This window comes from Wenjunlia tyrosinilytica, assembly GCF_014646055.1.
GTDB lineage: Bacteria > Actinomycetota > Actinomycetes > Streptomycetales > Streptomycetaceae > Wenjunlia > Wenjunlia tyrosinilytica.
Genome location: NZ_BMMS01000001.1, coordinates 340,573 through 397,765 on the forward strand (window position 1 = coordinate 340,573; position 57,193 = coordinate 397,765).

Here is a 57,193-nt window from a genome sequence, read left to right on the forward strand (position 1 = left end):
ACGGGCCCGCCGGTTGGCGCGAATGAGGGCGGGCACGCCGCAGCACTCGCACACCACCGCGCAATCGGTCAGATCCACGATGACGTCACGGGCACCGCGGTTGAGCAGGATCAGCAGCTGCTCCCGGACCTGAACCGCGTTGGAGCAGGCGAGTTCCTGGAGGCGGGCGCGTGCCGCCCCGCCCTCGACGGACTCCAAACCGAGTGCCTGGAAGTCGATGCGCATGGATGACTCTCTCCTTCACGAGAAGAATCCCTCGTGGGACCGATCCCTCGGGGGAAGACTTTCGGGCCGGACCCCGGGTCACAGCCGGATGACCCTTTTTCCACGGCCTACCAACTTTCATGCCCAATCCCTGCATGACGGACCTTCTTGGACCTGTGGGTCTTGTCACGGAACCGCCCGAGGTCTCGGCGAGCCGCCAGGCGGCACCGACCCGCAGGACCGGATGCGCTCCCGAGCCGAACGCCGGTCAGGCGCGGCCGGGTTGGACCCGACGGGGCGCCCGGCGCGACAGCGCGACGGAGGTCCACCCGCACCCGCCGCAGATCGGCGGGGAGCGAACTCCCGTTCACGACCGGGAGATGGGGCCAAGGAGTCGGCCATCAAACCGTCATACGATCATGTTTCCGGTTTTTCATTGGGTTGGAGGGCCCGTGATCGGGCGGCCGTTGCGGGTGAAGGGCCAGACGTTGGGTTTGCAGCCCTTGAGGCCCTTGATCTGCTGCATCATCACCGGCGCGGGCTCACCGCCGCCGGGGCAGGACTCGTGGCCGTGGCCCAGGAAGTGGCCCACCTCGTGGTTGATGATGAGGGCCCGGTAGCCGGGAACGTCCTTGTCGTAGTACCGAGTCGCCAGCAGCCAGCGTTTGAGGTTGACGACCACATCCACGCCCGCCCGGCAGTTGACCTCACCGCCGGTGTCCAGGCCGGCGCCGCCGCAGATCTTGTCCACGGTGTCCGGCGTGGCCACCCGGACCACGAAGTCGGGGGTGCCGCCGGAGACCCGCCGGAAGGCCCACTGCCCGTCCCCCGTCCAACCCCGCTTGTCGGCAAGGATCGCACCGACCTCGGCGGCGACCTTGGGGGCGGACAGGCCGATACCCTTCTCCACCTCGACCTTGTACCGCAGCAGCCGACCGCGGCCGACCTTGCCGCCGTCCCCCTCGGCGGTGGTGAACGTCCCGGAACCGGACCGGGGCACGGAGGACTCGGAGCGGCCGGGGACGTCATCACCGGCGGCCCCGACCTCGTTGCCCGGGTCCGGGCCGGAGGAGTCCCCCTCGGCATCCGTCGCCATTCCTACCGCCAGGCATCCGGCCAGCACGGCCAGCGAGGCCACCGCGGCGGGCAGCAGCCTGCTCGACCGCTTACGGGCGCGGCGGTGGCTGCGGGGCTGCGGGGTGTTGCGAGAGTGCGCTGTCACGATCATCAGGCTGCGGCGCCCATGTGATAGGACCTGGCCCGGATGGTCACAAAACGATAACAGCGCCGTGCCGCCGAGCCATGTCGGGAATGCGAGCAATGCTTCGGCGCCGCGCCGCCACCGCCTCAAGCGAGGGCCGCCATCAGAATGCGACAGCACTTGACAGCACGCCGTCACACTAACAATCTGAGTCGCACAGGACTGTTAGGAAACTTACCTAACTCTGGAAGGCGGGTGCACAACCGATGACAGCACCGCACGACACGGCCGGGACCCCCACGGCCAAGGCTCCGAAGCCCGAAGAGACGGCCTGGGTCAAGCCCGACTATCAGGTCGTCGACACCTCCATGGAGTGCACGGCCTACGTCCTCACCAAGCGTTAGGCCCGGCCGCCATGCTGTTGCAGGTCCTCGGTACCGCGGCGGGCGGCGGCATCCCCCAGTGGAACTGCGCGTGCCCCGGCTGCCTCGGGGCACGCGCTCACCCCGGCCGGAGGCGTCGGCACGCCTCGATCGCGATCCGCGCGGCGCAGGCGCGCTGGTTCGTCGTCAACGCGACGCCGGACATCGCAGACCAGATCGAGGACAGCGCGGCACTGCGACCCGGTCCCGGGCCGCGTGAGACGCCGCTGGCCGGGGTGGTCCTCACCGACGCCGAGCTCGACCACACCCTGGGGATGGCGCGGCTGCGCGAGGCACAGGGGTTCGACGTCTTCGCCGCCCCCGCCGTGCGCGACGCGCTCATCACCCGTCTCAGGCTCGGTGAGGTCCTCGGCCCCTACACGGGCGTGGCCTGGCGAGAGCTGCCGCGCACCCGTTCGGTCCCCCTCACGGAGAACGGCTCGATCGAGATCTCCGGGATCAAGGTCTCCGGCAAGCGCCCGCGTTACGCCGCCGACGCCGAGCCGCACGAGGTCAGCGACGACACCTGGGTGGTGGCGCTGCGCATCAGCGACCGCGAGACCGGCACCGCGGCCCTGTACGCGCCCGCGATGGCGGCCTGGCCCGAGGAGTTCGACGCGGCGGCCCGCGAGGCCGACTGCGTGATCGTCGACGGCACTTTCTGGGACGACGAGGAACCCCGGCGCACCGGGATTTCGCGCCGCACCGCCACGGGCATGGGACATCTGCCGATCGAGGGCCCGGCAGGCACCGCCGACCGCCTGGCGAAGCTCGGCGCGCGCCACCGCCTCTACACACATCTGAACAACACCAACCCCCTCGTGGACCCGGACGCGCCCCAGCACAGGGCACTCGCCGAACGGGGCATCGAGGTGGCCGACGACGGGATGGTGATCGAGCTGTGACATCAGCGCCGCCCAGTACCGGTACAGCGGGGACGAGCACGGCGGGGACGAACACGGCGGGGACGAACACGGCGGGGACGAACACGGCGGGGACGAACACGGCGACAGGGACCGGCGCACGAGAGACCGGCGCGCCAGGGACCGGCACTCCGGGCACCGGCACCGGCACTGGCACTGGCACTGGCACTCCAGGCACGGGCACCACGACGACGAGCACAGTGGTCACCGTCGACCGGTGGAGCCCGGAGGAGTTCGAGTCCCGGCTGCGCGCGGTGGCGCGGGCCCGCTACCACCACCTCCACCCGTTCAATCTGCGCATGCACCGGGGCGGGCTCACACCCGACGAGATCCGCCTGTGGATCATCAACCGCTTCCACTACCAGCGCCACATCCCCGTCAAGGACGCGCTCATCCTGGCCAAGCTGGACTCCTCGCGGCTGCGCCGGATGTGGGTGCGCCGCATCCAGGACCACGACGGCCGGGCCGAGGACGAGGGCGGTATCGAACGGTGGCTCAGGCTCGGCGAGGCCGCGGGCCTCGACCGCTCCCTGCTGCTGTCCGGCGAGCACGTGCCGCCGGGGGTGCGCCTCGCGGTCGAGGGCTACGTCAACTTCTGCCGTCTGAAGTCCCCGCTGGAGGCCGTGGCCTCCTCCCTCACCGAGATGTTCGCCCCGGATCTGATGGTCACCCGGATCGAGGCGTTCGAGAAGCACTACACCTGGCTGGACCAGGACGGGCTGCAGTACTTCCGCAACCGCGTCACCCAGGGGCGGCGGGACAGCGAGGAGGCGCTCGGCCTCGTCCTCGGCTGGGCGCGTGAACGGTCGGACCAGGAAAGGGCCGTGGCCGCGCTGTCGTTCAAATGCGATGTGCTGTGGAGCCTGCTCGACGCGGTGGAGCTGGAGTGCCGCGGTGGACGCTGACTGGCGGCCCGCGCTCGCTGCCTCGATCCTGCTGCGCCACGACAAACGGCGCGATGCCGACCTGCTGGTCATGCCCGAGCGTGTGGTCGTGCTCAGCGGGCAGGCCGCGTCCGTCCTGCGGCTGTGCGACGGGAACCGGTCGGCGGGCGACATCGTGGCGGAACTGGAGCGGCGGTTCCCCGGCGCACCCGTCGCCGACGATGTGACGGGATTCCTGGACCGGGTGCGCGACGAGGGGTGGCTGCGGTGAACCCGCCCGACGACCGGCGTGCCCTGAACCGGCCCTGGGGGCTGCTCGCCGAGCTGACCCACGCCTGCCCGCTGCACTGCCCCTACTGCTCCAACCCGCTCGAACTCGTCCGCCGCTCCAGGGAACTGCCCACCGAGGAGTGGGAGCGCGTTATGCGGGAGGCCGGCGAGCTGGGTGTCGTCCATGTGCACCTGTCCGGCGGAGAGCCGCTGCTGCGCCCCGACCTGGCCGCGATCGTGGCCGCCGCCGTCCGCTCCGACCTGTACACACAGCTCGTGACCAGCGGACTCGGCCTGGACGGGGCCCGGCTCGACGAGCTGGCGGCGGTCGGCCTGCACAGCGTCCAGCTCTCGGTGCAGGACGCCGACCCCGTCAACTCCGAGCTCATCGCCGGGCGCCGCTCGTTCGCCGCCAAGGAGAAGGCCGCCGCCGCCGTCCGCGAGCGCGGCCTCCCGCTCGGCCTCAATGTGGTGCTGCACCGCCGCAACCTCGACTCCATCGAGGAGATCATCGCCCTGGGCGAGGCCTGGGGCGTGGAGCGCATCGAGCTGGCCAATACGCAGTTCTACGGGTGGGCGCTGCTCAACCGGGCGACGCTGCTGCCCGACCGCGACCAGCTCGCCCGGGCGGAGGAGGCGGTCGAGCGCCGGCGGGAGCGGCTGGCCGGGCGGATCGAGCTGGTCTGGGTGGTGCCGGACTACTTCGACGGTGTGGCCAAGCCCTGCATGGGCGGCTGGGGCGCGGTCTCGCTCACGGTCTCTCCCGAAGGAACCGCGCTGCCGTGCCCGGCGGCGTACGCGCTCGAGGGGCTGGAAGCGCCGAATGTGCGCGAGCACTCGCTGGAGTGGATCTGGGAGGAGTCCGAGGCGTTCAACGCCTACCGGGGCTCGGACTGGATGCGGGAGCCCTGCCGCTCCTGTGCCCACCGGGACACCGACTTCGGGGGCTGCCGCTGCCAGGCCTTCGCGCTGACCGGGGACGCCACCCGCACCGACCCCGCGTGCCGGCTCTCCCCCGACCACCACATCATCCAGCGGATCGCCGCCGCACGGCCCGCCGACCCCACGGCGGTGCCGTTCACCTACCGCAAACTCGGCGGGCAGCAGACGCCGCCCGCCACCGCCCCTTCCACCGCCGCCCCATCTCCCGCCACCCCTTACGACGCTCCCGCTTCCACCGCCGCCCCCTCCACCGCCGGAGCGCCGCCCGGCGGCGGTTCCCGGCCGGCCGAAGGGCCGCCGCCGGGCCGCTGAGTCCCGCCCCGTGCCCGAGGCACCGCCTCTACGCTGAGGAGGCGCACAGCCCGACAGCAGGGAGACGGCATGGCAGGCTGGACAGCAGCGGACATACCCGATCAGCGTGGACGGACCGCCGTGGTCACGGGGGCCAACAGCGGCATCGGCTACTGCACGGCGCGTGAGCTCGCCCGCAAGGGCGCGCACGTCGTACTGGCGTGCCGGGACGAGAGCCGGGGCAAGGCCGCCGAGGCCCGCATCGGCGAGGAGGTCCCCGGTGCCGAGGTGGAGCTGTCCGTGCTCGACCTCGCCGACCTGGCCTCGGTGCGCGACTTCGCCGAGCGCTACGGCAGGTCCGGGCGGGAGGGGCTGGACCTGCTGGTCAACAACGCCGGGGTGATGGCGCTGCCCTACCGCAGGACCGCGGACGGGTTCGAGACGCAGTTCGGGGTCAACCACCTCGGCCACTTCGCCCTCACCGGACTGCTCCTGCCGAAGCTGCTGGCCCGTCCGGGCGCTCGGGTGGTCAGCGTCTCCAGTGGCTTCCACGCCCTGGGCAATGTCGACCTCGGCGATCTCAACAGCGAGCGCAAGTACCGGCGCTGGATCGCCTACGGCCGCAGCAAGACCGCGAATCTGCTCTTCACTCACGAACTCGCCCGGCGGGCGGTCGCGGCGGGCGCCGATCTGGTGGCGGCCGCGGCCCACCCCGGGTACGCCTCGACCAATCTGCAGACGGCGGGGGTGCGGATGGAGGGGCGCCGCATGGCCGAGCGGGTGGCGGAACTCGCCAACCGCGTCATCGCGCAGAGCGCGGACGCCGGGGCACTGCCGGCGCTCTTCGCGGCAACCGCTCCCGGGGTGGCGCAGGACGCCTTCTTCGGGCCGAGGGTCCAGGGGTGGCGGGGTGCGCCGGCGCCGTCGTGGCGGGCCAAATGGACCCTCGACGACAAGTCCGCCGAGCTGCTGTGGAGCGCCTCCGAGCAGCTGACCGGCGTCACGTACGAGGGTCTGTAGGCGGCTCCCCGCCGGCCCCGGACGCGGACGGGTGGAAAGAGCCCCGGCCCCGCCCGATGCCGCAAAGGACCGGAGCCCCGGTCCCGGACGACCGGGAAGAACCGCCCCGGGCAAACCCGAGGGCGGCGCCTCCGCACAAGGCGCCGCCCTCGCTCAAGGTGGTCCTGCGGGTCAGCGCGAGTCGCTGCCCTTGCTCTGTGCCGCCGCGCGGCCGGCCTCCAGACGCGCCACCGGGATCCGGAACGGCGAGCAGGAGACGTAGTCGAGCCCGACCTCGTGGAAGAAGTGCACGGACTCGGGGTCCCCGCCGTGCTCGCCGCAGACGCCGAGCTTGAGGCCGGGACGGGTCGCCCGTCCCTCCTCGACCGCCCGCCGCACCAGCGAGCCGACGCCGTCGCGGTCGATGGTCTCGAACGGGGAGACGCCGAAGATGCCCTTCTCCAGGTAGGCCGTGAAGAACGAGGCCTCCACGTCGTCGCGCGAGAAGCCCCACACGGTCTGGGTGAGGTCGTTGGTGCCGAACGAGAAGAACTCGGCCGCCTCCGCGATCTGCCCCGCCGTCAGCGCCGCCCTCGGCAGCTCGATCATCGTGCCGAGCGCCAGCTTGAGTTCGACACCGGTCTCGCGCTGCACATCGGCGATGACCTTCTCCGCGTCGTCGCGGACGATCTCCAGCTCCTGGACGGTGCCCACGAGCGGGATCATGATCTCCGCCCGGGGGTCGCCCTTGGCCTCCTTGCGCTGCGCGGCCGCCTCGGCGATGGCGCGCACCTGCATGGTGAACAGGCCGGGGATGACCAGGCCGAGGCGCACACCGCGCAGACCCAGCATCGGGTTCTGCTCGTGGAGCTTGTGCACGGCCTGGAGCAGGCGCAGGTCGTTCTCGTTGGCGTCCTTGCGGGACTCGGCCAGTGCCACGCGCACCGACAGCTCGGTGATGTCGGGCAGGAACTCGTGCAGCGGCGGGTCGAGGAGCCGGACGGTGACCGGAAGCCCGTCCATGGCCTCGAACAGCTCGATGAAGTCCCGCTTCTGCATGGGCAGAAGGTTCGACAGGGCGTCGTCGCGCTCCTCCTCGGTGTCGGCGAGGATGAGCTTCTCGACGAGCTCGCGCCGCTCACCGAGGAACATGTGCTCGGTGCGGCACAGGCCGATGCCCTGGGCGCCGAAGCGGCGGGCGCGCGAGGCGTCCTCGGCGTTGTCCGCGTTGGCGCGTACTCGCAGGCGGCGTACGCGGTCCGCGTAGGCCATGATCCGGTGCACGGCGCGCACCAGCTCGTCGGCGTCCTCGGCCCCGGCGTGCATCCGGCCCTCGAAGTACTCGACGACCGGGGACGGGACGACGGGGACCTCGCCGACGTAGACCTTGCCGGACGAGCCGTCGATCGAGACGACGTCGCCCTCCTCGATCACGATGCTGCCCTTGCCGTCCGGGCCCTTCGCGGTCATCCGGCGGCGCTTGGTGTCGACCTCGAGCTCCTCGGCGCCGCAGACACAGGTCTTGCCCATGCCACGGGCGACGACGGCCGCGTGGGAGGTCTTGCCGCCGCGCGAGGTGAGGATGCCCTCGGCGGCGATCATGCCATTGAGGTCGTCGGGGTTGGTCTCACGGCGGATGAGGATGACCTTCTCACCGGAGCGGGACCACTTGACGGCCGTGTACGAGTCGAAGACGGCCTTGCCGACGGCGGCGCCGGGCGAGGCTGCGATGCCCCAGCCGATCCGCTCCGCCTTCCTGGCGTCCCCGCTCAGCGCGGTGTCGTCGAAGCGCGGGAACATCAGCTGCGCCAGCTGCGCGCCGTTGACCCGCTGCAGCGCCTCGGCCTCGTCGATCAGGCCCTGGTCGACGAGCTGCGTGGCGATGCGGAACGCCGCCGCCGCCGTCCGCTTGCCGACGCGGGTCTGGAGCATCCACAGCTTGCCGCTCTCGATGGTGAACTCGATGTCGCACAGGTCGCGGTAGTGCGTCTCCAGCGTCTCCATGATCTGGAGCAACTGGTCGTAGGAGGCCTTGTCGATGCCCTCGAGGTCGGCGAGCGGCACGGTGTTGCGGATACCCGCGACGACGTCCTCGCCCTGGGCGTTCTGGAGGTAGTCGCCGTAGACACCCTGGTGGCCGCTGGCGGGGTCACGGGTGAAGGCGACACCGGTGCCGGAGTCGGGGCCCAGGTTGCCGAAGACCATGGAACAGATGTTGACCGCGGTGCCCAGATCGTTGGGGATGCGCTCCTGGCGGCGGTAGAGCTTGGCCCGGTCGGTGTTCCACGACTCGAAGACCGCGCGGACGGCGAGGTCCATCTGCTCGCGGGGCTCCTGCGGGAACTCCCGGCCGGTCTCCTTGAGCACGATGCCCTTGAAGTCGTCGACCAGTTGCTTGAGGTCCTCGGCGCCCAGGCCCAGGTCGCTGTCGGCGCCCTTGGCCCGCTTGGCCTCCTCGAGCGCCTCCTCGAACAGGTCGCCGTCGACACCCATGACCGTCTTGCCGAACATCTGCACAAGGCGGCGGTAGGAGTCCCAGGCGAAGCGGTCGTCGCCGGCCTGCGCCGCGAGACCGGTGACCGACACGTCGCTCAAGCCGATGTTGAGGACGGTGTCCATCATTCCCGGCATGGAGAACTTGGCTCCGGAGCGCACGGACACCAGGAGCGGGTCGTCGGCCTGGCCGAGCTTCTTGTCCATCTTCTGCTCAAGTGCTTCGAGGTGCGCACTCACCTCGTCGCGCAGCTGCTTGGGCTCGCTGCCGCTGTCCAGGTAGACCTTGCACGCCTCGGTGGTGATGGTGAAGCCCGGAGGGACGGGCAGACCGAGGTTGGTCATCTCGGCGAGGTTCGCTCCCTTCCCGCCGAGAAGGTCTTTGAGGTCTTTGTTGCCCTCAGTGAAGTCGTAGACGAATTTCTGCGTCTGTTCCGACACGGGTCTGCTCCCTGCCACGGATGCCCTGACGGCGGGGAGCGTACCCAGATCCAAGGCAGGTCAGCGCATCAACCGCACCGACTCCTACCTGCAACCACCCGTCCGCCAGGAGATCGAAAGTGACCCGGGCCACGGAGCCTGCGAACTCCACGCTGTCATCCGCATGACACCTTGCGTTCATAACTTGAACGCGCCCTTCCGAAGAGTGCGGGGCGGGGTGCGGTCTACGCGCAGAGCCGTGGCCACGCAAGCGCGCACCGTGATCCATTCCTTGGACCTGTGGCGGCAGCGTGCATGGCACCGGGTGCCAGGTATTGGACAGTTGTGAACGGCGGGAGACTCCTGAAGGCTTCTTGGCGATCTCTCACCGGCACTGCCGTCCATACCCGGAGGTGGTGAGAATCACGCGTGTCGCCGGATGAACGTCTCAGCCATCGGACGCAGTTCCCGAAGCTCGGACGCGTGGACGACCGGGCACGACGCGGGCCGGGCGGCGCACGCCGGACGGGACGCGCCGACGAGGCGGGCACGGGGCACGGCACGGGCGGCGGTGTCCGGCCGCTCGACGTGTCAGCCGCCGGAGGTGTCGCACTCGGCGTCCTCGCTGGGCACGGCGCGGTCGTGGGGATCGTCGAGCCAGCCCTCCGGCAGGACGACGCGCTTGGTGCCCGCCGTGCGTCCGCGGGGGCCGTCCGCGCCCGCCGGCCAGGGCTGGTCGAGGTCGAGCCCGGCCAGGTGCTCGTCGAGCTCCGCGAGCGAGGACGCCATCGCGAGCCGCTGCCGCATCTGAGAGCCGACCGAGAAGCCCTTGGTGTACCAGGCGACATGCTTGCGGAAGTCGGTGACACCGCGTGCCTCGTCACCGATCCACTCCCCGAGCAGTTCGGCATGGCGGCGCATGACCGCGGCGACCTCCCCCAGCGTCGGCCGGGCGGTCTGCCCACCACCCTCGAAGGCGTCGACCAGGTCGCCGAACAGCCAGGGCCGCCCGAGGCAGCCGCGCCCCACGACGACGCCGTCGCAGCCGGTCTCCCGCATCATGCGCACCGCGTCGGCGGCGCTCCAGATGTCGCCGTTGCCGAGGACAGGGATCTCGGGGACCGACTCCTTCAGCCGGGCGATCGCCTCCCAGTCGGCCGTGCCGCCGTAGTGCTGCTGGGCGGTGCGCCCGTGCAGGGCGATCGCGGTCACCCCCTCCTCGACGGCGATCCGTCCGGCGTCGAGGTAGGTGAGGTGGTCGTCGTCGATCCCCTTGCGCATCTTCATCGTGACCGGCAGCGATCCGGCGCCGGTGACGGCCTCGCGCAGGATCTGGCGCAGGAGTTCCCGCTTGTACGGCAGCGCGGAGCCGCCGCCCTTGCGGGTCACCTTGGGCACCGGGCAGCCGAAGTTGAGGTCGATGTGGTCGGCGAGGTCCTCGTCCACGATCATGCGCACGGCCTTGCCTACGGTTGCCGGGTCCACCCCGTAGAGCTGGATCGAGCGTGGCTTCTCGGTGCCGTCGAACCGGATCAGCCGCAGGGTCTTGACGTCGCGCTCCACGAGTGCCCGCGTGGTGATCATCTCGCTCACGAACAGCCCCTTGCCGCCGGAGAACTCCCGGCACAGGGTGCGGAACGGAGCGTTGGTGATCCCCGCCATCGGCGCCAGCACCACCGGCGGCCGCACGGTGTGCGTTCCGATCTGCAGGTCGCTCATGGGACTTCCTTCCGGGGACGGCGGGCCTGGGGTCGGCGGGCACAGGGTCGGCGGTCGCGGGGGTCGGCGGGCTTGGGTCGGTGGGCGCGGGGGTCGGCGGGCTTGGGTCGGTGGGCGCGGGGGTCGGCGGGCTTGGGTCGGTGGGCGCGGGGGTCGGCGGGCATGGTGGGCGGTCCGCCCGGGGTCGCGCACGGCGGGCAGACCGTCCATTGTCCCACGGGCTACGCCCAGGCCTCCTCATGGTCCCCGGCCACGGACCCGGTGAGCGCCGGCTCCCCCGTCCCGCCCGGTCCAGGGGCCTCGCCCCGGCCCGCGGCGGAAGCCCGCTCACGGGCCGACTCCAGCAGCCGCTCCAGCCTGCGGCGGGTCTCCTCGTCGGACGGGACGTAGGTGACCAGGCGGGGCCCTGCCTGGGGGCCGAGCCACAGGGAGGTGTGGTCGAAGTTCAACCGCCCCACCTCCCGGTTGAGGAAGCACTTGGCGCGATTGTCCGGCATCACCACATCATGGCGCGCCCACAGCTCACGGAACTCCGCCGACTCGCTCAGCAGCCGCTTGACCAGGCACTTCCACGTGGGCTCCGCCAGGTGCTCGGCCATGGCGGTACGGAACTTGGCGGCCATCACCCGCACCGTCTCGGCCCGGTCCACCAGTGCCTCGCGCCAGGCCGGGTGGGTGAACGCCAGCCACATCACATTGCGGTCCTCGAACGGCAGCTCGTCCAGGTCGACCACCAGATGGCGGTAGGCGCCGTTGTAGGCGACGACGTCGTAGCGGCTGTTCATCACACAGGCCGGGAACGGCTCGAGCCGGTCGAGCATCAGGCGCACCGGAGCCGACACACCGGGGCACTCGGTGCCAGGTACGGGGTCCATCTGCCCGGCGAGCACGAACAGGTGCGAGCGCTCGTTCTTGTCCAGCTCGAGGGCGCGGGCGATGGCGTCCAGCACCTGCGGCGACACATGGATGTCGCGGGCCTGCTCCAGCCACGTGTACCAGGTGACGCCGACCGCGGCGAGCTGCGCCACCTCCTCGCGGCGCAGGCCCGGAGTACGGCGGCGGGGGCCTCGGGGCAGGCCCACCCTCTCGGGGGTGATCCGCTCGCGGCGACTGCGGAGGAAGTCCGCGAGCTCCCGGCGACGGATGGTGTCGGACGGCGGCGTGGAGGACGCGAAGGCGCCCGGCACGGCGGCGGACGGTGCGCTGCTGCTCATGCCTCCAGCATGAGGGACAGCGCAGCCTATTTCCAGGTACTCCCAATACCTGGATAACCACACTCTGGTACCACCCTACGATCCCGACGATCGTTAGCGCCGTGAACGAACGGATCGCACACACCCAGACCCTGACCACGAGGGCCGCCGTCCGGCCCCGCGTCATCCGCGTCGGCACGCCCGGCGCCCCCTCGACCGGCACGGAGGCGGCCGGCCCGAACGTCACCGGCCCGAAGACCGCGACCGGAACCGGCCGGGACCCGGCCGCTCCTCCCGCTCCCCCGCGGCTCGGGCCGCTCGGCCTGCTGACCGTGCTCCTCGGCGCGGCGCTCCCGATGCTCGACTTCTTCATCGTCAACGTGGCGCTGCCCACCATCGACCGCGATCTGAACGCCGGTCCCGCCGTGCTGGAGATGGTCGTCGCCGGGTACGGCGTGGCCTACGCGGTGCTCCTCGTCCTCGGTGGGCGGCTCGGCGACACCTTCGGCCGCCGAAGGCTCTTCCTCGTGGGCACGGCGGCCTTCGCGGTGACCTCCCTCGCCTGCGGTGTCGCGCCCACCGCCTGGACCCTGGTGGCGGCCCGCACAGCCCAGGGCGCCGCCGCGGCGCTGATGCTGCCGCAGGTGCTCGCCACCATCCACGCCGCCACCTCCGGCGAGCGCCGGGCACGGGCCCTCGGCCTGTACGGCGCCACCGGCGGCATCTCCAGCGTCGTCGGGCAGGTCCTGGGCGGATTGCTGGTCGCCGCGAATGTGGCCGGCACCGGCTGGCGCTCGATCTTCCTCGTGAACGTTCCGGTGGCGCTGCTCGGCCTCGTGCTGGCCCTGCGGACCGTGCCGGAGAGCCGCGCGGAGCGGCCCGCCGGGGTGGACGCGCCCGGCACCGCGCTGCTGGGTGCCTCCCTCCTCGCCCTCCTGCTGCCGCTGACCGAGGGCCGGGCCATGGGCTGGCCGCTGTGGACCTGGCTGTCGCTGGCCGCGGCCCCGGTGGCGATCGCCGCGTTCCTCCTGGTCGAGCGCCGGGCGGAGCGGCGCGGCGGCACACCGCTGGTGCCGCCGAGCCTCGTGCGGCTGCCCGGGGTGCGTACCGGGCTGGCGCTGGCGGTGCCGCTGTTCACCGGGTTCGGCGGCTTCATGTTCGTGGTCGCCGTGGCGCTCCAGCAGGGGCTGCGGCTGGGTCCGGTCGAGGCCGGGTCGGCGCTCGTGCCGATGGCGGCCGCGTTCCTCGCCGCGTCGCTGGCGGGGCCCCGCCTGGTGGGCCGGTTCGGACGCCGGGTGGTCACGGCCGGTGCGGTGCTCCAGGGCCTGGGCCTGGCCGGGGTGATCGTGACCTTCGCCTCCGACTGGCCGCACGTGGGCCCGTGGCAGCTTCTGCCCGGCATGGCCGTCCTCGGCTTCGGCCAGGGCCTGCTGCTGACGACGCTGTTCCGGATCGTCCTCGCGGACGTGCCCGCCGAGCGGGCGGGGGTCGGCAGCGGGGTGCTGGTCACCACCCAGCAGTCCTGCCTGGCCCTCGGTGTGGCGACGCTCGGCACGCTCTTCCTCTCCCTGGCGCCGCAGTCGGCCCTGGGCATGCGTGACGCCCTGCTGGCGGCTCTGGCGGTGCAGTTGGCCGGGGTGGGCGTGACGGCCCTGCTGAGCCTGCGCCTGCCGCGCACGGTCGGCTGAGGCCGAGGCCCGGTCGGCAGCGGCCGGGCGGGTCGGGTGCCGGGTGCCGGTCCCGCGGACGGCGAAGGCCCCGGGCTCCCTCCCGGAAGGAGGGGCCCGGGCCTCGTTCCGCTCCGGCGTTCGCCCGCCGTCTTTCCCCTGGGCGTTCACCCCGCCGCGTTTCCGACCCGCGGCGTTCCGACCCGCGGCGTTCCGACCCGCGGCGTTCGCCTCTCGGCGTCAGCAGCCGAGGAGCTTGCCCGCCAGGTAGGACTCCACCTGGTCGATGGAGATGCGCTGCTGGGCCATGGTGTCGCGCTCGCGGATGGTCACCGCGTTGTCCTCGAGGGTGTCGAAGTCGACGGTCACGCAGAACGGGGTGCCGATCTCGTCCTGGCGGCGGTAGCGGCGGCCGATCGCGCCGGCGTCGTCGAAGTCCACGTTCCAGTGCTTGCGCAGGTCGGAGGCGAGGCCGCGGGCCTTCGGGGACAGGGCGGGATTGCGCGACAGCGGCAGCACGGCGACCTTGACCGGCGCCAGACGCGGGTCGAGGCGCAGCACGGTGCGCTTCTCCATGACGCCCTTGGCGTTGGGCGCCTCGTCCTCGACGTAGGCGTCGAGCAGGAAGGCGAGCATGGCGCGGTTCACACCGGCCGCGGGCTCGATGACGTAGGGGAACCAGCGCTCGCCGGCCTCCTGGTCGAAGTACGAAAGGTCCTGGCCGGACGCCTTGGAGTGCGCGGCCAGGTCGAAGTCGGTGCGGTTGGCCACACCCTCGAGCTCGGAGAACTCGGTGCCGCCGAAGTTGAAGCGGTACTCGATGTCAGCCGTCCGCTTGGAGTAGTGGGACAGCTTCTCCTTCGGGTGCTCGTACCACCGGATGTTCTCGGGCGTGATGCCGAGGTCGACGTACCAGTTCCAGCGCTCGGCCATCCAGTACTCGTGCCACTTCTCGTCCTCGCCCGGCTTGACGAAGAACTCCATCTCCATCTGCTCGAACTCGCGGGTGCGGAAGATGAAGTTGCCCGGTGTGATCTCGTTGCGGAAGCTCTTGCCGATCTGGGCGATGCCGAACGGCGGCTTCTTGCGCGAGGTCTGCTGGACGGCCGCGAAGTTGGTGAAGATGCCCTGGGCGGTCTCCGGGCGCAGGTACGCCACCGAGCCGGAGTCCTGCGTGGGGCCGAGGTGGGTGGAGAGCAGGCCGGAGAACTGCTTGGGCTCGGTGAAGGTGCCCTTGTTGCCGCAGTTCGGGCAGTTGATGTCGGCGAGGCCACCCGCCGGGGGGCGCCCGTGCTTGGCCTCGTAGGCCTCCTCCAGGTGGTCCGCGCGGAACCGCTTGTGGCAGGAGGTGCACTCGGTGAGCGGGTCCGTGAAGGTGGCCACGTGACCCGAGGCCTCCCAGACCTCGCGGGCCAGGATCACGGAGGAGTCGAGGCCGACGACGTCGTCGCGGGAGGTGACCATCGAGCGCCACCACTGGCGCTTGATGTTTTCCTTGAGCTCCACGCCGAGCGGTCCGTAGTCCCAGGCGGCGCGCTGTCCGCCGTAGATCTCACTGCAGGGATAGACGAAGCCACGGCGCTTGCTCAGGCTGACGATGGTGTCGATCTTGTCGGCGGCCACAGTGCTCTCTTCAGTACGACGAAGCGGTCAGTGGAGATCGGCTGGCGGGCGGGCGTACCGCGGCGCCTAGGCGAATACCTCAGATTACCGGCGGCGGCACCCCCCACTCCAAATCGGTTCCGGGCCCGCCCGCCCCGGGGCACAGGGTGCAACGGGCCGCGACACTCAATTGACAATCGTTTCCATTTTCGTTGAGAATGATTGTCATGAACGTACGCCGTCGCCTCGTACCCGGCCTCCTCGCCGCGGCCGCCGCCACCTCCATGATCGCCCTGACCGGGTGCTCCCCGGAAAGCGGTGGAAGCGGCAACGGCAAGGTCGACGCGACCGCGTCCTTCTACCCCCTCGAGTACATCACCAAGCGGATCGGCGGCGAGCACGTCAACGTCACCGGTCTCACCAAGCCGGGCGTCGAGCCGCACGACCTCGAACTCACCCCGCGCCAGGTCGGCCGCCTCAGCGACACCGACCTCGTCGTGTACCTCAAGGGCCTCCAGCCCGCCGTGGACGAGGCCGTCTCCCAGGCCCACCCCAAGCACCTCGTCGAGGCAACGCGGTACTCGCCCCTCGTGGCGCACGGCGAGGAAGTCGACGCCGTGCACGGCGGCACCGCCCCCGAGGAGGGCGGCCACGGGGAGAACGCCTCGGGCGATCCGCACATCTGGCTCGACCCCACCCGGCTCGCCAAGGTCGCCGAGGGCGTGAACAAGCAGCTGGCCGCCGCCGACCCGGCCCACGCCGCCTCCTACAAGGCCAACACCGACAAGCTGGTCGGCGAGCTCAACGCCCTCGACAAGGAGTTCACCGAGGGCCTGTCGGGCGTGAAGCGGCGGACCTTCGTCACCACCCATGCCGCGTTCGGCTACCTCGCCGAGCGCTACCGGCTGGACGAGGTCGGCATAAGCGGCCTGGACCCGGAGGCGGAGCCCAGCCCCGCGCATCTGGCCGACTTGCACCGGACGGCCGAGGAGAAGAAGGTGAGCACGATCTTCTTCGAGACCCTGGCCAATCCCAAGACCGCCAAGACCCTCGCCGAGGACCTCCACCTGAAGACGGCGGTCCTCGACCCGGTCGAGGGCGTGCGGGACCCCAAGAAGAGCGACTACTTCTCGGTCATGCGGCAGAACCTCAAGAACCTGCAAGCGGCCCTGGGGAGCTCATGACAGCGCTGATGCCCGGCCCGCGGGCGGAGCAGGAGACGAGCGTGGAACCGACCCGGAACGGCTCAGGTGAGCCCGTCATATCCCTGCGCGGGGCGACCGCGTCGCTGGGGGCCCGCCGCGTCCTGCGCGGAGTGGACCTCGGCGTCGAGCGCGGCGAGGTCGTCGCGCTCCTCGGCGCGAACGGCTCCGGCAAGTCCACCACCGTGCGGGCGGTGGTCGGCCAGGTGCCCCTGTCCGGGGGCGAGCTGAGCCTGTTCGGCACCCCCTACCGGCGCTTCCGCCAATGGCGCCGCATCGGCTACGTGCCCCAGCGCACCACGGCCGCCAGCGGCGTGCCCGCGACGGTGCGCGAGGTCGTCTCCTCCGGGCGGCTCTCCCGCGGCAGGCTGCGGCCGCTGCGCCGCGCCGACCGCGCCGCCGTCGACCGGGCCCTGGAGCTCGTGGGCCTCGCCGACCGCGCCAAGGACTCGGTCAACGCCCTGTCCGGCGGTCAGCACCAGCGGGTGCTCATCGCCCGCGCCCTCGCCGGCGAACCCGAGCTGCTGATCATGGACGAGCCGATGGCGGGTGTGGACCTGGCCGGCCAGCAGGTCCTCGCCGGCACCCTGCGCGAGGAGGTCGCCGAGGGCACCACGGTCCTGCTCGTCCTCCATGAGCTCGGCGCCCTCGAACCACTGATCGACCGGGCCGTGGTCCTGCGCGACGGCTGCGTCGTCCACGACGGCGCACCGCCTCCCGCGACCGGCCAGCACGCCCTGCCGGGCCACGACCATGTGCACCCGCACGCTCCCGAGGAGCCGATCCGGACGGGGCTGCTGACATGACCTTCCTCCAGGACGCCTTCATGCAGCGGGCGCTCGTCGCCGCGATCCTCATCGGGATCACCGCGCCCGCGGTCGGCATCTACCTGGTCCAGCGCCGCCAGGCGATCATGGGCGACGGAATCGGCCATGTCGCGCTCACCGGTGTCGCGCTCGGCTTCCTCACCGGCACCAACCCGGTGTGGATGGCCGTGCTGGTCTCCTCGGCCGGCGCGGTGGCCATGGAGCTGGTCAGGGCCCGCGGCAGGACCCAGGGCGACATCGCGCTCGCCATGCTCTTCTACGGGGGCATGTCCGGCGGTGTGCTCCTGATCCATCTGTCGCCCAACGGGAGCAACGCCAATCTGCTGTCCTACCTGTTCGGCTCGATCACCACGGTCTCCCAGGAGGACGTGGTGGTGATCGGCATCCTGGCGGCGGTCGTCGTCGCGGTCACCGTCGGCCTGCGGCGGCAGCTGTTCGCGGTCTGCCAGGACGAGGAGTTCGCCCGCGTCACCGGTCTGCCGGTGCGCCTGCTCAACATCGTGCTCGCGGTCACCGCGGCCGTCACCGTCACCGTCGCCATGCGCGTCGTCGGCCTGTTGCTGGTGAGCGCCCTGATGGTCGTTCCCGTCGCGGCCGCCCAGCAGCTCACCCGCGGCTTCGCGGCCACGATGGCCTTCGCCGTCGCCATCGGACTCACGGTGACCACGTCGGGCACCGTGTACACGTACTACGTGGACGTCCCCTCCGGCGCGACCATCGTCGTCATGGCCATCGGGGTGTTCCTGGCCGTGACCGCCCTCGCCGCTCCCCTGGCGAAACGCAGGGCCCGGCGCTCGGCCGCCCCGGTGTCGGAGGAGGCGGAGTGCACCCTCGAACCCTCGCGCAGCCGTTCCCCGGAGGACGATGTGCGCGTTTAGGGTCACCTCACTGACACACTGGCACAATGTCCCCATGCACAGCGACAGCGCTGGCCGGCCAGAGTCTCGAGGAGGAGAACCGGTGAACACCGCAAACCCCCCGACGCGCGGCCGCGCGACGCGGCAGCGCGCCGCGGTCGCGTCCGCGCTCGACGAGGTCGACGAGTTCCGCAGCGCGCAGGAGCTCCACGACCTGCTCAAGCACCGCGGTGACTCGGTCGGCCTCACCACCGTCTACCGCACCCTCCAGTCCCTCGCCGACGCCGGTGAGGTGGACGTCCTGCGCACCGACGACGGCGAGGCCGTCTACCGGCGGTGCAGCCAGGGCCACCACCACCACCTGGTGTGCCGCTCCTGCGGCCGCGCCGTCGAGGTCGAGGGTCCCGCCGTGGAGAAGTGGGCGGACGCGGTCGCCGCCGACCACGGCTTCGTCGACGTCGCCCACACGATGGAGATCTTCGGCACCTGCGGCCAGTGCGCCTCCGCCTGACCGCCTGACGCGCCCGACCGCCTCCGCCTGCGGGTCCTTTCGCGCCATGAGGGCGCGACCCCTTGTCCGGGTCGCGCCCTCATGGCGTTTCCGTACGGCCCGTTCAGCGGGCCGGGACCTCGGCCACCTGGTTGGGCAGCGCTCCGCCGTAGCGGCGGTCGCGGGAGGCGTACTCCTGGCAGGCGTCCCACAGGTTCCGGCGGTCGAAGTCCGGCCAGAGGATGTCCTGGAAGACCATCTCGGCGTAGGCGGACTGCCAGATCAGGAAGTTGGAGGTGCGCTGCTCGCCCGAGGGCCGGATGAACAGGTCCACGTCCGGCATGTCCGGGTGGTACATGTACTTCGCCAGCAGCTTCTCGTTGACCTTCGCCGGGTCGACGCGGCCGGCGGCCACGTCCATGGCCATGGCCCGCGCGGCGTCGGCGACCTCGGCGCGGCCGCCGTAGTTGACGCACATGTACAGCGTCATGGCGTCGTTGTCGCGGGTGTGCTCCTCGGCGATCTGGAGCTCGTTGACCACGCTCTTCCACAGCTTGGGCATGCGCCCGGCCCAGCGGATGCGCACACCCATCGCGCCGAGCTCCTCGCGGCGGCGGCGGATCACATCGCGGTTGAAGTTCATCAGGAAGCGCACCTCGTCCGGCGAGCGCTTCCAGTTCTCGGTGGAGAAGGCGTAGAGGGAGAGGTTCTTCACCCCCAGTTCGAGGCAGCCGCGGACCACGTCGAGGACGACCGACTCGCCCACCTTGTGGCCCTCGGTGCGCGGCAGGTTGCGCTCCTTCGCCCAGCGCCCGTTGCCGTCCATGACGATGGCCACATGGCCCGGCACCAACTCCCCCGGCAGCATGGGGGGCTTGGCGCCGGAGGGGTGGGGCTCGGGCGGCAGGTACTCGCGACGCTGTCGGCTGAGGATCCCGCGACGTGCCATGCGCTATTTCTCCACGTATCTCAGCGAGCGGAGACCCCGCTCGAGGTGCCACTGCAGGTACGCAGCGACCATGCCGCTGCCTTCTCGGCAGAAGCGCGGCTCGCACGCGTCTGCCGTCTCCCAGTCCCCGGCGAGCAGCGCGCCCAGGAGTTGGAGGGACTCCGGAGAGGGTACGACGCTGCCGGGCACCCGGCACTCGCCGCACACGGTGCCGCCGGAGGCGACGGAGAAGAAACGGTTGGGGCCGGGCATACCGCACTTCGCGCAGTCGTCGAAGCTCGGCGCGTAGCCGTTGACCGCCAGCGAGCGCAGCAGGAAGGCGTCGAGCACCAGCCCCGGGCCATGGGCGCCGGAGGCGAGGGTGCGCATCGCCCCGACGAGCAGGAGGTACTGCTGGATGGCGGGCTCGCCCTCGTGGTCGGTGAACCGCTCGGCCGTCTCCAGCATGGCCGTGCCCGCGGTGTACCGGGCGTAGTCGGTGACGATGCTGCCGCCGAAGGCCGCGATCGTCTCCACCTGCGTGCACAGCGGGAGGCCGCGGCCGACGAGGTCGCCGCCGCGGGCGAAGAACTGCGCGTCGACGTGGCTGAAGGGCTCCAGGCGGGCCCCGAACTTGGACTTGGTGCGCCGCACTCCTCGGGCGACCGCGCGTACCCGGCCGTGGTGGCGGGTGAGCAGGGTGATGATCCGGTCCGCCTCACCCAGCTTCTGGGTGCGCAGCACGATGCCGTCGTCGCGGAACAGACTCATGGCGCCATTCTCGCGTACCGCGGCGCATGCCCGGTCGGCAGTCCCGCGGTCCGGCCGCGGACGGGGCGGTCAGGGCAGGACGCGGGCCGCGGCCTCCAGGACGCACTCGGTGGCCTCGGTGGACATCCGCAGGCAGCGGCCCACCGCGGCGAGGGCATCCCGCTCGGCCGGACGGTACGGGCCGTCGGCCAGGGCGATACGGGCGCCCTGGAGCAGGATCCGCTCGCAGCCCTGGGGCGCCAGGTGCTCGGCGAGGGGTTCGAGGACCTCGTGAAGCTCGATGGACAGCCAGCTGCCGCAGCCGTCGATCGCGTCGCCGAGCCCACGGTCGGGGACCGCGTCGGCGGTCGTCGACAGCGCGGTGAGCATGGCCAGCAGCTGCTCCTGCGTGCAGTCGGTGAACCCGGCCTCGCGCACGGCGGCCGTGGCGACCTCCCTGGTGTGCCGGCTGGTGGCGCCACCGGCGACGAGGACGGCCAGCGCGACGGTGTAGGCGGCGTCGCGCAGCATGGCGGAAAACCGCGTCGTGGTGGGGCGCTCCAGCGCCTCGAGGCCGTAACGGGTCCGGCAGGCCGCGCATTCGATCACGCTGCCGGCCGAGCCCCGCGCCATCAGCGGCACCCCGACCACCGTGAGCTTGCGTGTCCCGGCGCGCCTGCGGTAGCCGCGGTCACCGCCGCATCCCGGGCAGTAGAAGTCGCCGTCCGACTCCGTGCGCCATGACGTGCGTACGCCCCAGATACACAGGCCCCAGATCTGCAACAATCCGACACTCCCCGCCATCTGACCGACTGCGGCACCCTGCGGCTCTGCCGGGCGCAGGCGACGGCAGGGCCCCATAACGCTTCGGCAACGGTGCCGTCTGCGTGATGCTGCCATACAAGTCACAGCGAGTCAGTAGCGAGTGGACGGGGAGTTCCGGACAATCGCGCCCCGCCTGCCTCTGAGCAGGCGGGGCGCGGAAAACCGTCCGGCAAAGAAGGGTAAAAGAGTTCGCCGGATCGAGACTTCCGGTCAGCGGTGGGCGCGGTTGACGGCGCTCACGACGGCCTTCAGCGAGGCGCGCACGATGTTCGCGTCGATGCCCACGCCCCACAGGACCCGCTCGCCGACGGCGCACTCGATGTACGCGGCCGCCTTGGCGTCCGCGCCCTCGCTCTGCGTGTGCTCGGCGTAGTCCAGCAGCCGCACGTCCACGTCGATGCCGGACAGCGCGTCGAAGAACGCGGCGATCGGGCCGTTGCCGGTGCCGGTCAGCGTGGTGTCCTCGCCGTCGACGACCGCCTCGACGACCAGGGAGTCCTGGCCCTCCACCGTGGTCGACGCCTGGTGGGTGCGCAGTGCGATCCGGCCCCAGGGGTTGTCCGTGGTGGGCAGGTACTCGTCGGAGAAGACGTCCCAGATCTGCTTCGGCGTGACCTCGCCGCCCTCGGCGTCGGTCTTGGCCTGGATGATCTTCGAGAACTCGATCTGCATCCGCCGCGGCAGGTCCAGCTTGTGGTCGTTCTTCAGGACGTAGGCCACCCCGCCCTTGCCGGACTGGGAGTTGACCCGGATGACCGCCTCGTAGGAGCGGCCGACGTCCTTGGGGTCGATCGGCAGGTAGGGCACGCCCCACTCGATGTCGTCCACGCGGATGCCCCGGGCGGCGGCGTCCGCCTCCAGGGCCTCGAAGCCCTTCTTGATGGCGTCCTGGTGGGAGCCGGAGAAGGACGTGTAGACCAGGTCGCCCGCGTAGGGGTGGCGCGAGTGGATCTCCATCTGGTTGCAGTACTCGGCCGTCCGGCGGATCTCGTCGATCTGCGAGAAGTCGATCATCGGGTCGACACCCTGGCTGAACAGGTTCATGCCCAGCGTCACCAGGTCGACGTTGCCGGTGCGCTCGCCCTGCCCGAACAGGCAGCCCTCGACGCGGTCGGCGCCGGCCATCACGGCCAGTTCGGCGCTGGCGACGGCGGTGCCGCGGTCGTTGTGCGGGTGCGTGGACAGGCAGACGAACTCGCGGCGCGACAGGTTGCGCGACATCCACTCGAACTGGTCGGCGTGGACATTGGGGGTGGCCCGCTCGATCGTGGCGGGCAGGTTCAGGATGATCTCGCGGCCGGCCTCCGGCTGCCAGACGTCCATGACCGCCTCGCAGACCTCCAGCGCGAAGTCCAGCTCGGTGTCGACGAAGATCTCGGGGCTGTACTGGTAGCCGAAGACGGTCTCGCCACCCAGCACCTTGTCCGCGTACTCCATCACCAGGCGGGTGCCGTCGGTGGCGATGGCCTTGGTCGCGTCGCGGTCGTTGCGGAAGACCACACGGCGGAAGAGCGGCGCCGTGGCGTTGTACAGGTGGACAGTGGCGCGGGGGGCGCCGACCAGCGACTCGACGGTGCGCTCGATCAGTTCCTCGCGGGCCTGGGTCAGGACGGAGATCGTCACATCCTCCGGTACCGCGCCCTCCTCGATGATGCTGCGGACGAACTCGAAGTCGGTGGCACCCGAGGAGGGGAAGCCGACCTCGATCTCCTTGTAGCCCATCTTCACCAGCAGGTCGAACATGGCGCGCTTGCGGGCGGGGGACATCGGGTCGATCAGGGCCTGGTTGCCGTCCCGCAGGTCGGTGGACAGCCAGCGGGGAGCCTTCGTGATCGCCCTGCCCGGCCAGGTGCGGTCGGGCAGGTCGACGCGGGGGTGCGCCCGGTAGCGGTCGATCGGCATCCCGGAGGGGCGCTGGGTGACGGTGGCGGCGGTGACCGGCGTGGGACGGCCGACGGAAGCGGAGGTGTTCTGCGAGGACATGGCGTTGGACTCCTACGTGGGGTCTGCGGCGGCCGACAACGGCGTGATGAGCGCATGGCCCGACTCCGCGGCGAAGGAGTCAGCCTCGACTACAGACCCTCGCCGCGGCAGCTAAGAAGAAGCAGCCCGTAACGCATGATGGTCAGAGACTAACCCGACGCCACTGCCGAGCGCAGCCGGTGCCCGACTCTTCCCAGTATCTGGAACGGACGGTGTCGAGACCCGGGTCCAAAGTCACCCAAGAGTCACCGAAGCGGAAGTTTTACACCTATTTTCATGAATCGTCGCCGGATTCAGTGACAGCACGTGGTCCTTCTGCCACTTTTGGCCACATGGATGCCAACCATGTCTTCTGCGGCATCGTGCCGCCGCACATGCTCGACCACCTCGCCCGCTCGGGCAGCGCCGCCGTTGCCGACGCCGCCCGCAACGCCCTGCGCATGGACGCCTTCCACCGTGAGCGCCGCCTCTCCGCGGTCGCCGGAGCGCCCCCGCAGCCGACCGTGCCCGGCGCCGGCACGCCGCCCGACGCGGCGCAGCGGTGCGCCGAATCCGTGCTCCGGCGCACCATCGGGGACGCCGAGCACCACCAGCGCCTGCCCGGCAGGGTCGTGCGCGCCGAGGGCCAGGACGCCGTCTCGGACGAGCCGGTCAACCGCGCCTACGACGGCCTCGGCCACACCCACCGGCTGTACCTGGACGCCTTCGAGCGCGACTCCATCGACGACTCGGGGCTCGCGCTGAACGCGACGGTCCACTACAGCCGCCACTACGACAACGCGTTCTGGGACGGCGAGCAGATGGTCTTCGGCGACGGGGACGGGGAGGTCTTCAACGACTTCACGATCTCGCTCGACGTCATCGGCCACGAGCTGACGCACGGCGTCACCCAGTACACGGCCAATCTCGACTACTCCGGGCAGTCCGGGGCGCTGAACGAGTCGATGTCCGACGTGTTCGGCTCCCTGGTCAAGCAGTACGCGCTCGGGCAGGGCGCGGCGGAGGCCGACTGGCTGATCGGCGAGGGGCTGCTGACCGACCAGGTCCAGGGCGTGGCGCTGCGCTCGATGAAGGCGCCCGGCACCGCCTACGACGACGACGTCCTCGGCAAGGACCCTCAGCCGGCCACCATGGACGACTACGTCGAGACCACGGACGACAACGGCGGAGTGCACATCAACTCCGGCATCCCCAACCACGCCTTCTACCTCGCGGCCACGGCCCTGGGCGGCAACGCGTGGGAGCGCGCGGGCCGGATCTGGTACGACGTGCTGACCGGCGGCAAGCTGGCGACCGACGCGGACTTCGCCTCGTTCGCGGGGCTCACCGCGGCGGCGGCGCGCGCCCGCTACGGCGAGGGGGAGGAAGTGCAGGCCGTGCTGGACGCGTGGAAGCAGGTCGGGGTCCCCACCGGTTCCGAGGAGGGCAGCGCCGTCGTCCGGCAGCGGTCCGGGACGACCGCCCCGACGCCGACCATCTAGGACAAGCTGGGGTCATGCATATCCAGGTCAAGCGCACCGGTGGGTTCGTGGGAGCGACACGTCGGGCCGAGGTGGACACCTCCGGCCGGTCCGACGCGGAGGCATGGCACAGCCTGGCCCGGGAGGCGCTGGCCTCGGGCAAGGGCTCTGAGCGGGCGGGGGTCCCCGACGGCTTCCACTACGAGGTCACGGTCGACGGACACACCGTCCACTTCGCGGACCCGCATCTGACGGACGCCCAGCGGAGCCTGGTGTCCAAGGTCCTGAAGGAAGGCGCCTGAGCGGCGATCGAGGGCTCCGCGCCCGGGGCTCCGCTCAGGGCGCCGCCCGAAGGGGCCGTTCGAGGGGGCGCCGGCCTCCTCGGGCGGCACCGCGGGGGCGGCAGTCCCTCGGGCGGCACCGCGCGCCGGGGCGTCCGCCCCGCGGTGCCGGACCGGCTGCCGGAAGTGACCGGACACACGCCGTCGGAAGGACGGGGCGGCCGCGCAGTGGCCGGACAGGCCGTCAGAAGCCCAGTTTGCGCAGCTGCTTGGGGTCGCGCTGCCAGTCCTTGGCCACCTTCACATGCAGGTCCAGGAAGACCGGCGTCCCCAGCAGCGCCTCGATGTGGCGGCGGGACTTCGTCCCGACCTCCTTCAGACGGGCGCCCTTCGGGCCGATGATGATGCCCTTCTGGCTGGGGCGCTCGATGTAGAGATTGGCGTGGATGTCCAGCAGCGGGCGGTCGGCGGGGCGGCCCTCACGGGGCAGCATCTCCTCCACGACCACCGCGATGGAGTGGGGAAGCTCGTCCCGCACACCCTCGAGCGCGGCCTCGCGGATCAGCTCCGCCACCATGACCTGCTCGGGCTCGTCGGTCAGGTCCCCGTCCGGGTAGAGCGCCGGACCCTCGGGGAGCAGGGGCGCGAGGAGGTCGGCGAGCAGGCCGACCTGCTTGCCGGAGACGGCCGAGACCGGGACGATCTGCGCCCACTCGATGCCCAGCTCCGCGCCGAGCCGGTCGATGGCGATCAACTGCTCGGCGAGGGTCTTGGAGTCCACCAGGTCGGTCTTGGTGACGATGGCGACCTTGGGGGTGCGCTTGGCCTCGGCGAGCTCCTTGGCGATGTAGCGGTCGCCGGGGCCGAGCTTCTGGTCGGCGGGCAGGCAGAAGCCGATGACGTCCACCTCGCCCCAGGTCGAGCGGACCAGGTCGTTGAGCCGCTCACCCAGCAGGGTGCGCGGCTTGTGCAGCCCGGGGGTGTCGACGAGGACGAGCTGGGCGTCGGGGCGGTGCACGATGCCGCGCACGGTGTGCCGGGTGGTCTGCGGGCGCCCGGAGGTGATGGCGACCTTGGTGCCCACCAGAGCGTTCGTCAGGGTGGACTTGCCTGCGTTGGGGCGCCCGACGAAGCAGGCGAAGCCCGCACGGTGGGCCTGGTCATCGGAGGAGGGGCGAACGCTCATGCCGACCATTCTCCCCGATCGCGCGGGCTCCCTCAGCCAACCGTGACCGTGGAGCGCACCGAACCGTCCGGCCCGGCCAGCACCAAGGGGGTGTCCGGGCCGCCCAGGTCGCGGACGGCGGCCCGGTCGGCGTCGGCCGCGGCGGTGGCCTCGGAGACCACGGCGGCGGCCTCAAGGCTCTTCGCCCCGCTGGCCACGGCCATGGCCACAGCGGTCTGCAGGGCGGTCAGCCGCAGGGAGTCCAGGGACACCGTGCCGGCCACATAGGTGCGCCCGGTCTCGTCGCGCACGGCCGCGCCCTCCGCGACACCGTTGCGGGCGCGGGCGGAGCGGGCGAGGGTCACGAGCTTGCGGTCCTCGGCGTCGAGCTGGGCGTCGTCTCTCATGGGCCGAGCATAGAACGGGACGAGGCCGCCCCCGTCGGCGGACCGCGCCGCGCCGAGAGCACGCCCTTCGGCGGACCGCGCGCCCTGCTGGAGCGGCGCCCGTCAGCGGACCGCGTCCTCCTCGGACTTCCCGTTCTCCCCGGGGATCCGCCGCACCAGCACGGTGCCGATGCGGTTGCGCCGCCCGGCCACGCTCTCCGCGGTGAGCCGGATGCCCTCGACCACCGCCGTGGCGCCGGGAATCGGCACCCTGCCGAGCGCCTTGGCGAGCAGGCCGCCGACGGTCTCCACGTCCTCGTCGTCCAGCTCGATCCCGTACAGGTCGCCGAGGTCCTCGATGTCCAGGCGGGCGGTCACCCGGTACTCGCCGTCGCCGAGTTCCTCGACGGGCGGCATCTCGCGGTCGTACTCGTCGGTGATCTCGCCGACGATCTCCTCGAGGATGTCCTCGATGGTCACGATCCCGGCCGTGCCGCCGTACTCGTCGATCACGACGGCCACGTGGTTGCGGTCCTTCTGCATCTCGCGCAGCAGGTCGGCGACGGGCTTGGTGTCGGGGATGAACGCCGCGGGGCGCATCACCGTGGAGATCAGCTCGCTCTCCGCCTCGCGGTTGATGTGCACCCGCCGGGCCAGGTCCTTGACGTAGACGATGCCGACGACGTCGTCCTCGTTCTCGCCGGTGACCGGGATCCGGGAGAAGCCGCTGCGCAGGGCGAGGGTGAGGGCCTGCCGGATGGTCTTGAACCGCTCGATCATCACCAGGTCGGTGCGCGGCACCATGACCTCGCGCACGATGGTGTCGCCGAGCTCGAAGACGGAGTGCACCATACGGCGTTCGTCGTCCTCGATGAGGGAGTCCTTCTCCGCGAGGTCGACGACCGCGCGCAGCTCGGCCTCGGAGGCGAACGGGCCGTGGCGGAAGCCCTTGCCCGGCGTCAGCGCGTTTCCGAGCAGGATCAGCAGGCGCGGAATGGGCCCCATGACGCGGGCCAGCGGCAGCAGCACATAAGCGGCGGCCGTGGCGGTGTTGAGCGGGTGCTGGCGGCCGATGGTGCGCGGGGAGACCCCGACGGCCACATACGAGACGAGGACCATCGCGCCGATCGCGACGAGCAGCACCTGCCACGTCTCGTCGAAGGAGTGCTCGGCGACGATCGCCACGAGCACGGCCGCCGCCATCTCGCAGCCGACCCGAACCAGCAGGGCCACATTGAGGTAGCGGGTGGGGTCGGAGGCGACCGCCAGCAGCTTCTCGCCGCCGCGGCGCCCGGAGCGCGCCGCCTCCTCGGCCCGCCAGCGGGAGACCCTGGCCAGTCCCGCCTCGGCGCAGGCCGCCAGCCAGGCGACGACGACCAGCGCCACCGCGGCGATCAGATAGCTCCTGGTGATGTCCGCGGACACGTCAGGCGTCCGGTGACGCGGGGCCCGAGTCCCGCTGGGCACGCCAGGACTCGAGGATCTCCTTCTGGAGCCCGAACATCTCGCGTTCCTCGTCGGGCTCGGCGTGGTCGTAGCCGAGCAGGTGCAGCACACCGTGGACGGTGAGCAGGTGCAGTTCGTCGTCCATGGTGTGGCCGGCGCCGTCGCCCTGCTTCTTCGCCACCTCGGGGCACAGGACGATGTCGCCGAGCAGGCCCTGCGGCGGCTCCTCGTCCTCCTTGCCGGGCCGCAGCTCGTCCATGGGGAAGGAGAGCACGTCGGTGGGGCCCTGCTCGTCCATCCACTGGATGTGGAGCTGCTCCATCGCGTCGGTGTCGACGAAGATCAGCGACAGCTCGGAGAGGGGGTGGATGCGCATGCGCTGCAGGGCGTAGCGGGCGACGTCGAGCACGGACTGCTCGTCGACCTCCCACCCCGACTCGTTGTTGACGTCGATGGACATGGGGGTGCGGTTTCTCAGCTCTCGGTGCGGTGGGGCTGGTCGGTGCGGTGGGGCTGGCGCGAGGCACGGCCGCGGCGCTTGGGGGCGGCCGGCTCGTGCTCGCCGTCCTCGCCGGCGCCGTCGTGGGCCTCGTAGGCGTCCACGATGGCGCTGACCAGCTTGTGGCGGACCACGTCGGTGCTGGTCAGCCGGGAGAAGTGGATGTCCTCGATGCCGTCGAGGATGTGCTGGACCTGGCGCAGGCCGCTCTTGGTGCCGCCCGGCAGGTCGACCTGGGTGACGTCTCCGGTGATGACGACCTTGGAGTTGAACCCGAGCCGGGTCAGGAACATCTTCATCTGCTCGGCGCTGGTGTTCTGCGCCTCGTCGAGGATGATGAACGCGTCGTTGAGCGTGCGGCCGCGCATGTACGCCAAAGGAGCGACCTCGATGGTGCCCGCGGCCATCAGACGCGGGATCGAGTCGGGGTCGATCATGTCGTGCAGCGCGTCGTACAGCGGCCGCAGGTACGGGTCGATCTTCTCGTAGAGCGTGCCGGGCAGGAAGCCGAGGCGCTCTCCGGCCTCGACGGCCGGACGGGTGAGGATGATCCGGTTGACCTGCTTGGACTGCAGGGCCTGGACGGCCTTGGCCATGGCGAGGTAGGTCTTGCCGGTGCCGGCGGGGCCGATGCCGAAGACGACCGTGTGCTTGTCGATCGCGTCGACGTAGCGCTTCTGGTTCAGCGTCTTCGGGCGGATCGTGCGCCCGCGGTTGGACAGGATGTTGGCGGTGAGCACCTCGGCGGGGCGCTCCGTCTGCTCGCCGTCCGCCTCCTGGCGGAGCATGGCGATGGAACGCTCCACTGAGTCCTCCGTCATGGGCTGGCCGGTGCGCAGCACCAGCATCATCTCGTCGAAGAGCCGCTGGACCAGGGCGACCTCTGCCGGGTCACCGGTCGCGCTCACCTCGTTGCCCCGGACGTGGATGTCCGTCGCGGGGAATGCTCTCTCGATCACACGCAGCAGCGCGTCGCCGGAACCGAGGACGGTGACCATCGGATGCTTGGCCGGCACCACGATGCGGGCGCGCGCCTGGGGCCCTGAGGGCTCGGTCCGGGAGGTGGGTGTCTGAGTCATGGGTCGGCCGCGAGGACCAGATCATCCCGTTTCTTCATCAGGGGCTGTGGCACTGGCCATGGTAACCGGGCCGGGCGGGCCGGGGGCGAGCGCTTTTACCGGGCACGGGCCTGTCGGCGCTTGGGGACGGGCACCCGTATGAGGTCGTCGGCCACGGTGATCTCCCCGTCGAAACGGGCCCCGGCCTCGGCCAGGAACGCGCCCGGGTCGGGGTAGCGCTGCGAGAAGTGGGTGAGCACCAGGTGGCGCACCCCGGCCTCGGCGGCCGCCCGGCCCGCCTGGCCGGCGGTGAGGTGGCCCACCTCGTCGGCCAGCTGAGCGTCCGCCTCGAGGAAGGTGGACTCGATGACGAGCATGTCCACTCCCTGGGCGAGGGCGTGGACCCCTGCGCACATCCGGGTGTCCATGACGAAGGCGAAGCTTTGACCTGGGCGGGGCTCGCTGACCTGGTCGATCCGGACGGTCGTGCCGTCGGGGGCGAGGACGGAGCCCTCGCGCTGGAGCACGCCCACCGCCGGGCCCGCGACGCCGAGGGCGGCGAGACGGTCCGGCAGCATCCGGCGGCCGTCCGGCTCGGTGACGCGGTAGCCGAACGACTCCACCGGATGGGAGAGCCTGCGGGCCTCGAGGGTGAACGCGGCCGAGACCTCCAGCACCCCGTCCTCGACGACCGGGCGCTCGCGCAGCTCGACGCTCTCGTAGTACGAGCTGGCGTACCGCAGCCGGTCGAAGAAGTGCTGGCCGCTGCCCGGGTAGTGGGCGGTGACCGGGTGCGGCACCCGGTCCAGGTTGAGCCGCTGCACCACCCCGGCGAGTCCCAGGCAGTGGTCGCCGTGGAAGTGCGTGACGCAGATGCGGGTCAGGTCGTGCGCGGCGACACCCGCGTGCAGCATCTGCCGCTGGGTGCCCTCGCCCGGGTCGAACAGGATGCCCTCGCCGTCCCAGCGCAGCAGGTACCCGTTGTGGTTGCGGGTCCTGGTCGGCGCCTGGCTGGCCGTGCCCAGGACGACGAGTTCGCGCAAAGCCCTGTCCCCTTGTACCCGGTTTGTACCCGGTGTCCCTGTCCTTGACGTCCCCGTGCCCGACGTCTCGTGCCTGACGTCTATGTGCATGACGTCCTGTGCCCGAGTCTCGTGCATGACGTCCTGTGCCCGACGCGCCCGCACCGGTGCCCTGGCCCGCGATCCCCCGTCGGCGCGGACCGTGCGCGCCCTATCCCGGAGGCCACTCGAGGCCGCGGCCCCCGAGCACATGGGCGTGCGCGTGGAACACCGTCTGGCCCGCGCCGGTCCCCGTGTTGAACACGATGCGGTAGCCGGTGCTGTCCACCTTGTCCTCCGCGGCCACCCGGCCCGCCTCCACGAGCACGTCCGCGGTGACGGCCGGGTCGGCGGCGGCCAGCTCAGCGGCATCGCGGTAGTGGACCCTGGGGATCACCAGGACGTGGGTGGGTGCCTGCGGGTTGATGTCGCGGAACGCCACGGTGGTCTCGGTCTCCCGGACCACGGTCGCCGGGATGTCCCCCGCGACGATCTTGCAGAACAGGCAGTCCGCCTGCGGCTCTCCCGCCACCGGGAGCCTCCTTCTGATCGGTTGCTGCTGGATGCTATCGAGGAACGGTCAGCCGAGGCCGGGAAGCGGGGGCGGGGTCGCGGCCGGGTGTTCCGCGAGGGCCTCCAGGGCCAGGGCGACGGCCTTGTCCAGCTGGGGGTCGCGGCCGGCGGCGTGGTCCTGGGGCGCGCACACCACCTCGACGTCGGGGTCGACGCCGTGGTTCTCCACACCCCACCCGTACCCCTGGAGCCAGACGGCGTACTTGGGCTGGGTCACCGAGGTGCCGTCCACCAGCGAGTAGCGGCTGTCGATGCCGATGACCCCGCCCCAGGTGCGGGTGCCCACGACGGGGCCGAGACCCAGCGCCTGGATGGCCGCGTTGACCATGTCGCCGTCGGAGCCGGAGAACTCGTTCGCCACGGCCACTATCGGCCCGCGCGGGGCGTCCAGGGGGTAGCTGAGCGCACGCGTGCCGCGCGGCACGTCCCAGCCGACGATCCTGCGGGCGAGCTTCTCCACGACGAGCTGCGAGGTGTGCCCGCCGCGGTTCTCCCGCACGTCGACGACCAGGCCGTCCCGGGCGACCTCGACCCTCAGGTCCCGGTGGAGCTGCGCCCAGCCGGAGCCCACCATGTCGGGCACGTGCAGATAGCCGAGGCGGCCCTCGGACTGCCGGTGGACGTAGGCACGGCGGTCGGCCACCCAGTCGTGGTAGCGCAGCGGCTCCTCGTCGTCGACGGGGACGGCCACGGCGTGCCGGGGCTCGCCGCCTCCCGAGGGGGCGACGGTGAGCTCGACGGGCTGGTCGGCGGCGCCCACGAGCAGGGGTCCGGGGCCGACGACCGGGTCCACGGGCCGACCGTCCACCGCGAGGATCGCGTCGCCGGGACCGACCGCGACGCCGGGTGCGGTCAGCGGGGAGCGCGCCCGGGGGTCGGAGCTCTCCGAGGGCAGGACCCGGGCGACGCGCCAGACGCCCTCCGCGTCCCGTTCGAGGTCGGCGCCGAGCAGTCCCTGGCGCCGGGCGCCGCCGCCGTGCCCTCCGGGCGGGATGACATAGGCGTGCGAGGTGTTGAGCTCGCCCTGGACCTCCCAGAGCAGGTCCACGAGGTCGTCGTGGGTGGCGAGCAGGTCCAGCAGCGGGCGGTACCGGTCCAGTACGCCCTCCCAGTCCACGCCGCCCATGTCGGGCCGCCAGAAGTTGTCCCGCATGAGGCGCCCGGCCTCGTCGAACATCTGCCGCCACTCCTCGGCGGGCTGGACGGTGACCCGCACGCGGGACAGGTCGACGGGGATCCGGTCGTCGCTGTTCTCGTCGTCGGACGCCTTCCGGTCGGCGGGCAGCACCACGAGCTTGTCGCCCTCCAGCACCAGCAGGCGGCTGCCGTCCCCGGTGACGGAGAAGTCCTCGATGTCCTCGGCGAGCACCTCCAGCCGGTGGCCCGTCAGGTCGTAGCGCTCCAGGGCGGGGCCGGGCGGCGCGCTGTCGGGGGTGGCCAGGCCCGCGCCGAGGACGCCCTGGACGGGGTGGCGCAGCCACAGCACTCCGTCCTTGGCCGTGCGCAGCGTCGAGTAGCGGTCGGCGCAGACGGGGAAGGCGACGATGCGGTCGGCGAGGCCGTCGAGGTCGACGCGGGTCTGCGGCGCGCTCTCCTCCGTGGCCGTATCGCCGCTCTCCTTCTCGGCGCCGACTCCCCGGCCGTGGCGCTGCGGGCCGAACGGGGACGGGGTGGCGGCGGCGAGGGTGATCAGGTGGGGGCGGCACCCGGCGGGGAACGACAGGTCGAAGACGTGGGCGTCGTAGACGGGGTCGAAGCTGCGCTCGGAAAGGAACGCCAGATGCTTGCCGTCAGGGGTGAAGGCGGGCGAGAAGTCGGTGAAGCGCAGCGGGGTGGCGTCGGCGACGGACAGGTCGGCGGCGTTGGCGATCTTCAGCTGGCGCAGCGGCTCGGGGCCGGGGTGGGACCAGGCCAGCCAGCCGGAGTCGGGGGAGAACACCAGGCCGTTGGCGTCGCCGTCCTCGCTCCTGGCCACCTCCCGCACCTCGCCGGTCTGGGCCTCGACCAGCAGGACCCGGCCGTCGTGGGAGGACACGGCCACCCGGCGGCCGTCGGGAGAGACGGCGAGGTCCAGCACCCGGCCGAGCTGCCCGGAGCCGATGCGGCGCGGGGGCGTGTCCAGGGACGCTCCGGTCGCGGGCGCGAACTCCAGCCCGTCCTCGCCCTCGGCGTCGGACACCCACACCACCTGGTCGCCCAGCACCCTGGGCAGCCTGGCCCGCACCCCCGGCGCCGCGCTCAGGACCCTGGCCGGGCCCTCGCGGTGCGTGACCCAGTGCACGGTCCCGCGCACCTCCACGGCGCTGCCGCGGCCGGTGTGGTCGGGGACGGCCTCGCCGAGGTGGCCCGCCGCCCGCAGGGGGTAGGGCTGAAGGTCGACCCGGGGGCCGCCGAGGCGGATGTCGAGGCGGCGCGGCTCGGCTCCGTCGAGGTCGTCGAGCACCCACACGCGGCCCGCGCTCGCGTAGACGACACGGGCGCCGTCGGTGGAGGCGTGGCGGGCGTAGAAGCCGTCCAGCGGGGTGTGGCGGCGCAGGTCCGAGCCGTCGGGCAGGCTCGAGTACAGGGCGCCGACGCCTTCCTGGTCGGAGAGGAAGGCGATGCGCTCCCCCACCCACAGCGCGCACTCGAGATTGCCGTCGATGCCCTCGTGGACACGGCTGAACTGTCCGTCGCCCGTCGCGTCCAGCCAGAGCTTGCCCGCCGTGCCACCGCGGTAGCGCTTCCAGTAGGCGGCCTCGCGGCCCATCGTGGCGGACAGCAGCAGGACCTCGCCGCCGGCGCCGCGGGCGACCCCGCCGACGGGCCCGTACGGCAGCCTGCGGGCGGGGCCGGCGTCGAGCGGCACGGCGTGCGCCCAGGTCCGCCGCAAGGACGCCTGCCCGGCGGTGGTGATGGCCAGCACCTCGGTGTCGCCGACCCAGCCGCGCACGGATGTCTTGGGACTGCCCCAGTGCGTCAGCCTGCGCGACGCTCCGCCCTCGACCGGAGCGATGTGCACCTCGGGGGCGCCGTCCCGCGTGGAGGTCCACGCGAGCCAGGTGCCGTCGGGAGAGAAACGGGGATGGTCCACGGGCATGTTGTCCGCGCTCACCCGCCAGGCGCGGCCACCGGTGAGCGGGGCCACCCAGACGTCGTCCTCGGCGGTGAAGGCGACCAGGTCGCCGTGGATGTGCGGGTAGCGGAGATAACCAGGCAGGTGCGTCACATCGGCCACAGTAGTCACGCCCGCGAGGCGGGGACGAGCGCTTTCGGACGTTCCCTCCCGTTCAGTTCCGCCCGTTCACGGGGCAGGAGTTGGGATGGGCGGGTGGCCAGGCAGCGGGCACGGGGTTTGCGGTGCCACTGCCCGACGGGCGGCTGCGCGGGCCGCGGGTCAGCCCCAGCGGCCGGTGCGCGTGAGCAGGGCGGCGGTCGCCGCGACGCCCGCCGTGGAGGTGCGCAGGACGCTCTGCCCCAGGCGGTACGGCTTGGCACCGGCGGCGGCGAAGGTGTCGATCTCCTCGGGACAGACCCCGCCCTCCGGGCCGACGACCAGCACGATCGAGCCGGAATCCGGCAGTGGGACCGCGGCCAGCGGCTGTGCGCCCTCCTCGTGGAGGACGGCGGCCAGATCGGCGCCGCCCAGCAGTCCGGCCACCTGATGGGTCGTCATCATGTCGTGCACGACCGGGAACCGCAGCCTGCGCGCCTGCTTGCCGGCCTCCCTGGCGGTGGCTCTCCACTTCGCCAGGGACTTCGCCCCGCGCTCGCCCTTCCACTGGGTGATGCAGCGTGAGGCCGCCCACGGCACGACGGCGTCGACGCCGACCTCGGTCATCGTCTCGACCGCGAGCTCACCCCGGTCGCCCTTGGGCAGCGCCTGGACGACGGTGATGCTCGGGCTCGGCGGCGGATCCTCGCGCAGGCTCTCCACGGCGACCTCGAGGGTGTCCTTGCCCTCGACGGAGGCGACGGTCCCCGAGGCGCCGTTGCCCTCGCCGTCGGTGAGCACGATCGGCTCACCGACCCTCAGCCGGCGGACGGAGACGGCGTGCCGCCCCTCCGCCCCGTCGAGGACGACCGAGCGGCCCGGCGCGGCCTTCGCCAGCCGTTCCGCCTCGACCAGGAAGACCGGTGCGCTCACGCCTGCGCCTTCTCGGCCTCGTCGATTTCGGCGGTCTTCTCGGCCTCGCTGACCTCGGCGGCCTTCTCGGCCTCGTTGACCTCGACGGTCTTCCTTGCCTCGTTGACCTCGGCAACCAGAGTCTCGACCAGCTCTGCGGCGGGCAGGGGGCGGGCGAGCCGGTGACCCTGTCCCGCCCACAGCGCCATCGCCTGCGGATCGCCCGCGGTTGCCGCCGCCTTGCGCAGCGGCGAGGTCAGATAGTGCACCTGCGGATAGGCGGCCGGGGCGTACGGTCCGTGCTCGCGCATGAACCGGTTCACCAGGCCGCGCGCCGGGCGACCCGAGAACGCCCTGGTCAGCTCGGTGTGGGTGAACAGCGGGTCGGTCATGGCCGATTTGTGCACGGCGTTCGCCCCCGACTCGGGGGTGACCAGGAAGGCCGTGCCGAGCTGAGCGGCGCTCGCGCCCGCGGCCAGCACCGCGGCGATCTGCGAGCCGCGCATGAGGCCGCCCGCGGCGATCAGGGGCAGGTCGACGCTCTCGCGCACCAGGCCGAGCAGCGACAGCAGGCCGAGCCCGGCCCCGTCCAGCTCGGGGTCGTTGCGGTGCGAACCCTGGTGCCCTCCGGCCTCCACGCCCTGAAGGCACACCGCGTCCGCGCCCGCGCGTTCGGCCGCGCGCGCCTCGGCGGGCGAGGTCACGGTCACCACGGTGGCGGTGCCGACGCGGCGCAGCGCCTCGATCTCGCTGGGCTTGGGGCAGCCGAAGGTGAAGCTGACCACGGGCACGGGTTCACTGATGAGCAGGGCGAGCTTGGCCTCGTAGGCGTCGTCCGTGGAGCCGCCGCTGTCCCCGAGGGAGGTCTTGAACCACGCGGCCTCGGTGCCCAGTTGCTCACGGTAGACGGCGACCGCCGCCGGATCGGCGGTGGGCGCCTGAGGCATGAAGAGATTGACGCCGAACGGCGTGCCCGGGGCCAGAAGGGGCCGCAGCCGCTCGATCTCCTCGCGCATGCCCGCCGCCGTCTTGTACCCCGCGGCCAGGAAGCCGAGGCCCCCCGCCTGCGAGACGGCGGCGGCGAGCTCCGGCCGGGAACCGCCGCCCGCCATGGGCGCCTGCACGACGGGATGCGGGAAGAGGCTGCTGAACTCGACCATGGGGCCATCGTTTCACGGGGCCAGGGCACACGGAACGCGGGGCGCCGCCCGTCGGACGGCGCCCCGCGGCACGCCACGGCGACAGATCGCCCGCCACCAGTCGGACTCGCCTGCTCAGCGGCCGTTGAAAGCGTCCTTCAGACGGGAGAACAGCCCCTGCTGGCCGGGCGCGAAGTGGCCCGAGGCCCGCTCCTCGCCCCGCAGCTTGGCCAGGCGCCGGATGAGCTCCTCCTGCTCGGCGTCGAGCTTGGAGGGCGTCTGCACCTCGACGTGCACGATCAGATCGCCGCGCCCGCCGCCGCGCAGATGGGTGACACCGCGCTGATGCAGCGGGATCGACTGGCCGGACTGGGTGCCGGGCCGGATGTCGACCTCCTCGAGCCCGTCGAGCGTCTCCAGCGGGATCTTGGTGCCCAGGGCGGCGGCGGTCATGGGCAGCGTGACCGTGCAGTGCAGGTCGTCGCCGCGCCGCTGGAAGACCGCGTGCGGCCGCTCGGAGATCTCCACGTAGAGGTCTCCGGCCGGGCCTCCGCCGGGGCCGACCTCGCCCTCACCGGCGAGTTGGATCCGGGTGCCGTTGTCCACACCGGCTGGGATCTTGACGGTCAGGGTGCGGCGGGAGCGGACCCGGCCGTCGCCCGCGCACTCGGGGCACGGGGTCGGCACGACCGTGCCGAACCCCTGGCACTGCGGGCAGGGACGCGAGGTCATGACCTGGCCCAGGAAGGAGCGGGTCACCTGCGAGACCTCACCGCGGCCGCGGCACATGTCGCAGGTCTGCGCCGAGGTGCCGGGCGCCGCGCCCTCGCCCTCACAGGTGGTGCAGACGACCGCGGTGTCCACCTGGATGTCCTTGGTGGTGCCGAACGCGGCCTCGTCCAGCTCGACCTCGAGACGGATCATCGCGTCCTGGCCGCGCCGGGTGCGCGAGCGCGGGCCGCGCTGCGAGGCGGTGCCGAAGAACGCGTCCATGATGTCGCTGAACCCGCCGAACCCGGCTCCGAAGCCACCCGCGCCGCCACCGCCGGCGGCGGACAGCGGATCGCCGCCGAGGTCGTAGACCTGCTTCTTCTGCGGGTCGGACAGGACCTCGTAAGCGGCGTTGATCTCCTTGAACCGCTCCTGGGTCTTGGGGTCCGGGTTGACGTCCGGGTGCAGCTCGCGCGCGAGACGGCGGAACGCCTTCTTGATCTCGTCCTGGCTCGCGTCACGACGGACGCCCAGGACCGCGTAGTAGTCCGTGGCCACTTACGACTCCGCCAGGATCTGTCCGACGTAACGTGCCACTGCGCGTACCGCTCCCATCGTTCCGGGGTAGTCCATGCGGGTCGGTCCGACCACGCCGAGTTTCGCAACTGCCTCGTCGCCCGAACCGTAGCCGACCGAGACGACGGACGTTGAGTTCAAGCCCTCATGGGCGTTCTCATGGCCGATTCGCACCGTCACTCCCGAGTCCTTCGCCTCACCGAGGAGCCTCAGGAGGACGACCTGCTCCTCCAGCGCTTCCAGCACCGGGCGGATGGTCATCGGGAAGTCGTGGCCGAATCTCGTGAGGTTGGAGGTGCCGCCGATCATCAGCCGCTCCTCGGTCTCCTCGACCAGGGTCTCCAGCAGGGTGGACAGCACGGTGGAGACATTGGAGCGGTCGTCCTGCTCGAACGACTCCGGGAGTTCCACCACCAGCTGGGGAACATCCGAGAACCGGCGCCCGACGACCCGGCTGTTGAGCCGGGCGCGCAGATCGGCCATGACCGTCTCGCCCATGGGGGACGGGCAGTCCACCACCCGCTGCTCGACCCGGCCGGTGTCGGTGATGAGCACCAGCATGACGCGGGCGGGCGCGAGCGAGAGCAGCTCGACATGGCGCACGGTGGAGCGGGTCAGCGAGGGGTACTGGACGACGGCGACCTGCCGGGTCAGCTGGGCGAGCAGCCGGACGGTGCGGGCGACCACGTCGTCGAGGTCCACCGCCCCGCCGAGGAAGTTGTGGATGGCGCGGCGTTCGGCGGCGGACAGCGGCTTGACGCCCGCGAGGCGGTCCACGAACAGCCGGTAGCCCTTGTCCGTGGGGATGCGTCCCGCGCTGGTGTGCGGCTGCTGGATGAAGCCGTCCTCCTCCAGCGCCGCCATGTCGTTGCGGACCGTGGCCGGGGAGACACCGAGGTTGTGGCGCTCGGTGAGCGCCTTGGAACCGACCGGCTCCTCCGTCCCCACGTAGTCCTGGACGATGGCGCGCAGCACCTCGAGCCTGCGTTCGCTGAGCATTCGCGCACCTCCAGCCGTGGTCCTGATCCTCGCGCGTCCTGATACTCGCGCGTCCTCATACCCGTGCATTGGCACTCTGCACAACCGAGTGCCAGTATTCCTGTGCCAGTGTACGGCCGGGTAGCAACGCTCCGGAATGCCGGACCGGCGCGGGCCACCGTATCGCGGCACTTCCCACCGGTTAGCGTCTCCGTATGGACGGAAGATGGGAAGAGTACGGGTGGACCCGGTTGGGTCACGGTGTCGCCCGTCGGCGACTTCCCGGAGTGGACGCCACGGTCGGGGTCGTGACCGGGGAGAACGGGCTGCTGGTCGTGGACACCGGGGGCTCGCTGGAGGAGGGGGCGGAGCTGGCCGCGTCCCTGACCGGGGCCACGGGCCGCGCGGCCACAGATGTCGTGATCACGCACGCGCACTGGGACCACTGTTTCGGGACCCTCGCCTTCGCCGGTGCGGAGGTGTTCGGGGCTCAGGGCCTTGCGGCCCGGCTGGACGGGGAGGAGCTGGCTCGGGACGCGGTCCGGTACGGGGCGGAGCCCGCGAGGGCGCGGGAGGCGGCTGCCGCCCTGGTGGCGCCGTCGCGGCTGGTGGACGGGGAGTACGAGCTCGACCTGGGCGGCCGGGTGGTGCGGCTCCTGCACCCCGGGGGCGCCCACACCGACCACGACCTCGCCGTGGTGGTCCCCGTCCCGGGAGAGCGGACCATCGTCTTCTGTGGCGATCTTGTGGAGGAATCCGGGCCGCCGCAGGCCGGTCCGGACGCGGTGCCGGAGGGCTGGCCCGCTGCGCTGGACCGGCTCCTGGCGGCGGGCGGGGACGGTGCGCTGTACGTGCCCGGACACGGAGCGGTGGTCGATGCCGGGTTTGTCCGTGACCAACGCAACGCCCTGGCGGCCCGGTTCGGCGTGTCGTAGGCGTTCCGGGCCGACCGTTCCTATCGTCGGTCCAATGCGCAGCAGACAGTACGGACCGGACCTCACGCCGCCGTGGAAGAAGAAGAATCCGGCGCCCGAGGTGGCCGCCGAGCCCGGCCTGGTCGTCGAGGAGGCCGTCACCGGCTTCTGCGGGGCGGTGGTGCGCTGCGAGAAGACCGCGCAGGGCCTGACGGTGACGCTCGAGGACCGCTTCGGCAAGCTGCGGGTCTTCCCGATGGAGCCGCGCGGCTTCCTCCTGGAGGGCCGGACGGTGACCCTGGTCCGTCCGCAGGGGCGGTCCGCCGACCGGTCCGGTCCCGCGCGCACCGCCTCGGGCTCGATCGCGGTCAGGGGCGCCCGCGCCCGGGTGGCGAGGGCGGGCCGCGTCTACGTGGAGGGCAGGCACGACGCCGAACTCGTGGAACGTGTCTGGGGCGACGACCTGCGCATCGAGGGCGTGGTCGTGGAGTACCTGGAGGGCATCGACGACCTCCCGTCGATCGTGAAGGCCTTCGATCCCGGCCCCGACGCCCGCCTCGGCGTCCTGGTGGACCACCTGGTCCCCGGCTCGAAGGAGTCGCGCATCGCCGCCCAGGTCACCGGCGACCACGTGTTGGTGGTCGGCCACCCCTACATCGACGTGTGGGAGGCGGTGAAGCCGTCGTCGGTGGGCATCCGGAGCTGGCCCCACGTCCCCCGAGGCCAGGACTGGAAAAAGGGCGTCTGCCGCGCCCTGGGCTGGCCCGAGGACACCCCCGCCGCCTGGCGCCGCATCCTGGCCTCGGTCTCCTCCTACCGCGACCTGGAACCCGCGCTGCTGGGCAGGGTGGAGGAACTGATCGACTTCGTGACAGCACCGGAGTGACCTTGGCGGCTCAGGCCAGTGTCTGGAACTCGTCCGTCCCGATGGCGAGGTCGATCGCGTCGACGGGTACCGGCTCACCGAACTTGCTGATGCGCTCCACCGCGTAGTCGGCCTCCTCACCCGCGCCGGTCGGTTCGGTGAGGAGAACGCACTTGGCGGCGAGGGGGTCGACGATCAAGTAGGCGGGTACCCGTCCGGCCGCGTACATGGAGCGCTTGAGCCTGTAGTCGCGGCCAACACTGCTCTTGGAGACGACCTCCAGAACGAGCGCGACCGCCGGGGCCGCGATGAGACGGCCAGGCCCTTCGACCACTCCGCGCTCGTACACCACGAGATCGGGCTGCGGCTCGCTCAATTCACCCGGAATCCGGATGTCCTGCGTTTGGCTTCGGTGCCGGCGGGCGCGTGGGATCTGATCCACCACCGACTCGACGATCCAGTTGTGGACCCGGTCGGGCCCGGCCGTCATCACGATGTCCCCCCGCAGCAGCTCTGCCTTGTAACCCTCGGGAACATCCAGGTTCTCGAAGAGCTCGGCAATCGTTCGGTCATCCACTGCGGTCATCTCCGTGGCCCTCCACATCACGCCGCGTGCAATAGCGGCAGCGTAGGGACAGCGTAGGTGGGGGGACGGGATATGCGCACGGGTTCACCCCTGCGGGTGATCAGTCGACGAGGTCTCTCACCACCGCGTCGGCCAGGAGGCGGCCTCGGAGGGTGAGGACGGCTTGGCCGGAGTCGAAGGGGGTGGGGGCCAGGAGGCCGTCGCAGACGGCGCGGGCGGCGGCTTCGCGGCCGGTGGGGGTCAGGAGGGAGAGGGGGCAGCCTTCGGACAGGCGCAGTTCCAGGAGGATGCGCTCCACGCGGCGGTCCTCCTCGGAGAGGAGTTCGCGGCCCGCGCCCGGAGAGGTGCCCGCGTCGAGGCGCTGGGCGTAGGCGGCGGGGTGCTTGACGTTCCACCAGCGCACGCCGCCGACGTGGCTGTGGGCGCCCGGGCCAGCGCCCCACCAGTCGGCGCCGGTCCAGTACAGCTCGTTGTGGCGGCAGCGCGCGGCCCTGTCCGTCGCCCAGTTGGAGACCTCGTACCAGGTCAGCCCGGCCGCGCTCAGGGCTTCGTCCGCCATCAGGTAGCGGTCGGCGTGCACATCGTCGTCGACCGGGGCGATCTCGCCGCGGCGGATCCGGCGGGCGAGCTGGGTGCCCTCCTCCACGATGAGCGCGTAGGCCGAGATGTGGTCGGGACCGGCTCCCAGCGCCGACTCCAGCGAGGCCCGCCAGTCGTCGTCGGACTCGCCGGGGGTGCCGTAGATCAGATCGAGGTTGACGTGCTCGAACCCGGCCGAGCGTGCCTCCGTGACGCAGGCCTCGGGGCGCCCTGGTGTGTGCCGCCGGTCCAGGATCTGGAGGACATGCTCACGAGCGCTCTGCATACCGAACGAGATGCGGTTGTAGCCCGCCCCGCGCAGTTCGGCGAGGTAGCCGGGGTCGACCGACTCGGGGTTGGCCTCCGTGGTGACCTCGGCCCCGGGCGCCAGGCCGAACTCCTCCCGGATCGCCGCCAGCATCCGCCCCAGATCGGCGGCGGGCAGCAACGTCGGAGTGCCGCCGCCGACGAAGACCGTCGAGACGGGGCGGTCGTCGCCCGCGAGTACCTTGCGGGCGAGGCGGATCTCCTCGATCAGCGCGTCGGCGTAGTTCTCCCGCGAGGCGAGCGCGCCACCGGAGGAGCGCAGCTCGCCGGCCGTGTAGGTGTTGAAGTCGCAGTAGCCGCAGCGCGTGGCGCAGTACGGCACATGGACGTAGAAGCCGAGCGGTCGCTCCCCCGCCCCGGCGAGGGCGTGGCCGGGCAGGGCGCCGTCTTCGGGGACGGGCAGGCCGTCGGGGAGTGCTGAGGGCATGCCTTCCATTGTCCGGCATCGGCCGCGGAGCCCCTTCCCCGGCGGACCGGGGCCCGTCGGCCGCGGAGTCCTTCCCCGGGGAACGGCGGGCGCCCCGCGTCAGCCGCGGACCGGCACGCGTCCGCCCGCTTCAGCTCGTGGGCACCGCCTGGAGCACCATCACCGCCAGGTCGTCGCTCAGCGGATCGGCGTCGAACGCGTGCACTTCCTGCCGGATCCGCTCGGCGACCGCCTGGGCGTCGAGTCCCGCGCAGGCGCCCAGCAGGGCATGCAGGCCGTCGTCGTCATCGAGCTGCCGGTCGCCGTGCCGGCGCTCGGTGACTCCGTCGGTCACGCACAGCAGGGTGTCCCCGGCCGCCAGCTCGAAGGTCTCGGCGGCGTACTGCGCCTCCTCGGTGATCCCGAGCAGCATCTGGGGCGCGGCCACGGGCTCGACCGCCCCGTCGCCGCGCAGCAGCAGGGGAAGCGGGTGGCCAGCGCTGGCCAGCGTGCACATGGCGCCGCTGTCGCGGGAGGGGACGAGTTCGCCGTAGAGCAGGCTCAGAAAGCGCGGTCCTTCCCCGCCGAGCCCGTTCTCCGCGCTCTCCTCGACCAGCGAGCGGTTCAGCCGGTCCAGGACCCCGGCGACGCCGTAGCCCTCGCGGGCCAGCAGCCGCACCACGTGCCGGGCCAGGCCCGTGACCGCGGCGGCCTCGGGGCCATTGCCGCAGACGTCGCCGAGCGCGAAGCACCACCGGCCGTCGCCCACCGGGAAGAGGTCGTAGAAGTCGCCGCCGACGTGGAAGCCCTCACCCGTCGGCTCGTACACCACGGCGGTTTCCACACCGGGGATGCGCGTCACCGCCGCCGGTGCGAGACCCAGCTGGAGCACACGGCTGATCATCGCCTCCCTGCTGTACCGCCGGGCCGTGCCCACGGCCATGGCCACCCTGCGGGACAGATCCTCGACCAGCCGCACCGCCTCGTCGGGCAGGCGCAGCAGCCCCGCCCTGCCGATGACCAGCAGACCGTGGCAGCGGCCGCCGTTGACCAGCGGGCAGGCCAGCGCATAGCCGCCGGGGTCGAAGCCCTCCGGGTTCGAGGGCCAGGGCCAGGGGAAGCCCTCGGGCCTGAGCAGGCCGGTCGCCGGGCCCAGGGCGGGCCGGGACGGCGGGTCCTTCTCCAGCACGAGACGCAGGGTGTCGTTCCTCTCCTCGTCGGTGTGCCACACACGCGAGAGCCGCATCCCGTCGCTGTCGCCGGTCAGCCAGACGGCGCACCAGTCGGCCAGACGCGGGACCAGCATCTGCGCGGCGAGGGAGGCGATCATGTCCTCGTCGAGCTGGCCCGCGAGCAGGTCACTGGCCTCGGCCAGGAACGACAGGGAGCCCTGGTTGACCCACTGGGAGCCGCAGTTGCGGGTGCGCGGCGGCACCGGGCTGAGAATCCGCGCGACGCGAAGCTCCTGGCCGCCTCCCTCGCCGTCTCCCGCGCCGCCGCCGTGCGCACCCGAGGACGTCACGGCTCCCCTGGTGTCGAGGCGGAACCACACCGATTTGCTGCACCGCCGGTAAGTGACGCCCCAGGAGTCGGCGAGCGCGCGGACGAGCCGCAGTCCCGGCCCGGTGTCGTCGTGCCCGTACGGCTCCGCGTGGTCCGGCGATTCCGCCGACTCCGGCGAGGCATGGTGTCCGGCTACGTCCACGACCAGGCCGGTCGGCCCGTTGTGCCACTCCCAGCGGCAGACCAGGTCCACCGTGGTGCCCGTCCGCATCACCGCGGCGGTGACCAGCTCGCTGGCCAGGAGAACGGCGTCGTCCACGAACCGCTCGGTGACAGCGCTCACGGCGGGGGCGCCCTGCGCGGCCCACTCGGCCAGTACCGCGCGGACGAATCTGCGTGCGGCGGAGGAGGCGAGCTGGTTTCCGGGAAGGCTGGTGCGCGAGAGGTACTCCCGCGGCGGAGGAGGCGAACCCACGTACTGCTCCCGAGGAGTCCGTTGTCGTAGCGCCGTTCGAGCAGACCCCATGGTGACAGAAAGCCGCCACTCATAAGCGACAAGTCACGGAAGTGCGCGATCGCCACAGTGTGAACTACCTCATACAAGGAAAAGGGGACCGGCGCGGTGCGCCCCGGTCCCCTCACCCGTCCGCTTCAGTGCGTGCTCAGTCCTCGCGCGACCCGACGTACATCTCCTCGATCAGGCCCGCGTACTCCTTCTCCACCACCGGCCGCTTCAGCTTCAGGCTGGGGGTGAGCTCGCCGTGCGCCACATCCAGGTCGCGCGGCAGGAGCGCGAACTTCTTGATGGTCTGCCAGCGCTGGAGGTCGGTGTTGAGCCGCCGCACATAGCCGTCGATGAGCTCGTGCACCTGCGGGGAGGCGACGATCTGCGCGTAGCCGCTCGCCGTGACGCCGTTCTCCTTCGCCCAGGCGGTGATCGAGGGCTCGTCGAGGGCGACGAGCGCGGTGCAGTAGTTGCGGCCGGCTCCGTGGACCAGCACATTGCTGACGAACGGGCAGATCGCCTTGAACTGCCCCTCGACCTCCGCGGGTGCCACGTACTTGCCGCCCGAGGTCTTGATGAGGTCCTTCTTGCGGTCGGTGATCCTCAGGAAGCCGTCCTCGGACAGCTCGCCGATGTCGCCGGTGTGGAGCCAGCCGTCGGGCTCGAGGACCTCGGCGGTCTTCTCCGGAAGGCCGTGGTAGCCCTGCATGATGCCGGGGCCCCGCAGAAGGATCTCGCCGTCCTCGGCGATACGCACCTCGGTGCCCTGGAACGGCTTGCCGACGGTGCCCGTGCGGTACGACTCGCCCGGCCCGATGAAGCTGGCCGCGCTGGTCTCGGTGAGGCCGTACCCCTCGAGGATGTGGATGCCCGCGCCGGCGAAGAAGTAGCCGATCTCGGGGGCCAGCGCCGACGCGCCGCAGGCACACGCCCGCAGATTGCCGCCGAAGGCCGCGCGGAGCTTGGCGTAGACGAGCTTGTCGGCGATCGCGTGCTTGGCCGCGAGGCCGAACGGCGCCGAGGGCTTGCCGGTGCGGCGGCGGTTCTCCTGGGTGACCCTGCCGTACTCGCGGGCCACCTCGGCCGCCCACTTGAAGATCTTGTATTTGGCCCCGCCGCCCTCACGGGCCTTGGAGGCGACACCGTTGTAGACCTTCTCGAAGATCCGGGGCACGGCGCACATGAACGTCGGCTGCACCACCGGTAGGTTCTCGATGATCTTGTCGATCCGGCCGTCCACGGCGGTCACATGGCCGACCCCGACCTGCGCGGCCAGGAGCACCTTGCCGAAGACATGGGCCAGGGGAAGCCAGAGGTATTGGACATCCTCGGAGTTGATGAGGCCGCTGACCTCGATGGCGCGGGCCTCGTACGTCCAGGAGTCGTGCGCGAGGCGGACGCCCTTGGGGCGGCCGGTGGTGCCGGAGGTGTAGATGAGCGTCGCCAACTGGTTCGGGCGCAAGCCGGCGACGGTCTCCTCGACGCAGTCGGGGTTCTTCTCCAGGTGCTCCGCGCCGCGCCGCTCGAGCTCCTCCAGGCTCAGGACCCAGCCCTCGTCCTCCTTGTCGGCCCCCGCGGCGTCAATCCCGGCGGTGTCAATCCCGGCGGTGTCCATGACGACGACGTGGGCGAGCTCGGGCATCTCGGAGCGGTGCGCGCGGACCTTGGCGAGTTGTTCCGCGTTCTCCGCGATGAGCACCCGGCTCGCGGAGTCGGTGAGGATGTACGCGCTCTCGTCGGCGTTGGTGCTGGGGTAGATCGTCGTGGTGGCCGCGCCCGCGCAGAGCACTCCGAAGTCGGCGAGGATCCACTCCAGCCGGGTGTTGGAGGCGATGGCGACGCGCTCCTCGGGCCGCACCCCGAGGGCCATCAGCCCGGCGGCGACGGCGCTGACCCGCGCGGCCGCCTGCGCCCATGTGAGTGAACGCCACTGGTCCGGGCCCCCGCCCTCGGCCGGCACGGGGTAGCGGTACGCCTCACCGTCCGGCGTGGCCTTGACCCGATCGAGGAAGAGCGCGGCCGCCGATGGGGGCCGGTTCTCGATCAGGGCAGTCGTCGAATGTTGCTGGACGGTCTCGCTCACGCCAACCTCCGGTCCCGCTCACGTTCGGGTAACTCATGAGTAACCTACGAGCCAGATCAGAGTACGGGCGACAGGCCTGGTGCGTAAGAGCCCCCGCCGACCTGATGGAACGGGAAGACCAGTGGGACCCCCGAGGCAGCCCCGCGGGTGCCGCTGCGGCTGCCCCGGGACCCTTTAGGCTGCCCCACCGAGGTGCCGCCGAGGCGGACGCGGGCGGGCCCGCGGCACTACCGCGCCGCGGGCCGCCCGATACATCACCGATACATCCGCTGAACGGCTACTTCCGGCCCTTGTCCGTGCCCGCGCCGTCGGAGTCGGTGGACAGAGCGGCGATGAAGGCCTCCTGGGGGACCTCCACACGGCCCACCACCTTCATGCGCTTCTTGCCCTCCTTCTGCTTCTCCAGCAGCTTGCGCTTACGGGAGATGTCACCGCCGTAGCACTTGGCGAGAACGTCCTTGCGAATCGCCCGCACGGTCTCCCGGGCGATGACCCGGGCGCCGATGGCGGCCTGGATGGGCACCTCGAACTGCTGCCGGGGAATGAGCTCGCGCAGCTTGGAGGCCATCTGGACGCCGTAGTTGTACGCCTTGTCCTTGTGGACGATGGCCGAGAACGCGTCCACCTTGTCCCCGTGGAGCAGGATGTCGACCTTCACCAGATCGGACTGCTGTTCCCCGGTGGGCTCGTAGTCGAGCGAGGCGTAGCCGCGGGTCTTGGACTTCAGCTGGTCGAAGAAGTCGAAGACGATCTCCGCGAGCGGCAGGGTGTACCGCAGCTCGACCCGGTCCTCGGAGAGGTAGTCCATGCCCAGCAGGCTGCCGCGGCGGGCCTGGCACAGCTCCATGATCGCCCCGACGAACTCGCTGGGAGCCAGGACGGTCGCCCGCACGACCGGCTCGTGGACCTCGGCGATCTTGCCCGTCGGGAACTCGCTGGGGTTGGTGACGATGTGCTCGCTGCCGTCCTCCATCAGCACCCGGTAGACCACGTTGGGCGCGGTGGCGATCAGGTCGAGGTTGAACTCGCGCTCGAGCCGCTCCCGGATGATCTCCAGGTGCAGCAGGCCGAGGAAACCGCATCGGTAGCCGAAGCCGAGGGCGACGGAGGTCTCGGGCTCGTAGACCAGAGCCGCGTCATTGAGGCGCAGCTTGTCCAGGGCGTCACGCAGGAGCGGGTAGTCCGAGCCGTCGAGCGGGTACAGCCCCGAGAACACCATGGGCTTGGGGTCCTTGTAGCCGCCGAGGGCCTCGGTGGCGCCCTTGTTGAGCTGGGTGATCGTGTCACCCACCTTGGACTGGCGGACATCCTTCACACCGGTGATCAGATAGCCCACCTCCCCGACGCCGAGGCCGTCGGAGGCCTTGGGCTCCGGCGAGATGACGCCGATCTCCAGAAGCTCGTGGGCGGCGCCGGTGGACATCATCTGGATGCGCTCGCGCTTCGACAGCCGACCGTCGACCACACGCACGTAAGTGACCACGCCGCGGTAGGCGTCGTACACCGAGTCGAAGATCATCGCGCGGGCGGGAGCGTCCTTGACGCCGACCGGGGCGGGGACCTTGTCCACGACCACGTCGAGCAGCTCAGCGACGCCCTCGCCGGTCTTGGCGCTCACCTTCAGCACGTCGGAGGGGTCGCAGCCGATGATGTGGGCCAGCTCGGCGGCGTACTTCTCCGGCTGCGCGGCGGGCAGGTCGATCTTGTTCAGCACCGGGATGATCGTGAGGTCGTTCTCCAGCGCCAGGTAGAGATTGGCGAGGGTCTGCGCCTCGATGCCCTGGGCGGCGTCCACCAGCAGGACCGTGCCCTCGCACGCGGCCAGGGAGCGGGAGACCTCGTAGGTGAAGTCCACGTGGCCGGGCGTGTCGATCATATTGAGGATGTGGGTGCTCCCCGTGTCCTCGCCCGTCCTCGGTGCCCACGGCAGACGCACCGCCTGGGACTTGATCGTGATGCCGCGCTCACGCTCGATGTCCATGCGGTCCAGGTACTGCGCACGCATCTGGCGCTGGTCGACCACGCCGGTCAGCTGGAGCATCCGGTCGGCAAGGGTCGACTTGCCGTGGTCGATGTGCGCGATGATGCAGAAGTTGCGGATCAGAGCCGGGTCGGTACGGCTCGGCTCCGGCACATTGGTGGGGGTCGCGGGCACGCGGGGTCCAGATTCTGTTCGGTCCGCCGCCGTGCTTCCGACTCCTTGAGCCCTGCGGGGCCGGGACTGCGGGTGCGGCGGACGGTGCTGTCTGATCGATCCGTCGCCTCCCATAGTCCCACGCCGACGCGCCGCCCATACGCGGACGGGCGGCGGGGCCCCGCGGCTGCGGCGGCGTGATGTGGCGCTGAGGCCCGGTGATCGCGCCGCCGAAGCGCGGTGGACGCGCCGCCGAAGCCTCGTCGGCTGCGGCTACGGGGCTTACGGCTTCGTGGCCGCGCGGCGGACCGAGAGGGCCCAGGCGACGAGCGGAGCCTGGAGCGGCAGCCGGGCGTAGGCGAGGGCGCGCTTTGCCGGGGAGGCGTTGCGCCAGTCGTAGGCCATCTGCACATTGGCCGGGAAGACCGCCGTGAACAGGGCAGCCGTGGCCAGCCCCCCGAGGCGCCGGGTACGCGGCACGGCGAGCGCTGCGGCGCAGGCCAGTTCGACGACGCCGCTGGCGCGCGTGTACAGATTGGGGTCTCCCGGCAGCGCCTTCGGCACGATGTCGTCGAACGGCCCGGGCTTCAGGAAGTGCGCCGTTCCGATCGTTGCGAGCAGTCCGGAGAGCACGAGTGCGGAGCGGCGGCCTTTGGTCATGCCTTTGGTCATGAGCCAACCCTGGCACGGGGGCGGTGGCCATCGGCTGGGGTGCGCCTCGATAGGAGACGAATCACATCGGGTGGCGCCGCTCGCAGCGGGACCGGGAGGCTGTCAGGGACGTGTCCGGCGGGGGCTCGGTGGCCTTCGGTGGCGCTCGTGGGCCCCAGCACGGCCCGTTTTGGGAGTGGTTCGGACCTGCTGGTAGCCTGGTCCACTGTGCCTCGTGCCCTCTCACGCGAAGCGCATCACGTAATCCGACGAATCATTTGAGGCTCATTCGTGGCGAACATCAAGTCCCAGATCAAGCGGATCAAGACGAACGAGAAGGCCCGCCAGCGCAACAAGGCGGTCAAGTCGTCCCTCAAGACCGCGATCCGCAAGACCCGTGAGGCCGTCGAGGCGGGCGACGCGGCGAAGGCCGCCGAGCTGGCCCGCGAGGCTTCCAAGAAGCTCGACAAGGCCGCCTCCAAGGGCGTGATCCACAAGAACGCCGCCGCCAACAAGAAGTCGGCGCTGGCGCACAAGGTCGCTTCCCTGGGCAGCTGAAGCCCCTGGCTCACCCAGCTCAACGGTGCTGCGCAAGCACCTCGCCGACCCGGAACCGGCGGTCCCTCTCACCCGCCCCGGTCCGGCACCCGGACACCGCACGCGGCCTGCGTTCGCCACGCGGGTGCGGTGTCGATGAGAACCAGGCCAAGGCCCCGTCCCACCCTTTCTCCAGGAGTTCTCCAGGAGCGGGACGGGGCCTTCGGCGTGCGTGAAAACCCGTAACCGGTGCCGAGCCGGCGGACGAGGCCCTCACTGTCCCGATATGGTCGCGCCATGTCGACGCCGCCTGATCAGCCGAGCGCCTATCCGTACCCGAGCCCCCAGAGCCCGGGCGGGTACGGATCGCCCACCCAGCCCGCGGTACCGGGGCAGCACAACCCGTACGCGCAGACGCCCAATCCGTATGCCCAGCCGGGGGCCTACGGCTCGGCGGGGATGCCCCCGCAACCGCCCGGCACCCCCGGCTACGGAGGGGGCGGCGCCAAGCGGGCGCTGCTGTGGGCCGCGGTCGGCGCCGTGGCGGCGTCCGCGGTCTGGGGCGCCGGACTACTGGCGGCCAACCTGGTCGGCGGTGACACCACCGCCGGGGACCTGGGCTCCTACAAGTTCCAGGACAACCTGTGCGACACCGCCGATATCTCCTCCATGAAGCAGGAGTACCCGGAGGCGGACAGCAACCCCACGCACGAGTCGCTCAAGCATGAGGCGACGGACAGCATGTCCTGCAGCCTCACGCTGAAGAAGAGCGGCTCGTCCACGTACGCGGACGCCTATTTGTCGCTGGCCGTCGAGTACCACAAGAAGTCCGACCCGACGGCTGACTTCACGGCGCTGTGGGAGAGCTACAAGGAGCGCACGGGCAGCGACTACAAGGTCGAGAAGATCGACGGGTACGGGGACCAGGCCTATCTGGTGACCCTGGAGCCCGCGTCCAGCACGGGCACCCGCTCGGCGACGCTGGCGGTACGCGACGGCTCCGTGACCTACAACATGAGCTGGAGCGCGTATCCGTCCTCGTTGACCACGTCCACCATTCCGGCGGTCTCCGACATCGCCGCGAAGCTGAAGACGGACACCAAGGCCACACTGGCGAAGCTGAGCGACTGACCGGGTGCGATCCAGCCCCAAGCAATCCGGCCCAGTGCGACCCGGCCCCGTGGGATCAGCCCAGTGCGATCCGACCCGGTGCGGGCCGATGCCGGTGCGGGGTGGCCTGGTGGTGGCCCGGTGCGGTGGTCGCGGGTCAGTAGGGGCGGCCCGAGCGGGCCGCCCGGGAGACCGTGACCACCGCGCGCTCCAGCGCGTAGGCGGGGTCGTCGCCCCCGCCCTTGACGGCGGCGTCCGCCTCGGCCACGGCGATGAGAGCCGTGGCGACGGCGTCGCCGGACCAGCCGCGCATCTGCTGGCGCACCCGGTCTATCTTCCACGGCGGCATACCGAGCTCCCTGGCCAGGTCGCCGGGGCGCATCCCCCGAGGGGCCGTGGCCAGCTTGCCGATGGCGCGCACCCCCTGGGCCAGGGCACTGGTGATGAGAACGGGCGCCACCCCGACCGCGAGCGCCCAGCGCAGCTGCTCGAGCGCTTCGGCGGCCCGTCCTTCGACGGCGCGATCCGCCACATTGAAGCTGGAGGCCTCGGCGCGCCCGGTGTAGTAGCGGGCGACCACGGCCTCGTCGATCGTGCCCTCGACGTCGGCGGACAGTTGGGAGCACGCACTGGCCAGTTCACGCAGATCGCTGCCCACGGCGTCCACCAGCGCCCGGCACGCGTCCTCGGTGGCCGAACGCCCCGCGGCCCGGAACTCCCCCCGGACGAACTGCAGCCGATCCGCCGGCTTGGTCATCTTCGGGCAGGCCACCTCGCGCGCGCCCGCCTTGCGGGCCACGTCCAGCAGACCCTTGCCCTTGGCGCCTCCCGCGTGGACGAGGACGAGGACGACCTCCTCCACCGGATCGCCGAGATACGCCTTCACATCCTTGACCGCGTCGGCGGCCAGATCCTGCGCGGCGCGCACCACGATCACCTTGCGCTCGGCGAACAGCGAAGGACTCGCCAACTCCGCGAGCGTGCCGGCCCGCACCGCGTCCGCCGTGAGATCGCGCACATCGGCGTCGGCGTCGGCCGCCCGGGCCGCCGCCACGACCTGGGCCACGGCCCGGTCGAGCAGTAGCTCCTCCTGCCCCACGGCGAGCGTCACGGGGGCGAGCGGGTCGTCGTTCGTCGTCTTCCTGGCCATCACCGCACAGCATCCCACGCCCCTCGGACATCGCCTGCCGCCGGGCAGAATGGGCGCCGTGAACAGGCATGTACTGGTACTCCCCGACCGCGACACGGCCGAACTCGTGGCCGAAACGCTCATCACCCGCTTCCCCGTGAACGGCGAGCCGCTCCTCGTCCGCGACGCCCTCGCCGGTGAGGACGACGCCGAGGACGCGCAGTGGCTCGTCGTCGTGGAGGCGGCACTCGACGGGGAGGCCGTGAGCGCGCTGGACACCTTGGCCGCGGAGCACGAGGGCTGGCTCGAGGAGGAGTGAGGGGCGCGGAGCTCCGAAGCCGGTGGCGTGTGTGCCTGGAGGGAACGCGGGGCCTAGGTGGTCAGGAGCACACCCGCGTAGGAGGCGGCGGCGATCACCAGCCAGGAGGTCAGCCCCAGGGCGGCGACGCGCAGGCCGGTGCGGGTGAGGGAGGGCAGATGGACCGCGGTGCCGAGACCGAAGAGGGCCGCCGCCAGGAGGAGTTCCTGAGCTGTTCGGGCGGAGTCCAGGAGGGTCTGCGGCAGCAGGCCGGTGGTGCGTGCGGCCACCATCACCAGGAAGCCCACCACGAACAGCGGCACCAGCGGAGGGCGCCTGGCTCCCGGCGAGGGGGTTCCGGTGCGGCGGCGGGCCGTCACCGCGATCCCGGCCACCAACGGGGCCAGCAGGGCCACCCGCATCAGCTTGACCAGCACGGCCTCCCCGAGCGCGTCCGGGCCGGCCGTCTGCGCGGTCGCCACCACCTGTCCCACATCGTGCACCCCCGCTCCCACCCAGCGGCCGAACTGCGCGTCACTGAGCCCCAGCGGGTGGTGCAGCAACGGCAGTACCGCGATGGCGAGCGTGCCGCAGAGCGTCACCAGCGCCACCGAGGTGACGACGTCCTCCTCCTCGCTGTCGGTCACGGCACTCACCGCGCCGATCGCGGAGGCACCGCAGATCGAGTAGCCGGTGGCGATCAGGAGCGGCTGGTCCCCTGGGAGCCCGATGCGCCGCCCGAGCCACCAGGTGCCGCAGAACGTGGCCGCCACCACCGCCAGCACCATCGCCACCGTCGCCCAGCCGAGCCCCAGCACGTCCCCCGCGCTCAGCTTCAGGCCGAGCAGGACGATCCCGAGCCGCATCAGCCGCTTGCCGGCCAGGGACAGCCCCGGGCGGCACCCGCCGCGCACCCGTGTGCGCAGCCGGGGCGTGTGGGCGGCGGCGATACCGAGCACCACGGCGGCGGTCAGCATCGGCACCGCGGGCACCAACCGGTGCACCGCCCATGCCGTCCCGACTCCCAGGGCCGCCAGCGCCAGTCCCGCGGTGGGGCCGGTCCCGGTTGCCCGTTCGCGGGGCGGCGCCCACAGGGTGCGCTCACGCGAACCGATCAGCGCCATCACCGGTCGGCGGGCAGTTTGTAGACGCGGCGGATGCTGGTGCCCAGGCGGGCTATGTCGGCGCCGTAGACGTGGAGGGAAATCGCCGTGGACGTGCAGTTGTTGCGCACGCGGTGGATGTCGCCCGGCGGGGCGAACCCGCAGACCGTGCCCTGCGCGTTGACCACGTGCTCGGTGGCGACCAGACGGGCGGTGGTGCCGTCCGAGACCAGCCGGTAGCGGCGTTCGCTCTCCTCGCCCTCCAGGACGCCCGTGACGCACCAGGAGACATGGTCGTGGATCGGCGTGACCTGCCCGGGCAGCCACACGAGGGCGACCACCGAGAAGCTGCCGTCGCTCTCGGCGTGCAGCACATGCTGGCGGTAGCGGTCGGGGTCGCCCTGGCGCTGCTCGCCGGTGAGCAGGTCCGACTCGCCGAGGAACGGCGCCAGGCGCTCCGCCACCAGATAGGCGGTCAACTCCGGTGGCAGACCGCGTCCCACGGCCTCGCGGACCTCCCCGACCAGTGCGTCGAGGCGTGCGGTGGTGCGGCGGGCTGCGGTTCGTGACGCGGTCGAAAGGGTCATATCGGCAGCGTCCCGCCGCCGATCCATTACGTCCAAGGAGGGTTTCTTGCCCGGTCTCCAACGGGTGCTTATGGGTTTGCTGAACGCGAACCCTCCTCAGCAGCCGACCCGGGCCGCCGCCACCGTCTTGATCTCGTCCAGTACCAGGGCGGTGGCGGGGATGCGCAGATGGTCGCGTAGGACATAGGCGGACACCTTGCGGCGGGTGTGCGGTTCCACGGCCCGGCCGGTCACCTTCTTGTGGCACAGGAAGGAGAGCACGAGTGCGGGCATCATCGCGATGCCCACGCCGGCGGCGACAAGGCTCTGCACCACGAGGTTGTCGTCGGTGGTGAAGGCGATGTCGGGGGTGAACCCCTCCTCCGCGCACGCGTGCAGGAAGTTGGCCCGGCAGCGGGGGCATCCCGCAATCCAGCGTTCCGCCGCCAGGTCCGCGAGATGGACCGCGCGCCTGCGTGCCAGCGGGTGCCCGGCCGGCAGTAACACCGTCAGCTGGTCCTCCAGCAACGGGATCTCCACCAGGTCCTCCGGCACCTCCACATGCAGGCCGGGATAGGTGAACCCGAGGGTGATGTCGCACTCGCCTCGCGCCAGTCGCCGCAGGGAGTCCGGAGGTTCGCCCTCCTGGAGCTCCACCCGGATACCCGGGTACTCCGCCGCGAGCCTGGCCATCGCCTCCGGGATGACGGTGGCGCCGGCGCTGGGGAACGCGCACAGCCGCACCCGTCCCGTGCGGAGCCTCGCGATGGCGCTGATCTGCTGCTGTGCGGCGAGCAGGCTGTCCAGGATGGTGCCCGCGTGGCGCGTCAGCGCCTCTCCGGCCTCGGTGAGCCGGATTCCCCGTCCGACGCGAGTGAACAAGGGCGTGCCGACGTCCCGTTCGAGTGCCTTCATCTGCTGGCTGATCGCGGGCTGGGTGTAGCCGAGCGATCGGGCGGCCGCGGAGTACGACCCGGTCCTGACCACTTCGTGGAAAGTCTTGATGTGCCGGGAGTCGAACACGCGAAGAATCATAAGCGGAGATTGGAAAGGCGGACGATTCCCTGTCCTGATGCTTTTGCGCCACCCGCAGGTCCTCCCGGTCGCCGAGAACGGCGACGGAGCCGTCGGTGTCGGTGCGCAGGACCATGGCACCGGTGGAGCGCAGAGCGGTGACCGTGCGGGGCGAGGGGTGGCCATAGGGGTTGTCGCGGCCGCAGGAGATCAGGGCGAGCCGTGGGCGCAGGCGCCGCAGAAGCGCGGGATCCTGGTAGGCGGACCCATGATGGGCGACCTTGACCACATCGACACGTGGCAGGTCGGGGACAGTGGCCAGCAGGCGTTCCTGGGCGAGGGGTTCGAGGTCGCCGAGGAGGAGGACGGTCAGGTCCGCGACCGTGACCGTGACGAGCATGACGACGCTGGCGTTGTTGGGGCCCTCCTCGCCCGGTCCTGACGCGGGCGGCCACAGGATCCGCCAGGTCAGCGGGCCGACCCCTCGGGCCTCCCCGGCGGTGCCGCGCATGACCGGGACGCGGGCGGTTGCCGCCGCCCGCGCCACCATGGCGCGCTGGTCCGGCGGGTCGGCCAGGCCGGTGGTCTCGATGGCGCCGACGGTCCGGCCCCGGAGCGCGCCCGGCAGACCCGCGACATGGTCGGCGTGGAAGTGGGTGAGCACCAGCAGGGGGATGCGGGTGACGGCGAGTTCGCGCAGGCATGTGTCGATCGCCTCGGGTGCGGGGCCGGTGTCGACGACCACGGCGGCACCGGCTCCCGCCGCCAGGACCAGGGCATCTCCCTGGCCGACGTCGCACATCGCCATACGCCAGTGCCGGGGCGGCCAGCCGGTGACGAAGCGGGTCAGCGGTGCGGGGCGCAGGACCGCCATCATCAGGAGGAGGACCAGGATCGCGCACAGCGCCGGTCTGCGCAGGAGCGGCCGGGCGACGATCACGGCGAGGGCGCACATCCCGGCGAGGAGCAGGCCGCCGAGCGGGCCTCCGGGCCAGTTGAGCTGGGCGCCGGGAAGAGCTGCGCCCGTGCGGGCGATGGAGGCGATCCAACCCGCGGGCCAACCTGCCAGTCGGCACAGCGCTTTGGCGATGGGCATCGCCACGGGGGCGGCTGCGAGGGCCGTGAAGCCGAGCACGGTGGCTGGGGCGACGGCCAGTTCGGCGAGCAGATTGCAGGGGACGGCGACAAGGCTGACGCGGGCGGCCATGACCGCGACGACGGGAGCGCACACGGCCTGGGCCGCCGCTGTGGCGGCGACGACTTCTGCGAGGCGGCCGGGCATTCCGCGGTGCCGCAGGCTCTCGCTCCAGCGTGGGGCGATGACCAGCAGAGCGCCGGTTGCCAGTACGGACAGCAGGAAGCCGTAGGAGCGGGACAGCCAGGGGAAGAACAGCACGAGGAGGAGAACGGCTCCGGCGAGGCCGGGGACGAGGGAGCGACGGCGCCCGGTGCCAATGGCCACCAGGGTGATGAGGCCGCAGGCGGCGGCGCGCAGGACGCTCGGCTCGGGGCGGCAGAGGATGACAAAGCCGACCGTGAGCAAGCCCCCGAGGAGCGCGGTCAGGCGCAGCGGCAGTCCGAAGCTCGGGGCGAGACCGCCGCGTTCGGCGCGGATGGCGAGGCCGGGCGGACCGATGAGTACGGAGAGCAGGATCGTCAGGTTCGCTCCGCTCACCGCGAGGAGATGGCTGAGATCGGTCGAACGGAAGTCCTCGGTGAGCTCGGGCGGGATACGGGAGGTGTCTCCGATGACCAGGCCCGGCAGGAGGGCCCGGGCATCGGGAGGCAGCCCGTCGGTGGCCGTGCGAAGCCCGGCACGGAGCCGCCCGGCAGCCCGCTGGACGGCGGTGGGTGCCCCGGTGACGCGTGGCACCCGGCGGACCCGCAGGACGGCGGCGATGCGGTCCCCGGGCAGGGCGGATGGGGTGAACTCGGCGTCGGCGGTCACTCGCGTCGAAGGCAGCAGGTCCATCCACTGGGCGGCGCCGGGACCTTGGGCGAGAACGAGGACGGGGGTGCGAACCCTGGTGGACTCGGTGACAGTGGTGACGCGGTCGGCGGTGGCCTCCAGCATGACCAGGGCGGGCCCCTGAGTCGCCCCCCGCACATGAGGGCGGTGGGTGCGGGGATCACCGCTGACGGTGAACTCCACGGTCGCCCGCCCATGCTCCCGGGCAAGCGCCGGAATGGGTCCCCGGTAGAGGTCGGCGGCATGGCAGGTGGCGACAAGGGCGGAGGCCGCCGCGCAGAGCAACACCCCAGCCCCCGCGGCCCGGCGTGCCCCGCGCTGGCGCCCCACGAGGAGAAGGACGGCGAGCACCAGGGCGCCGACGGTGATCGGCAGCACGACGGC

The 57,193-nt window shown here is 71.6% G+C and carries 50 protein-coding genes and 1 pseudogene (2 of these 51 running past the window's edge); 18 read left to right on the forward strand and 33 right to left on the reverse strand.

Annotated elements, in window-relative coordinates; genetic code table 11:
* Positions 1 to 225: the 5' portion of an STAS domain-containing protein gene (locus IEY86_RS01515; protein ID WP_189129586.1), read on the reverse strand. The gene continues 156 nt to the left of window position 1, outside the view; the window shows 225 of its 381 coding nt (coding positions 1-225); it begins with the start codon at positions 223 to 225; the stop codon falls past the left edge of the window.
* 412 nt (positions 226 to 637) lie between these two features.
* Positions 638 to 1,432, reverse strand: a complete 795-nt coding sequence (locus IEY86_RS01520; RefSeq protein ID WP_189129587.1) for a DUF3152 domain-containing protein — start codon at positions 1,430 to 1,432, stop codon at positions 638 to 640.
* Between the two features lie 239 nt (positions 1,433 to 1,671).
* On the opposite strand from IEY86_RS01520, the gene IEY86_RS01525 reads away from it, so the two are divergent.
* From IEY86_RS01525 to IEY86_RS01550, 6 genes are all read left to right on the forward strand, one after another.
* The gene (locus IEY86_RS01525; RefSeq protein WP_189129588.1) at positions 1,672 to 1,809 is read left to right on the forward strand and encodes a pyrroloquinoline quinone precursor peptide PqqA; all 138 of its coding nucleotides are present in this window, start codon (positions 1,672 to 1,674) and stop codon (positions 1,807 to 1,809) included.
* Between the two features lie 11 nt (positions 1,810 to 1,820).
* Positions 1,821 to 2,732, forward strand: coding sequence for a pyrroloquinoline quinone biosynthesis protein PqqB (pqqB, locus tag IEY86_RS01530; protein WP_189129589.1), 912 nt, complete (start codon positions 1,821 to 1,823; stop codon positions 2,730 to 2,732).
* Positions 2,733 to 2,950: 218 nt separating this feature from the next.
* On the forward strand, positions 2,951 to 3,655 hold the full coding sequence (gene pqqC, locus IEY86_RS01535) for a pyrroloquinoline-quinone synthase PqqC (protein ID WP_189129590.1): 705 nt from the start codon (positions 2,951 to 2,953) through the stop codon (positions 3,653 to 3,655).
* Positions 3,645 to 3,905 carry a pyrroloquinoline quinone biosynthesis peptide chaperone PqqD gene (pqqD, locus tag IEY86_RS01540; protein ID WP_308425090.1) on the forward strand — a complete coding sequence of 87 codons (261 nt, stop codon included), beginning with the start codon at positions 3,645 to 3,647 and terminating at the stop codon, positions 3,903 to 3,905. Before pqqC ends, pqqD begins: the two co-directional genes overlap by 11 nt.
* Positions 3,893 to 5,158, forward strand: coding sequence for a pyrroloquinoline quinone biosynthesis protein PqqE (gene pqqE / locus IEY86_RS01545; protein WP_229698069.1), 1,266 nt, complete (start codon positions 3,893 to 3,895; stop codon positions 5,156 to 5,158). Before pqqD ends, pqqE begins: the two co-directional genes overlap by 13 nt.
* 69 nt (positions 5,159 to 5,227) lie before the next feature.
* Positions 5,228 to 6,157, forward strand: a complete 930-nt coding sequence (locus IEY86_RS01550; protein ID WP_189129592.1) for an oxidoreductase — start codon at positions 5,228 to 5,230, stop codon at positions 6,155 to 6,157.
* A 171-nt stretch (positions 6,158 to 6,328) separates the two neighbouring features.
* Here the strand turns inward: IEY86_RS01550 and ppdK are convergent, their stop codons facing one another.
* From ppdK to IEY86_RS01565, 3 genes are all read right to left on the reverse strand, one after another.
* Entirely contained in the window at positions 6,329 to 9,070 is a 2,742-nt protein-coding gene (gene ppdK, locus IEY86_RS01555; protein WP_189129593.1) for a pyruvate, phosphate dikinase, read from the reverse strand.
* A gap of 570 nt (positions 9,071 to 9,640) precedes the next feature.
* On the reverse strand, positions 9,641 to 10,768 hold the full coding sequence (gene dusB, locus IEY86_RS01560) for a tRNA dihydrouridine synthase DusB (protein ID WP_189129594.1): 1,128 nt from the start codon (positions 10,766 to 10,768) through the stop codon (positions 9,641 to 9,643).
* 221 nt (positions 10,769 to 10,989) lie between these two features.
* Positions 10,990 to 11,982, reverse strand: a complete 993-nt coding sequence (locus tag IEY86_RS01565; RefSeq protein ID WP_189129595.1) for a helix-turn-helix transcriptional regulator — start codon at positions 11,980 to 11,982, stop codon at positions 10,990 to 10,992.
* Between the two features lie 101 nt (positions 11,983 to 12,083).
* Between IEY86_RS01565 and IEY86_RS01570 the strand changes: the two genes are divergently transcribed.
* Complete coding sequence (locus IEY86_RS01570) at positions 12,084 to 13,649, forward strand: MFS transporter (protein WP_229698070.1); 1,566 nt, start codon at positions 12,084 to 12,086, stop codon at positions 13,647 to 13,649.
* 219 nt (positions 13,650 to 13,868) lie between these two features.
* On the opposite strand, the gene IEY86_RS01575 is transcribed toward IEY86_RS01570, so the two are convergent.
* Positions 13,869 to 15,251 (reverse strand): glycine--tRNA ligase, encoded by a 1,383-nt coding sequence (locus IEY86_RS01575; RefSeq protein WP_189129596.1) that lies wholly within the window; start codon positions 15,249 to 15,251, stop codon positions 13,869 to 13,871.
* A gap of 206 nt (positions 15,252 to 15,457) precedes the next feature.
* Between IEY86_RS01575 and IEY86_RS01580 the strand changes: the two genes are divergently transcribed.
* The 4 genes from IEY86_RS01580 to IEY86_RS01595 all read left to right on the forward strand — a co-directional run bounded on the left by IEY86_RS01580 (position 15,458) and on the right by IEY86_RS01595 (position 18,627).
* Positions 15,458 to 16,414: a metal ABC transporter substrate-binding protein gene (locus tag IEY86_RS01580; protein WP_189129597.1), complete on the forward strand. Its 957-nt coding sequence runs from the start codon at positions 15,458 to 15,460 to the stop codon at positions 16,412 to 16,414.
* A gap of 8 nt (positions 16,415 to 16,422) precedes the next feature.
* Complete coding sequence (locus IEY86_RS01585; protein ID WP_229698095.1) at positions 16,423 to 17,238, forward strand: metal ABC transporter ATP-binding protein; 816 nt, start codon at positions 16,423 to 16,425, stop codon at positions 17,236 to 17,238.
* Entirely contained in the window at positions 17,235 to 18,137 is a 903-nt protein-coding gene (locus tag IEY86_RS01590; RefSeq protein ID WP_189129599.1) for a metal ABC transporter permease, read from the forward strand. The genes IEY86_RS01585 and IEY86_RS01590 overlap by 4 nt, the downstream gene beginning before the upstream one ends.
* Before the next feature lie 82 nt (positions 18,138 to 18,219).
* Positions 18,220 to 18,627 carry a Fur family transcriptional regulator gene (locus IEY86_RS01595; RefSeq protein WP_189129600.1) on the forward strand — a complete coding sequence of 136 codons (408 nt, stop codon included), beginning with the start codon at positions 18,220 to 18,222 and terminating at the stop codon, positions 18,625 to 18,627.
* Between the two features lie 103 nt (positions 18,628 to 18,730).
* On the opposite strand, the gene IEY86_RS01600 is transcribed toward IEY86_RS01595, so the two are convergent.
* From IEY86_RS01600 to leuA, 4 genes are all read right to left on the reverse strand, one after another.
* On the reverse strand, positions 18,731 to 19,555 hold the full coding sequence (locus IEY86_RS01600; protein ID WP_189129601.1) for an isoprenyl transferase: 825 nt from the start codon (positions 19,553 to 19,555) through the stop codon (positions 18,731 to 18,733).
* A gap of 3 nt (positions 19,556 to 19,558) precedes the next feature.
* Positions 19,559 to 20,305: a DNA repair protein RecO gene (gene recO / locus IEY86_RS01605; RefSeq protein ID WP_189129602.1), complete on the reverse strand. Its 747-nt coding sequence runs from the start codon at positions 20,303 to 20,305 to the stop codon at positions 19,559 to 19,561.
* A gap of 69 nt (positions 20,306 to 20,374) precedes the next feature.
* Positions 20,375 to 21,088, reverse strand: a complete 714-nt coding sequence (locus IEY86_RS01610; protein WP_189129603.1) for a TerB family tellurite resistance protein — start codon at positions 21,086 to 21,088, stop codon at positions 20,375 to 20,377.
* 231 nt (positions 21,089 to 21,319) lie between these two features.
* On the reverse strand, positions 21,320 to 23,092 hold the full coding sequence (gene leuA, locus IEY86_RS01615) for a 2-isopropylmalate synthase (RefSeq protein ID WP_189129604.1): 1,773 nt from the start codon (positions 23,090 to 23,092) through the stop codon (positions 21,320 to 21,322).
* A gap of 332 nt (positions 23,093 to 23,424) precedes the next feature.
* Here leuA and IEY86_RS01620 point away from each other — a divergent pair, with 332 nt between their 5' ends.
* Entirely contained in the window at positions 23,425 to 24,573 is a 1,149-nt protein-coding gene (locus IEY86_RS01620) for a M4 family metallopeptidase (protein ID WP_189129605.1), read from the forward strand.
* Between the two features lie 14 nt (positions 24,574 to 24,587).
* Positions 24,588 to 24,854, forward strand: coding sequence for a protealysin inhibitor emfourin (locus tag IEY86_RS01625; protein ID WP_189129606.1), 267 nt, complete (start codon positions 24,588 to 24,590; stop codon positions 24,852 to 24,854).
* A 223-nt stretch (positions 24,855 to 25,077) separates the two neighbouring features.
* Here the strand turns inward: IEY86_RS01625 and era are convergent, their stop codons facing one another.
* From era to hrcA, 12 genes are all read right to left on the reverse strand, one after another.
* On the reverse strand, positions 25,078 to 26,028 hold the full coding sequence (gene era, locus IEY86_RS01630; RefSeq protein WP_373286935.1) for a GTPase Era: 951 nt from the start codon (positions 26,026 to 26,028) through the stop codon (positions 25,078 to 25,080).
* 23 nt (positions 26,029 to 26,051) lie between these two features.
* A complete protein-coding gene (locus IEY86_RS01635) occupies positions 26,052 to 26,405 on the reverse strand; it encodes a cytidine deaminase-like protein (RefSeq protein ID WP_189129608.1) in 354 nt (117 codons plus the stop codon).
* Positions 26,406 to 26,507: 102 nt separating this feature from the next.
* Positions 26,508 to 27,809: a hemolysin family protein gene (locus IEY86_RS01640; RefSeq protein WP_373286936.1), complete on the reverse strand. Its 1,302-nt coding sequence runs from the start codon at positions 27,807 to 27,809 to the stop codon at positions 26,508 to 26,510.
* Between the two features lies 1 nt (position 27,810).
* Entirely contained in the window at positions 27,811 to 28,290 is a 480-nt protein-coding gene (gene ybeY / locus IEY86_RS01645) for an rRNA maturation RNase YbeY (RefSeq protein WP_189129609.1), read from the reverse strand.
* A 14-nt stretch (positions 28,291 to 28,304) separates the two neighbouring features.
* Positions 28,305 to 29,408: a PhoH family protein gene (locus tag IEY86_RS01650; protein ID WP_189129610.1), complete on the reverse strand. Its 1,104-nt coding sequence runs from the start codon at positions 29,406 to 29,408 to the stop codon at positions 28,305 to 28,307.
* Between the two features lie 95 nt (positions 29,409 to 29,503).
* On the reverse strand, positions 29,504 to 30,430 hold the full coding sequence (locus IEY86_RS01655; RefSeq protein ID WP_229698071.1) for a ribonuclease Z: 927 nt from the start codon (positions 30,428 to 30,430) through the stop codon (positions 29,504 to 29,506).
* 190 nt (positions 30,431 to 30,620) lie between these two features.
* Positions 30,621 to 30,980, reverse strand: coding sequence for a histidine triad nucleotide-binding protein (locus tag IEY86_RS01660; RefSeq protein WP_189129611.1), 360 nt, complete (start codon positions 30,978 to 30,980; stop codon positions 30,621 to 30,623).
* A 48-nt stretch (positions 30,981 to 31,028) separates the two neighbouring features.
* Complete coding sequence (locus tag IEY86_RS01665) at positions 31,029 to 34,229, reverse strand: S41 family peptidase (protein ID WP_189129612.1); 3,201 nt, start codon at positions 34,227 to 34,229, stop codon at positions 31,029 to 31,031.
* A 168-nt stretch (positions 34,230 to 34,397) separates the two neighbouring features.
* On the reverse strand, positions 34,398 to 35,147 hold the full coding sequence (locus IEY86_RS01670; protein WP_189129613.1) for a 16S rRNA (uracil(1498)-N(3))-methyltransferase: 750 nt from the start codon (positions 35,145 to 35,147) through the stop codon (positions 34,398 to 34,400).
* Entirely contained in the window at positions 35,144 to 36,286 is a 1,143-nt protein-coding gene (locus IEY86_RS01675; RefSeq protein WP_189129614.1) for a nitronate monooxygenase, read from the reverse strand. The genes IEY86_RS01670 and IEY86_RS01675 overlap by 4 nt, the downstream gene beginning before the upstream one ends.
* A 114-nt stretch (positions 36,287 to 36,400) precedes the next feature.
* Positions 36,401 to 37,534 (reverse strand): molecular chaperone DnaJ, encoded by a 1,134-nt coding sequence (dnaJ, locus tag IEY86_RS01680; RefSeq protein WP_189129615.1) that lies wholly within the window; start codon positions 37,532 to 37,534, stop codon positions 36,401 to 36,403.
* Entirely contained in the window at positions 37,535 to 38,551 is a 1,017-nt protein-coding gene (gene hrcA, locus IEY86_RS01685) for a heat-inducible transcriptional repressor HrcA (RefSeq protein ID WP_189129616.1), read from the reverse strand.
* 194 nt (positions 38,552 to 38,745) lie between these two features.
* Between hrcA and IEY86_RS01690 the strand changes: the two genes are divergently transcribed.
* Both IEY86_RS01690 and IEY86_RS01695 read left to right on the forward strand, forming a co-directional pair.
* Positions 38,746 to 39,465, forward strand: coding sequence for an MBL fold metallo-hydrolase (locus IEY86_RS01690; RefSeq protein WP_189129617.1), 720 nt, complete (start codon positions 38,746 to 38,748; stop codon positions 39,463 to 39,465).
* A gap of 34 nt (positions 39,466 to 39,499) precedes the next feature.
* Positions 39,500 to 40,330: a DUF3097 domain-containing protein gene (locus tag IEY86_RS01695; RefSeq protein ID WP_189129618.1), complete on the forward strand. Its 831-nt coding sequence runs from the start codon at positions 39,500 to 39,502 to the stop codon at positions 40,328 to 40,330.
* A 10-nt stretch (positions 40,331 to 40,340) separates the two neighbouring features.
* Here the strand turns inward: IEY86_RS01695 and IEY86_RS01700 are convergent, their stop codons facing one another.
* From IEY86_RS01700 to IEY86_RS01725, 6 genes are all read right to left on the reverse strand, one after another.
* Positions 40,341 to 40,895, reverse strand: coding sequence for a Uma2 family endonuclease (locus tag IEY86_RS01700; protein ID WP_189129619.1), 555 nt, complete (start codon positions 40,893 to 40,895; stop codon positions 40,341 to 40,343).
* Positions 40,896 to 40,995: 100 nt separating this feature from the next.
* Complete coding sequence (gene hemW, locus IEY86_RS01705) at positions 40,996 to 42,228, reverse strand: radical SAM family heme chaperone HemW (RefSeq protein WP_189129620.1); 1,233 nt, start codon at positions 42,226 to 42,228, stop codon at positions 40,996 to 40,998.
* Positions 42,229 to 42,358: 130 nt separating this feature from the next.
* Positions 42,359 to 44,236: a SpoIIE family protein phosphatase gene (locus IEY86_RS01710; protein WP_189129621.1), complete on the reverse strand. Its 1,878-nt coding sequence runs from the start codon at positions 44,234 to 44,236 to the stop codon at positions 42,359 to 42,361.
* Positions 44,237 to 44,372: 136 nt separating this feature from the next.
* A complete protein-coding gene (locus IEY86_RS01715) occupies positions 44,373 to 46,298 on the reverse strand; it encodes an AMP-dependent synthetase/ligase (RefSeq protein WP_229698073.1) in 1,926 nt (641 codons plus the stop codon).
* 277 nt (positions 46,299 to 46,575) lie between these two features.
* The gene (lepA, locus tag IEY86_RS01720) at positions 46,576 to 48,453 is read right to left on the reverse strand and encodes a translation elongation factor 4 (RefSeq protein WP_189129622.1); all 1,878 of its coding nucleotides are present in this window, start codon (positions 48,451 to 48,453) and stop codon (positions 46,576 to 46,578) included.
* A 261-nt stretch (positions 48,454 to 48,714) separates the two neighbouring features.
* Positions 48,715 to 49,092: a DoxX family protein gene (locus IEY86_RS01725; RefSeq protein ID WP_189129742.1), complete on the reverse strand. Its 378-nt coding sequence runs from the start codon at positions 49,090 to 49,092 to the stop codon at positions 48,715 to 48,717.
* Between the two features lie 282 nt (positions 49,093 to 49,374).
* Here IEY86_RS01725 and rpsT point away from each other — a divergent pair, with 282 nt between their 5' ends.
* Both rpsT and IEY86_RS01735 read left to right on the forward strand, forming a co-directional pair.
* Complete coding sequence (rpsT, locus tag IEY86_RS01730; RefSeq protein WP_189129623.1) at positions 49,375 to 49,641, forward strand: 30S ribosomal protein S20; 267 nt, start codon at positions 49,375 to 49,377, stop codon at positions 49,639 to 49,641.
* 276 nt (positions 49,642 to 49,917) lie between these two features.
* A complete protein-coding gene (locus tag IEY86_RS01735) occupies positions 49,918 to 50,751 on the forward strand; it encodes a hypothetical protein (RefSeq protein ID WP_229698074.1) in 834 nt (277 codons plus the stop codon).
* Positions 50,752 to 50,887: 136 nt separating this feature from the next.
* On the opposite strand, the gene holA is transcribed toward IEY86_RS01735, so the two are convergent.
* The gene (gene holA / locus IEY86_RS01740) at positions 50,888 to 51,880 is read right to left on the reverse strand and encodes a DNA polymerase III subunit delta (protein ID WP_189129624.1); all 993 of its coding nucleotides are present in this window, start codon (positions 51,878 to 51,880) and stop codon (positions 50,888 to 50,890) included.
* 58 nt (positions 51,881 to 51,938) lie between these two features.
* Here holA and IEY86_RS01745 point away from each other — a divergent pair, with 58 nt between their 5' ends.
* Entirely contained in the window at positions 51,939 to 52,178 is a 240-nt protein-coding gene (locus tag IEY86_RS01745; protein WP_373286937.1) for a hypothetical protein, read from the forward strand.
* Positions 52,179 to 52,231: 53 nt separating this feature from the next.
* Here IEY86_RS01745 and IEY86_RS01750 read toward each other — a convergent pair whose 3' ends face one another.
* The 4 genes and pseudogenes from IEY86_RS01750 to IEY86_RS01765 all read right to left on the reverse strand — a co-directional run.
* Positions 52,232 to 53,281, reverse strand: a complete 1,050-nt coding sequence (locus IEY86_RS01750) for a YeiH family protein (RefSeq protein WP_189129744.1) — start codon at positions 53,279 to 53,281, stop codon at positions 52,232 to 52,234.
* Positions 53,281 to 53,847, reverse strand: a complete 567-nt coding sequence (locus tag IEY86_RS01755; RefSeq protein WP_189129626.1) for a cysteine dioxygenase family protein — start codon at positions 53,845 to 53,847, stop codon at positions 53,281 to 53,283. The genes IEY86_RS01750 and IEY86_RS01755 overlap by 1 nt, the downstream gene beginning before the upstream one ends.
* Positions 53,848 to 53,943: 96 nt before the next feature.
* On the reverse strand, positions 53,944 to 54,849 hold the full coding sequence (locus IEY86_RS01760) for a LysR family transcriptional regulator (RefSeq protein WP_189129627.1): 906 nt from the start codon (positions 54,847 to 54,849) through the stop codon (positions 53,944 to 53,946).
* 310 nt (positions 54,850 to 55,159) lie between these two features.
* A pseudogene (locus IEY86_RS01765) lies at positions 55,160 to 57,193 on the reverse strand (ComEC/Rec2 family competence protein); its annotated part runs 252 nt beyond the window's last position; the annotation flags it as partial.

Excerpts from the sequence above, each read along its gene's own strand:
- ybeY (WP_189129609.1), bottom strand. The coding sequence starts at position 28,290 with ATGTCCATCGACGTCAACAACGAGTCGGGGTGGGAGGTCGACGAGCAG.
- IEY86_RS01590 (WP_189129599.1), top strand. The coding sequence starts at position 17,235 with ATGACCTTCCTCCAGGACGCCTTCATGCAGCGGGCGCTCGTCGCCGCG.
- IEY86_RS01525 (WP_189129588.1), top strand. The coding sequence starts at position 1,672 with ATGACAGCACCGCACGACACGGCCGGGACCCCCACGGCCAAGGCTCCG.
- IEY86_RS01610 (WP_189129603.1), bottom strand. The coding sequence starts at position 21,088 with ATGGCGGGGAGTGTCGGATTGTTGCAGATCTGGGGCCTGTGTATCTGG.
- dusB (WP_189129594.1), bottom strand. The coding sequence starts at position 10,768 with ATGAGCGACCTGCAGATCGGAACGCACACCGTGCGGCCGCCGGTGGTG.
- IEY86_RS01755 (WP_189129626.1), bottom strand. The coding sequence starts at position 53,847 with ATGACCCTTTCGACCGCGTCACGAACCGCAGCCCGCCGCACCACCGCA.
- recO (WP_189129602.1), bottom strand. The coding sequence starts at position 20,305 with ATGAGTCTGTTCCGCGACGACGGCATCGTGCTGCGCACCCAGAAGCTG.
- IEY86_RS01565 (WP_189129595.1), bottom strand. The coding sequence starts at position 11,982 with ATGAGCAGCAGCGCACCGTCCGCCGCCGTGCCGGGCGCCTTCGCGTCC.
- holA (WP_189129624.1), bottom strand. The coding sequence starts at position 51,880 with ATGGCCAGGAAGACGACGAACGACGACCCGCTCGCCCCCGTGACGCTC.
- IEY86_RS01620 (WP_189129605.1), top strand. The coding sequence starts at position 23,425 with ATGGATGCCAACCATGTCTTCTGCGGCATCGTGCCGCCGCACATGCTC.
- leuA (WP_189129604.1), bottom strand. The coding sequence starts at position 23,092 with ATGTCCTCGCAGAACACCTCCGCTTCCGTCGGCCGTCCCACGCCGGTC.
- IEY86_RS01725 (WP_189129742.1), bottom strand. The coding sequence starts at position 49,092 with ATGACCAAAGGCCGCCGCTCCGCACTCGTGCTCTCCGGACTGCTCGCA.
- IEY86_RS01550 (WP_189129592.1), top strand. The coding sequence starts at position 5,228 with ATGGCAGGCTGGACAGCAGCGGACATACCCGATCAGCGTGGACGGACC.
- IEY86_RS01695 (WP_189129618.1), top strand. The coding sequence starts at position 39,500 with ATGCGCAGCAGACAGTACGGACCGGACCTCACGCCGCCGTGGAAGAAG.
- IEY86_RS01735 (WP_229698074.1), top strand. The coding sequence starts at position 49,918 with ATGTCGACGCCGCCTGATCAGCCGAGCGCCTATCCGTACCCGAGCCCC.
- IEY86_RS01585 (WP_229698095.1), top strand. The coding sequence starts at position 16,423 with ATGCCCGGCCCGCGGGCGGAGCAGGAGACGAGCGTGGAACCGACCCGG.
- IEY86_RS01710 (WP_189129621.1), bottom strand. The coding sequence starts at position 44,236 with ATGGGGTCTGCTCGAACGGCGCTACGACAACGGACTCCTCGGGAGCAG.
- IEY86_RS01520 (WP_189129587.1), bottom strand. The coding sequence starts at position 1,432 with ATGATCGTGACAGCGCACTCTCGCAACACCCCGCAGCCCCGCAGCCAC.
- IEY86_RS01675 (WP_189129614.1), bottom strand. The coding sequence starts at position 36,286 with ATGGTCGAGTTCAGCAGCCTCTTCCCGCATCCCGTCGTGCAGGCGCCC.
- pqqB (WP_189129589.1), top strand. The coding sequence starts at position 1,821 with ATGCTGTTGCAGGTCCTCGGTACCGCGGCGGGCGGCGGCATCCCCCAG.
- IEY86_RS01635 (WP_189129608.1), bottom strand. The coding sequence starts at position 26,405 with ATGAGAGACGACGCCCAGCTCGACGCCGAGGACCGCAAGCTCGTGACC.
- IEY86_RS01690 (WP_189129617.1), top strand. The coding sequence starts at position 38,746 with ATGGACGGAAGATGGGAAGAGTACGGGTGGACCCGGTTGGGTCACGGT.
- hrcA (WP_189129616.1), bottom strand. The coding sequence starts at position 38,551 with ATGCTCAGCGAACGCAGGCTCGAGGTGCTGCGCGCCATCGTCCAGGAC.
- IEY86_RS01625 (WP_189129606.1), top strand. The coding sequence starts at position 24,588 with ATGCATATCCAGGTCAAGCGCACCGGTGGGTTCGTGGGAGCGACACGT.
- IEY86_RS01580 (WP_189129597.1), top strand. The coding sequence starts at position 15,458 with ATGAACGTACGCCGTCGCCTCGTACCCGGCCTCCTCGCCGCGGCCGCC.
- IEY86_RS01650 (WP_189129610.1), bottom strand. The coding sequence starts at position 29,408 with ATGACTCAGACACCCACCTCCCGGACCGAGCCCTCAGGGCCCCAGGCG.
- IEY86_RS01700 (WP_189129619.1), bottom strand. The coding sequence starts at position 40,895 with ATGACCGCAGTGGATGACCGAACGATTGCCGAGCTCTTCGAGAACCTG.
- IEY86_RS01750 (WP_189129744.1), bottom strand. The coding sequence starts at position 53,281 with ATGGCGCTGATCGGTTCGCGTGAGCGCACCCTGTGGGCGCCGCCCCGC.
- hemW (WP_189129620.1), bottom strand. The coding sequence starts at position 42,228 with ATGCCCTCAGCACTCCCCGACGGCCTGCCCGTCCCCGAAGACGGCGCC.
- IEY86_RS01600 (WP_189129601.1), bottom strand. The coding sequence starts at position 19,555 with ATGGCACGTCGCGGGATCCTCAGCCGACAGCGTCGCGAGTACCTGCCG.
- era (WP_373286935.1), bottom strand. The coding sequence starts at position 26,028 with ATGGTCGGCATGAGCGTTCGCCCCTCCTCCGATGACCAGGCCCACCGT.